At 69.4% G+C, this 56581-nt stretch carries 58 protein-coding genes, 1 tRNA gene and 1 pseudogene (2 of these 60 cut by a window edge); 25 read left to right on the top strand and 35 right to left on the bottom strand.

Features of this window, described 5'->3' with window-relative positions; all coding sequences use genetic code 11:
* The 6 genes from H5398_RS09715 to pgm form a co-directional block, all read left to right on the top strand.
* On the top strand, nt 1–123 hold the end of the coding sequence (locus tag H5398_RS09715; RefSeq protein WP_182799861.1) for an NUDIX hydrolase. It extends 666 nt beyond the left edge of the window; only the last 123 of its 789 coding nucleotides appear in the window; its start codon lies beyond the left edge, outside the window; its stop codon occupies nt 121–123.
* A 19-nt stretch (nt 124–142) separates the two neighbouring features.
* On the top strand, nt 143–2938 hold the full coding sequence (locus tag H5398_RS09710) for a cation-translocating P-type ATPase (RefSeq protein ID WP_182799860.1): 2796 nt from the start codon (nt 143–145) through the stop codon (nt 2936–2938).
* A 35-nt stretch (nt 2939–2973) separates the two neighbouring features.
* Nucleotides 2974–5505, top strand: coding sequence for a malto-oligosyltrehalose synthase (treY, locus tag H5398_RS09705; protein WP_182799859.1), 2532 nt, complete (start codon nt 2974–2976; stop codon nt 5503–5505).
* Nucleotides 5506–5513: 8 nt separating this feature from the next.
* Nucleotides 5514–7220: a malto-oligosyltrehalose trehalohydrolase gene (gene treZ / locus H5398_RS09700; protein ID WP_370586104.1), complete on the top strand. Its 1707-nt coding sequence runs from the start codon at nt 5514–5516 to the stop codon at nt 7218–7220.
* A 32-nt stretch (nt 7221–7252) separates the two neighbouring features.
* Entirely contained in the window at nt 7253–8155 is a 903-nt protein-coding gene (locus tag H5398_RS09695) for a tetratricopeptide repeat protein (RefSeq protein WP_182799857.1), read from the top strand.
* Nucleotides 8156–8265: 110 nt separating this feature from the next.
* Nucleotides 8266–9885: a phosphoglucomutase (alpha-D-glucose-1,6-bisphosphate-dependent) gene (pgm, locus tag H5398_RS09690; RefSeq protein ID WP_182799856.1), complete on the top strand. Its 1620-nt coding sequence runs from the start codon at nt 8266–8268 to the stop codon at nt 9883–9885.
* Between the two features lie 15 nt (nt 9886–9900).
* Here pgm and H5398_RS09685 read toward each other — a convergent pair whose 3' ends face one another.
* Nucleotides 9901–10482 (bottom strand): PH domain-containing protein, encoded by a 582-nt coding sequence (locus H5398_RS09685; RefSeq protein WP_182799855.1) that lies wholly within the window; start codon nt 10480–10482, stop codon nt 9901–9903.
* Nucleotide 10483: 1 nt separating this feature from the next.
* Nucleotides 10484–10639 (bottom strand): hypothetical protein, encoded by a 156-nt coding sequence (locus tag H5398_RS09680; protein WP_182784089.1) that lies wholly within the window; start codon nt 10637–10639, stop codon nt 10484–10486.
* Nucleotides 10640–10771: 132 nt separating this feature from the next.
* On the opposite strand from H5398_RS09680, the gene mce reads away from it, so the two are divergent.
* The 6 genes from mce to H5398_RS09650 all read left to right on the top strand — a co-directional run bounded on the left by mce (nt 10772) and on the right by H5398_RS09650 (nt 15413).
* Nucleotides 10772–11221, top strand: coding sequence for a methylmalonyl-CoA epimerase (gene mce, locus H5398_RS09675; RefSeq protein ID WP_182784091.1), 450 nt, complete (start codon nt 10772–10774; stop codon nt 11219–11221).
* Between the two features lie 110 nt (nt 11222–11331).
* Nucleotides 11332–12402 (top strand): DivIVA domain-containing protein, encoded by a 1071-nt coding sequence (locus H5398_RS09670; protein WP_182799854.1) that lies wholly within the window; start codon nt 11332–11334, stop codon nt 12400–12402.
* Complete coding sequence (locus H5398_RS09665) at nt 12399–13625, top strand: AI-2E family transporter (RefSeq protein WP_182799853.1); 1227 nt, start codon at nt 12399–12401, stop codon at nt 13623–13625. The genes H5398_RS09670 and H5398_RS09665 overlap by 4 nt, the downstream gene beginning before the upstream one ends.
* 20 nt (nt 13626–13645) lie before the next feature.
* Entirely contained in the window at nt 13646–14341 is a 696-nt protein-coding gene (gene nucS / locus H5398_RS09660) for an endonuclease NucS (protein WP_182799852.1), read from the top strand.
* A complete protein-coding gene (locus tag H5398_RS09655; RefSeq protein ID WP_182784098.1) occupies nt 14341–14616 on the top strand; it encodes a hypothetical protein in 276 nt (91 codons plus the stop codon). The genes nucS and H5398_RS09655 overlap by 1 nt, the downstream gene beginning before the upstream one ends.
* Nucleotides 14613–15413 carry an alpha/beta fold hydrolase gene (locus H5398_RS09650; RefSeq protein ID WP_370586103.1) on the top strand — a complete coding sequence of 267 codons (801 nt, stop codon included), beginning with the start codon at nt 14613–14615 and terminating at the stop codon, nt 15411–15413. The genes H5398_RS09655 and H5398_RS09650 overlap by 4 nt, the downstream gene beginning before the upstream one ends.
* On the opposite strand, the gene H5398_RS09645 is transcribed toward H5398_RS09650, so the two are convergent.
* On the bottom strand, nt 15396–16085 hold the full coding sequence (locus tag H5398_RS09645) for a peptidylprolyl isomerase (RefSeq protein ID WP_182799851.1): 690 nt from the start codon (nt 16083–16085) through the stop codon (nt 15396–15398). The two genes, H5398_RS09650 and H5398_RS09645, sit on opposite strands and share 18 nt — an antisense overlap.
* On the opposite strand from H5398_RS09645, the gene H5398_RS09640 reads away from it, so the two are divergent.
* Nucleotides 16084–16692 carry a cob(I)yrinic acid a,c-diamide adenosyltransferase gene (locus H5398_RS09640; protein WP_182799850.1) on the top strand — a complete coding sequence of 203 codons (609 nt, stop codon included), beginning with the start codon at nt 16084–16086 and terminating at the stop codon, nt 16690–16692. The genes H5398_RS09645 and H5398_RS09640 overlap by 2 nt on opposite strands.
* Here the strand turns inward: H5398_RS09640 and H5398_RS09635 are convergent.
* From H5398_RS09635 to H5398_RS09535, 21 genes and pseudogenes are all read right to left on the bottom strand, one after another.
* Nucleotides 16689–17132 carry a DUF2550 domain-containing protein gene (locus H5398_RS09635; protein ID WP_182799849.1) on the bottom strand — a complete coding sequence of 148 codons (444 nt, stop codon included), beginning with the start codon at nt 17130–17132 and terminating at the stop codon, nt 16689–16691. The two genes, H5398_RS09640 and H5398_RS09635, sit on opposite strands and share 4 nt — an antisense overlap.
* Before the next feature lie 114 nt (nt 17133–17246).
* Nucleotides 17247–17654, bottom strand: coding sequence for a F0F1 ATP synthase subunit epsilon (locus H5398_RS09630; protein WP_182784106.1), 408 nt, complete (start codon nt 17652–17654; stop codon nt 17247–17249).
* A 2-nt stretch (nt 17655–17656) separates the two neighbouring features.
* Nucleotides 17657–19108 (bottom strand): F0F1 ATP synthase subunit beta, encoded by a 1452-nt coding sequence (atpD, locus tag H5398_RS09625; RefSeq protein WP_182784108.1) that lies wholly within the window; start codon nt 19106–19108, stop codon nt 17657–17659.
* A gap of 19 nt (nt 19109–19127) precedes the next feature.
* Nucleotides 19128–20027: a F0F1 ATP synthase subunit gamma gene (locus tag H5398_RS09620; RefSeq protein ID WP_182799848.1), complete on the bottom strand. Its 900-nt coding sequence runs from the start codon at nt 20025–20027 to the stop codon at nt 19128–19130.
* Nucleotides 20028–20030: 3 nt separating this feature from the next.
* Nucleotides 20031–21668: a F0F1 ATP synthase subunit alpha gene (atpA, locus tag H5398_RS09615; protein WP_182784111.1), complete on the bottom strand. Its 1638-nt coding sequence runs from the start codon at nt 21666–21668 to the stop codon at nt 20031–20033.
* Between the two features lie 17 nt (nt 21669–21685).
* Nucleotides 21686–22483 carry a F0F1 ATP synthase subunit delta gene (locus H5398_RS09610; protein WP_182784113.1) on the bottom strand — a complete coding sequence of 266 codons (798 nt, stop codon included), beginning with the start codon at nt 22481–22483 and terminating at the stop codon, nt 21686–21688.
* Complete coding sequence (locus H5398_RS09605) at nt 22480–23025, bottom strand: F0F1 ATP synthase subunit B (protein WP_182784115.1); 546 nt, start codon at nt 23023–23025, stop codon at nt 22480–22482. The genes H5398_RS09610 and H5398_RS09605 overlap by 4 nt, the downstream gene beginning before the upstream one ends.
* A gap of 8 nt (nt 23026–23033) precedes the next feature.
* Entirely contained in the window at nt 23034–23252 is a 219-nt protein-coding gene (locus H5398_RS09600; RefSeq protein WP_182784116.1) for an ATP synthase F0 subunit C, read from the bottom strand.
* 58 nt (nt 23253–23310) lie between these two features.
* The gene (atpB, locus tag H5398_RS09595) at nt 23311–24096 is read right to left on the bottom strand and encodes a F0F1 ATP synthase subunit A (RefSeq protein ID WP_182784118.1); all 786 of its coding nucleotides are present in this window, start codon (nt 24094–24096) and stop codon (nt 23311–23313) included.
* Nucleotides 24097–24113: 17 nt separating this feature from the next.
* Nucleotides 24114–24335 (bottom strand): hypothetical protein, encoded by a 222-nt coding sequence (locus H5398_RS09590; RefSeq protein ID WP_182784396.1) that lies wholly within the window; start codon nt 24333–24335, stop codon nt 24114–24116.
* Between the two features lie 50 nt (nt 24336–24385).
* Nucleotides 24386–24838 (bottom strand): hypothetical protein, encoded by a 453-nt coding sequence (locus tag H5398_RS09585; protein ID WP_182799847.1) that lies wholly within the window; start codon nt 24836–24838, stop codon nt 24386–24388.
* A complete protein-coding gene (locus H5398_RS09580) occupies nt 24831–25931 on the bottom strand; it encodes an MraY family glycosyltransferase (protein WP_182799846.1) in 1101 nt (366 codons plus the stop codon). Before H5398_RS09580 ends, H5398_RS09585 begins: the two co-directional genes overlap by 8 nt.
* A 21-nt stretch (nt 25932–25952) precedes the next feature.
* Nucleotides 25953–26549: pseudogene (locus H5398_RS09575) on the bottom strand (L-threonylcarbamoyladenylate synthase); the annotation flags it as partial.
* Nucleotides 26550–26578: 29 nt separating this feature from the next.
* Complete coding sequence (gene prmC, locus H5398_RS09570; RefSeq protein ID WP_182799844.1) at nt 26579–27436, bottom strand: peptide chain release factor N(5)-glutamine methyltransferase; 858 nt, start codon at nt 27434–27436, stop codon at nt 26579–26581.
* Nucleotides 27433–28500, bottom strand: a complete 1068-nt coding sequence (gene prfA / locus H5398_RS09565) for a peptide chain release factor 1 (protein ID WP_182799843.1) — start codon at nt 28498–28500, stop codon at nt 27433–27435. The genes prmC and prfA overlap by 4 nt, the downstream gene beginning before the upstream one ends.
* A 73-nt stretch (nt 28501–28573) precedes the next feature.
* Complete coding sequence (rpmE, locus tag H5398_RS09560; protein WP_182784131.1) at nt 28574–28777, bottom strand: 50S ribosomal protein L31; 204 nt, start codon at nt 28775–28777, stop codon at nt 28574–28576.
* A 115-nt stretch (nt 28778–28892) separates the two neighbouring features.
* Entirely contained in the window at nt 28893–30641 is a 1749-nt protein-coding gene (rho, locus tag H5398_RS09555) for a transcription termination factor Rho (RefSeq protein WP_220489305.1), read from the bottom strand.
* 192 nt (nt 30642–30833) lie between these two features.
* Nucleotides 30834–31724: a homoserine kinase gene (gene thrB / locus H5398_RS09550; RefSeq protein WP_182799841.1), complete on the bottom strand. Its 891-nt coding sequence runs from the start codon at nt 31722–31724 to the stop codon at nt 30834–30836.
* 3 nt (nt 31725–31727) lie between these two features.
* Nucleotides 31728–33032, bottom strand: a complete 1305-nt coding sequence (locus tag H5398_RS09545; protein WP_182799840.1) for a homoserine dehydrogenase — start codon at nt 33030–33032, stop codon at nt 31728–31730.
* Complete coding sequence (lysA, locus tag H5398_RS09540) at nt 33029–34432, bottom strand: diaminopimelate decarboxylase (RefSeq protein ID WP_182799839.1); 1404 nt, start codon at nt 34430–34432, stop codon at nt 33029–33031. The genes H5398_RS09545 and lysA overlap by 4 nt, the downstream gene beginning before the upstream one ends.
* A 47-nt stretch (nt 34433–34479) precedes the next feature.
* A complete protein-coding gene (locus H5398_RS09535) occupies nt 34480–34974 on the bottom strand; it encodes a hypothetical protein (RefSeq protein WP_182799838.1) in 495 nt (164 codons plus the stop codon).
* Nucleotides 34975–35034: 60 nt separating this feature from the next.
* Between H5398_RS09535 and H5398_RS09530 the strand changes: the two genes are divergently transcribed.
* The 5 genes from H5398_RS09530 (at nt 35035) to galK (ending at nt 41611) form a co-directional block, all read left to right on the top strand.
* Nucleotides 35035–35106, top strand: a tRNA-Arg gene (locus H5398_RS09530).
* Nucleotides 35107–35134: 28 nt separating this feature from the next.
* Nucleotides 35135–36460 carry a glycosyltransferase family 87 protein gene (locus H5398_RS09525; protein ID WP_182799837.1) on the top strand — a complete coding sequence of 442 codons (1326 nt, stop codon included), beginning with the start codon at nt 35135–35137 and terminating at the stop codon, nt 36458–36460.
* An 87-nt stretch (nt 36461–36547) separates the two neighbouring features.
* Nucleotides 36548–40279 carry a multifunctional oxoglutarate decarboxylase/oxoglutarate dehydrogenase thiamine pyrophosphate-binding subunit/dihydrolipoyllysine-residue succinyltransferase subunit gene (locus H5398_RS09520; protein ID WP_182799836.1) on the top strand — a complete coding sequence of 1244 codons (3732 nt, stop codon included), beginning with the start codon at nt 36548–36550 and terminating at the stop codon, nt 40277–40279.
* Between the two features lie 4 nt (nt 40280–40283).
* Nucleotides 40284–40463: a DUF6104 family protein gene (locus H5398_RS09515; protein WP_182784147.1), complete on the top strand. Its 180-nt coding sequence runs from the start codon at nt 40284–40286 to the stop codon at nt 40461–40463.
* A complete protein-coding gene (gene galK, locus H5398_RS09510) occupies nt 40463–41611 on the top strand; it encodes a galactokinase (RefSeq protein WP_182799835.1) in 1149 nt (382 codons plus the stop codon). The genes H5398_RS09515 and galK overlap by 1 nt, the downstream gene beginning before the upstream one ends.
* 18 nt (nt 41612–41629) lie before the next feature.
* On the opposite strand, the gene H5398_RS09505 is transcribed toward galK, so the two are convergent.
* Nucleotides 41630–42007, bottom strand: a complete 378-nt coding sequence (locus H5398_RS09505) for a hypothetical protein (RefSeq protein WP_182784151.1) — start codon at nt 42005–42007, stop codon at nt 41630–41632.
* A 168-nt stretch (nt 42008–42175) separates the two neighbouring features.
* Between H5398_RS09505 and H5398_RS09500 the strand changes: the two genes are divergently transcribed.
* Nucleotides 42176–42427, top strand: coding sequence for a WhiB family transcriptional regulator (locus H5398_RS09500; protein WP_182784153.1), 252 nt, complete (start codon nt 42176–42178; stop codon nt 42425–42427).
* A 27-nt stretch (nt 42428–42454) separates the two neighbouring features.
* Nucleotides 42455–43018: a protein-L-isoaspartate O-methyltransferase gene (locus H5398_RS09495; RefSeq protein ID WP_182799834.1), complete on the top strand. Its 564-nt coding sequence runs from the start codon at nt 42455–42457 to the stop codon at nt 43016–43018.
* A 4-nt stretch (nt 43019–43022) separates the two neighbouring features.
* On the opposite strand, the gene H5398_RS09490 is transcribed toward H5398_RS09495, so the two are convergent.
* Nucleotides 43023–44465 (bottom strand): sensor histidine kinase, encoded by a 1443-nt coding sequence (locus H5398_RS09490; protein WP_182799987.1) that lies wholly within the window; start codon nt 44463–44465, stop codon nt 43023–43025.
* A gap of 97 nt (nt 44466–44562) precedes the next feature.
* On the opposite strand from H5398_RS09490, the gene H5398_RS17795 reads away from it, so the two are divergent.
* Nucleotides 44563–44637 (top strand): 50S ribosomal protein bL37, encoded by a 75-nt coding sequence (locus tag H5398_RS17795; RefSeq protein ID WP_370585812.1) that lies wholly within the window; start codon nt 44563–44565, stop codon nt 44635–44637.
* A 65-nt stretch (nt 44638–44702) separates the two neighbouring features.
* Here the strand turns inward: H5398_RS17795 and H5398_RS09485 are convergent, their stop codons facing one another.
* The 3 genes from H5398_RS09485 to H5398_RS09475 all read right to left on the bottom strand — a co-directional run bounded on the left by H5398_RS09485 (nt 44703) and on the right by H5398_RS09475 (nt 46443).
* Nucleotides 44703–44960 (bottom strand): mycothiol system anti-sigma-R factor, encoded by a 258-nt coding sequence (locus H5398_RS09485; RefSeq protein ID WP_182784157.1) that lies wholly within the window; start codon nt 44958–44960, stop codon nt 44703–44705.
* A gap of 14 nt (nt 44961–44974) precedes the next feature.
* Nucleotides 44975–45589: a sigma-70 family RNA polymerase sigma factor gene (locus H5398_RS09480; protein WP_182784363.1), complete on the bottom strand. Its 615-nt coding sequence runs from the start codon at nt 45587–45589 to the stop codon at nt 44975–44977.
* Nucleotides 45590–45747: 158 nt separating this feature from the next.
* The gene (locus H5398_RS09475; RefSeq protein ID WP_182799833.1) at nt 45748–46443 is read right to left on the bottom strand and encodes an SOS response-associated peptidase; all 696 of its coding nucleotides are present in this window, start codon (nt 46441–46443) and stop codon (nt 45748–45750) included.
* Nucleotides 46444–46471: 28 nt separating this feature from the next.
* On the opposite strand from H5398_RS09475, the gene H5398_RS09470 reads away from it, so the two are divergent.
* Genes H5398_RS09470 through H5398_RS09455 form a run of 4 tightly spaced genes read left to right on the top strand, consistent with a single transcriptional unit; the run spans nt 46472 to nt 50155 of the window.
* Entirely contained in the window at nt 46472–47086 is a 615-nt protein-coding gene (locus H5398_RS09470) for a DoxX family membrane protein (protein ID WP_182799832.1), read from the top strand.
* Nucleotides 47086–48342, top strand: a complete 1257-nt coding sequence (aroA, locus tag H5398_RS09465; RefSeq protein ID WP_182799831.1) for a 3-phosphoshikimate 1-carboxyvinyltransferase — start codon at nt 47086–47088, stop codon at nt 48340–48342. The genes H5398_RS09470 and aroA overlap by 1 nt, the downstream gene beginning before the upstream one ends.
* 7 nt (nt 48343–48349) lie before the next feature.
* A complete protein-coding gene (rsgA, locus tag H5398_RS09460; protein WP_182799830.1) occupies nt 48350–49324 on the top strand; it encodes a ribosome small subunit-dependent GTPase A in 975 nt (324 codons plus the stop codon).
* 30 nt (nt 49325–49354) lie between these two features.
* Nucleotides 49355–50155, top strand: coding sequence for an inositol monophosphatase family protein (locus H5398_RS09455; RefSeq protein ID WP_182799829.1), 801 nt, complete (start codon nt 49355–49357; stop codon nt 50153–50155).
* Between the two features lie 408 nt (nt 50156–50563).
* Here H5398_RS09455 and serA read toward each other — a convergent pair whose 3' ends face one another.
* The 6 genes from serA to H5398_RS09425 form a co-directional block, all read right to left on the bottom strand.
* The gene (serA, locus tag H5398_RS09450; protein WP_182799828.1) at nt 50564–51754 is read right to left on the bottom strand and encodes a phosphoglycerate dehydrogenase; all 1191 of its coding nucleotides are present in this window, start codon (nt 51752–51754) and stop codon (nt 50564–50566) included.
* Between the two features lie 225 nt (nt 51755–51979).
* Nucleotides 51980–52753, bottom strand: a complete 774-nt coding sequence (locus H5398_RS09445) for an ABC transporter ATP-binding protein (protein ID WP_182799827.1) — start codon at nt 52751–52753, stop codon at nt 51980–51982.
* Nucleotides 52750–53577, bottom strand: a complete 828-nt coding sequence (locus tag H5398_RS09440; RefSeq protein ID WP_182799826.1) for an ABC transporter ATP-binding protein — start codon at nt 53575–53577, stop codon at nt 52750–52752. Before H5398_RS09440 ends, H5398_RS09445 begins: the two co-directional genes overlap by 4 nt.
* Nucleotides 53574–54383 carry an ABC transporter permease gene (locus tag H5398_RS09435; RefSeq protein ID WP_182799825.1) on the bottom strand — a complete coding sequence of 270 codons (810 nt, stop codon included), beginning with the start codon at nt 54381–54383 and terminating at the stop codon, nt 53574–53576. Before H5398_RS09435 ends, H5398_RS09440 begins: the two co-directional genes overlap by 4 nt.
* Complete coding sequence (locus H5398_RS09430) at nt 54380–55339, bottom strand: ABC transporter permease (protein ID WP_182799824.1); 960 nt, start codon at nt 55337–55339, stop codon at nt 54380–54382. The genes H5398_RS09435 and H5398_RS09430 overlap by 4 nt, the downstream gene beginning before the upstream one ends.
* Nucleotides 55340–55342: 3 nt before the next feature.
* A protein-coding gene (locus H5398_RS09425; RefSeq protein ID WP_220489303.1) for an ABC transporter substrate-binding protein crosses the window boundary here: on the bottom strand, nt 55343–56581 show its 3' portion. It continues 267 nt past the right edge of the window; only the last 1239 of its 1506 coding nucleotides appear in the window; its start codon lies beyond the right edge, outside the window; the stop codon is at nt 55343–55345.

The raw sequence follows: 56581 nt of genomic DNA, 5'->3' as shown, positions 1-56581 counted from the left end.
GTGGACCCTGGGGACGTGCACCGCCACGTGACGGAGTTGTCCGCGCGGAGGATCGCCCTGATGCTGACGGGCTACCGCGGCATGACCGAGAACGGGTACCCCGTGCCACCCGCCGCCGGCTAGGGGGGGACACAATGGGGCCATGCCCCTCGCGACCCGCGACGTCACCCTCCTTCCCTCCGACGAGGTGGCCCTCGCCCTGAGCGTGGACCCGTCGGTGGGGCTGAGCCCCGCCGAGGTCGCCGCCCGCCAGGACCTGTACGGGCGCAACGAGCTGCGGGCCACTCCCCCGGACCCGGCCTGGCGCCGGTTCCTGCGCCAGTTCGCCGACCCCCTCATCTACCTCCTGCTGGCCGCCATCGTCATCTCGATCATCGCCTGGGTGGTGGAGGGCGGCACCGGGCTACCTGTGGACGCGATCGTCATCGCGGTCATCGTGGTGGCCAACGCCGTCATCGGCTTCGTCCAGGAGAATCGGGCCGAACGGGCCGTCGCCGCCCTGGCCGGCATGACCGCCACCCGCGCCACCGTGCTGCGCGACGGACTCCTTGCCTCCGTCCCCTCCGCGGAGCTGGTCCCCGGGGACGTGCTCGTCCTCGCCGAGGGCGACGCCGTGGGCGCGGACTCCCGCCTCCTCACCGCCACGTCCCTCCTCACGCAGGAGGCCTCGTTGACCGGCGAATCGGAGGCCACCCAGAAGGACCCGGCCGCCCTCCCGGAGCCCGCGGCCATCGGCGACCGCCGCAACATGGTGTTCAAGGGCACCTCCGTGGCCCGCGGCGTGGGCCGCGCGGTGGTCACCACCACCGGCATGGACACCGAAATGGGGCGCATCGCCACCCTGCTGGACGAGACCCAGGCCGAGCCCAGCCCGCTGCAGGCGGAGATCGGCAGGATCTCCCAGACGCTGGGACTGCTGGTGGTCGGGATAGCCGTGGTGGTGATGCTCACCACCGCCCTGGTCAACCGGGTCAGCACACTCGAGGGCGCCGTCGAGATCCTGCTGATGGGCGTCTCGCTGGCCGTTGCCGCCGTCCCGGAGGGCCTGCCCGCGATCCTGTCGCTCGTGCTCGCCATCGGGGTGCAGGCCATGGCGCGCCGCAACGCGGTGATGAAGGACCTCCACTCGGTGGAGACGCTGGGGTCGGTCTCCGTGATCTGCTCGGACAAGACCGGCACCCTCACCCGCAACGAGATGACGCTGCGTGAGGTGGTGACGGCCTCCGGCAGGGTCACCCTCGGCGGCACCGGGTACACGCCGGTGGGCGAGGTGCTGGTGGAGGGCGACGTCGACCGCACTTTGGACGAGGCCCGACGGGCGCTGGTGGCCGGGTCCGTGGCCAACGACGCCCAGCTCACGCACCTGGAGGGCTCGTGGCAGATCCAGGGCGACCCGACGGAGGCCGCGTTCCTCGTCGGCGCCCGGAAGCTCGACGGCGCCGCAGAGCTCATCTCTGGCCACGCGCGCACCGGCGAGGTGCCGTTCACGTCCGAGCGCAAGATGATGTCGGTGCTCAGCACGCACCCCTCGCGGGGCCACGTGCTCTACGCCAAGGGTGCCCCGGACGTGCTGCTGGAGCGCTGCACCGACGAACAGGTGGGGGACGACACCACCCCGCTCACGCCGGCCCGGCGCGACGAGCTGGCTCACACCATCGAGGAGCTCGGGGCCGAGGGGTATCGCACCCTGGGCGTGGCGTGGCGCGGCGCCACCGCCGCCGAGTCGCACACCTTCGGCGAGTCCGCCGAGCGCAACCTCACCTTCCTCGGCGTCGTCGCACTGCTGGACCCACCGCGCGAGGAGGCCGCCGCGGCCATCGCCGAGGCTCACCGGGCCGGCATCCGCACGGTGATGATCACCGGGGATCACCCCGTCACCGCGGCCAGGATCGCGGCGGACCTGGGCATCTCGGGCACCGACAGCCCCGTCGTGGTCACCGGTCGCCAGGTCGACGAATCCGACGACGAGGAGCTGGCGCGCGCCGCCGTCGACGCCCGCGTGTACGCTCGGGTGGCCCCCGAACACAAGTTGCGGGTGGTCGACGCGCTGCAGGCCGGACGGCACATCGTGGCGATGACCGGCGACGGCGTCAACGACGCGCCGGCGCTGAAGTCCGCGGACATCGGCGTGGCGATGGGCATCACCGGCACCGCCGTCACGAAGGAAGCCGGGCAGATGATCCTGGGCGACGACAACTACGCCACGATCGTGGCCGCGGTCCGCCAGGGACGGGTCATCTTCGACAACATCCGCAAGTTCATGCGCTACCTGCTGAGCTCCAACATGGGCGAGATCGCCACCGTGTTCCTGGGCGTGACGCTGGGTGGCGTCATCGGCCTGGCGGACCCGTCGGCACCCGGCGCCGCGGTAGTTCCTCTGCTGGCCACGCAGATCCTGTGGATCAACCTGGTCACGGACTCGGGTCCGGCGTTGGCGATGGGGGTGGATCCGGAGATCGACGACGTGATGGGCCGCCCGCCGCGCCGGTTCGACGAACGCATCATCGACCGCCACATGTGGCAGCGCATCCTCGTCATCGGTGCCCTCATGGGCCTGCTCAGCCTGGTGGCCTACGACCTCACCCTGCCCGGGGGGCTGATCGGCGGCCTCGAGCACATGGCGCCCGCCGGAGGCGAGCTCGACCTGGCCCGGACCACCGTGTTCACCTCGTTGGTGGTGATGCAGCTGGCCAACGCGCTCAACAGCCGCTCGGACAAGGCGAGCATCGTCGATCACCTCTTCACCAACGCCTGGCTGTGGCTCTCGCTGGCCGGCGCGCTCCTGGCGCAGGTTGCGGTGGTCTACCTTCCGGTGCTGCAGAACGCCTTCGGCACGGCGTCGCTCGGTTGGGCGCACTGGGGTGTCGCGGCCGGGGCCGGGCTGGTGGTGATCCTCGTCGAGGAGGCGGTCAAGGCGGTGCGCAGGGCGCGCGGCTGATCGACTCCGGCGGCGTGGCCTTCTAGTCTGGGGGTGTGACAGCCACCCCAGCCTCGACGTACAGACTCCAACTGAACGCGTCCTTCACGTTCGACGACGCCGCGGCGCAGGTGCCGTACCTCGCCTCGCTGGGGGTGACCCACCTGTTCTGCTCCCCCATCCTGCAGGCAGCCCCAGGGTCCGTGCACGGCTACGACGTGGTCGACCACGCCCGCGTCTCCAGGGAGACCGGAGGGGAGGACGGGTTCAGGCGTCTGGCCGCCGCGGCGCGCGAGCACGGGCTCGGCATCGTCGTCGACGTGGTGCCCAACCACATGGCCGTGCCCACCCCGCTGTGGCTGAACCGCGCGCTGTGGGACGTGCTGCGCACCGGGCCGGAGTCCGAGTTCGCCAACTGGTTCGACATCGACGTGAGCCGGTCCCGGGCCATCCTGATGCCGATGCTCGGCCGCCGGATCGGCGACGAGCTGGCCGAGGGCACCATCGAGGTGGTGGAGCGGGAGATCGACGGCGGCACGGAGACGGTGGTGGCCTACCACGACCACGTCTTCCCCATCCGGCCCGGCACCGAGCATCTGCCCCTGGACGAGCTGCTGGATCAGCAGTGGTACCGGCTCGCGTACTGGAAGGTGGGCAACGAGGAGCTGAACTACCGCCGCTTCTTCGACGTGGACACCCTCGCCGCCATCCGGGTGGAGGACCAGTCCGTCTTCGACGCCAGCCACGCCCTGCTGCTACGCCTCTACGACGAGGGCCTGATCGACGGCTTCCGGATCGACCACCCCGACGGGCTGGCCACGCCGCGCGGCTACCTGCAGAAGCTGCACCGCGCCACCGGCGGCTGCTGGGTGGTGGTGGAGAAGATCCTGGAGCCACACGAGACCCTGCCCGCCGGCTCCCGCTGCGCCGGCACCACGGGCTACGACGCGCTGCTGCGGGTAGACGGCCTGTTCCACGATCCGGCGCAGCTGCCCCGCCTCAACGACCTGTGGGAGCGGGTGGCCGGCAACGAGGGCTGGTTCGGGGCCATGCTGCTGCGCGCCAAGGACGAGGTGGTGCGCACCATGCTGTTCGCCGAGGTGAACAGGCTGGTCTCCATCGCGGTGGCCGTGTGCGAGGCCGACGTCCGGCTGCGCGACCACACCCGCCGCCAGCTGGACCGCGCCATCCGGGCGCTGCTGGTGTCGATGGACCGCTACCGCGCCTACGTGGAGCCGGGCCTCCCCGCGCCACCCGAGGAGCGTGCCGTCATCCTGGAGGCGGCGGACCGCGCCCGACCCCAGCTCGACGACGACGAGCAGGCCACCCTGGACCTCATCGTCGCGCTGGCCTGCGGCGACACCAGGCCGGGCGTGCCGGGTGGTGCCGAGGACCTACCCACCGTCGGCTCCGGGGCCGTCACCACGGAGCTGCCGGCCGAGGGGCACGGGGTCGCGGAGCTGCGCGCCGAGTTCATGGTCCGCTTCGCCCAGACCTGCGGGCCGGTGATGGCCAAGTCCAAGGAGGACACCGCCTTCTACCGCTGGAACCGGTTCGTCGGCGTCAACGAGGTGGGCAGCGAGCCCACGCTGGTGGGGGTCTCCGTCGACGCGTTCCACAGCTTCTGCGAGGACCTGAGCGGCACCTGGCCCTCCACCATGACCACCCTGTCCACGCACGACACTAAGCGATCGGAGGACGTCCGCGCCCGCCTGGCCGCGCTCCTGGAGCACGCGAAGGAATGGGAGGCGTGCGTCGCGGAGCTGCGGTCGGCCACCGAAACGCAGCGCTCCGGCGTCGACGGCGCCACCGAGCTGCTGCTCTGGCAGACCCTGGCCGCCACCTGGCGGCTGCCCGGCACCACCGCCGGCGCGGCGCCCATCACGGCCGACCGGCTCGACGGCTACCTCACCAAGGCGATGCGCGAGGCGAAGTTGCACACCACCTGGTCGTCCCCGGATCCCGCCTACGAGCAGGCGGTGCTCGGGCTGGCGCACGCCGTGCTCGCCGACGAGCGCTGCGGCGCCGCCCTGGATGCCTTCACCACCACGGTCGCCGAGTCGGTGCGCTGCGTGGTGCTGGGTGCCAAGCTGATCCAGCTCGCCATGCCGGGCGTCCCGGACGTCTACCAGGGGTGCGAGGTGGTGGATCTCTCGCTCGTGGACCCGGACAACCGCCGCGCCGTGGACTACGTCGCGCGCGCAGACCTGCTGGCCGCCGTCGACGGCTCCGCGCAGCAGAGCCTGGACGCGGAGAAGCTGCTCGTCACCAGCCGGGCGCTGCGGCTGCGCCGGGACCTCCCGGACGCGTTCCGCGGCGAGTCCGCCACCTACTCGCCGGTGCCCAGCACCAGCGGCCACGCCGTCGCGTTCGCCCGGGGGGTGCGCGACGGTGGTGTCGCGGCGGTCGCGGTGGCCACGCGCCTCCCGGCGCTGCTGGCGGAGCGGGGCGGATGGGGCGAGCATCAGGTGATCCTGCCTGAGGCGCCGTTCGTGGATGCGCTGACCGGGCGCGAGTTCCCGGGCGGCTCCACCTCCCTGGCCGAGGTGCTGGCCACCCTCCCCGTCGCGCTGCTGGTGTCCCGATGAGGCCGGAGGTGTGGGCCCCCCTGGCCCGCGAGGTGGCGATGGTGACGACGTCCGGCGAGCACCAGATGGTGCGTCGCGGCGACGGCTGGTTCGCCGCGGAGGTCGATCTTGCCCCCGGGGAGCGCTACGCGTTCCGCCTCGACGGCGGCCCGCCGCTCCCGGACCCGCGGGCCCTGTGGCTGCCCGACGGCGTCCACGCCCCCTCAGCCGTGGTGGACCCGTCGCTGCTCCAGCGCGCCACGACGTGGACGGGGCTGGACCTGCGCGGCGCCGTGCTCTACGAGCTGCACGCGGGCACCTTCACCGAGGCCGGCACCTTCGACGCGGCGATCGAACGGCTTGATCACCTCGTGGGGCTGGGCATCGAGGCCGTGGAGCTGATGCCGGTGGCGGCGGCCCCCGGGGGTCGCGGCTGGGGCTACGACGGGGTGGCGTTGTACGCCGCCGACGAGAACTACGGCGGCCTCGCCGGGCTGGTGCGGCTGGTCGACGCCTGCCACGATCGCGGGCTCGGCGTGGTGCTGGACGTGGTGCACAACCACTTCGGCCCCGAGGGCAACTACCTCAGCCTCTTCGGGCCCTACTTCACGGATCAGCACACCACCCCCTGGGGCGACGCGGTCAACCTGGACGGGGAGGGCAGCGCGGAGGTCCGCCGGTTCCTCCTGGACTCGGCCCGGCACTGGCTGGTCGACGTCGGCGTGGACGGGCTGCGGCTGGACGCGGTGCACGCGCTGGAGGACAACTCCGAGGAGCACTTCCTCGCGGAGCTGTCCCTCAACGTGGCCAGGTGGGCGGATGAGACCGGTCGGCCGCTGAGCCTGATCGCCGAGTCGGACCTCAATCAGCCCTCCATGATGGCCCCTGCCGGGTCCGGTACCTGGGCGGCAGGCATGGACGCGCAGTGGGCAGATGACGTGCATCACGCGCTGCACAGCTTCTTCTCCGGCGAGCAGCAGGGCTACTACGTGGACTTCGGGTCCGCCCAGGTCCTCGCCAAGGCGCTCACCCGGGTCTTCGTCCACGACGGCGCCCTGTCCACCTACCGCGGCCAGGAGTGGGGCGCTCCGGTGGATCCGGACAGCCCCCACTACGACGGGCACTCCTTCGTGGTGTTCCTGCAGAACCACGACCAGGTGGGCAACCGGGCGGTGGGCGACCGATTCGCCCAGCACGCCTCGGCGGACCTGCAGGCGGCCGCCGCGGCCCTGTACCTCCTCGGACCGTTCACGCCGATGCTGTTCATGGGCGAGGAATGGGCCGCCTCCACCCCCTTCCCCTACTTCAGCCACCTCGGCCCGGAGCTGGGCCCCTTCGTGACGGAGGGCCGGGCCCGCGAGTTCGAGGCCACGGGGTGGTCGGTGCCCACGCCGGACCCGCAGGCCGAGGAGACGTGGCGTTCGGCCGTGCTCCGCTGGGACGAGCGCGGCGAGCCCGCGCACGGGAGGATGCTGCGCTGGTACCGACGGCTGCTTGAGCTGCGCCGCACCGAGCCCGGCGTCGGCTCCCCGGACCTCAGCGGCACGCGGGTGGAGATCATCGACGACGACACGGTGGTCCTGCACCGCGGCGACGTGCGGGTGGCGGCCACCCGGGGCGTCGGCCGCGACGTGGAGCTCGGCGGGCGCCTGCTCGCCTCGTGGGACGACGGCGCGGACCTGGGTGGGGGCCGGTACCGGCTGCGCGGACCGGGCGCGGTGATCGCCGTCAGTTGAACGAGGCCGGGTGTGCGGCCAAGATGGGGGCCATGACTGATGCCAACTTCTCGCGCCCAGGCGCCGTGGACCTCTCCGCCCTCTCCCAGCCCGCGCGCCCCAGCAGCGGCGGCGGCTACGTCACCCAGGTGTCGGAGGCGGACTTCCAGGGCCTGGCGGCGATGTCGGCCCAGCATCCGGTCATCCTCGAGTTCCACTCCCCGCGAGACCCCAACGGCCAGGCGGTCTCCGCCGCGCTGGCAGAGCTGGTCAACGCCGCAGGCGGCCGATTCCTGCTGGGACGCGTGGACGTTGACGCCGAGCCTCGCCTGGCGCAGGCGCTGCAGATCCTGGCCGTGCCCACCGTCGTGGCGGTCATCGGCGGCCAGATGGCGCCCCTGTTCCAGGGCACCAAGTCCCGCGAGGAGATCTCGGCGGTGCTGGACCAGATCGCCCAGCTCGCCGTGGCCAACGGGATGACGGGACGCGCCCAGCCCGTGTCAGGTTCCCCCGTCGCCGAGGGTGCGCCGGCCGAGCCGGCCGCGAACCCGCGCTTCGCGAAGGCCGACGCCGCCCTGGAGGCCGGGGACTACGCGGCCGCCGTGCGCGAGTTCGACGTCCTGCTGAAGGAGACCCCGGGCGATGCCGAGGTGATCGCCGGGCGCGCCCAGTCCGCCCTGCTGGAGCGCAGCGCCTCGTTCGACCCGGCCGCCATCGTGGACCGCGCCAACGCCAACCCCGAGGACCTCGCCGCCCAACTCGACGCGGCCGATCTCGAGATCATCAGCGGCCGCTACGCGGAGGCCTTCGAGCGGCTGCTCGGGCTGGCCTCGCAGTCCGGCCCCGAGGACCGCGACACCATCCGCGTGCGGCTCCTGGAGCTCTTCGAGGTGGTGGGCCGCACCGATCCCGCCGTCCTCAAGGCGCGGCGCAGGCTGGCCACGGTCCTGTTCTGACCTGACTCAGCGCCAGGCGATGCCGGGCGAGCGGTGCCACGGCCAGCCCACCAGGACCCACCCCAGGGCAACCGCATGCAACCCGGCCTTCGGGGTGGAAGGATGGGCCCATGGCACATGAGCGAGCCGGCCAGCCGGCCCAGGAACAGGACCTCATCAACGTCGACGAGCTACTCGCCGCGTATTACGACCGCACCCCGGACCCCACCAACCCAGACCAGATGGTGGTCTTCGGCACCTCCGGGCACCGCGGATCGTCGCTGGACACCGCCTTCCAGGACCTCCACATCGCGGCCACCACGCAGGCCATCGTCGAATACCGCGCCGAACAGGGCACCACCGGCCCCCTGTTCATCGGGAAGGACACCCACGCCCTCTCACTGCCCGCGTGGAAGACGGCCATCGAGGTGCTTGGCGCCAACGGCGTCGAGATCTGCGCCGAGCGCGAGGACGAGTACACGCCCACGCCCGCGGTGTCGCGGGCGATCATCCGCTACAACCGCCTCAACTCGGCCAAGGCCGACGGCATCGTCGTCACCCCCTCGCACAACCCGCCTCGCGACGGCGGCTTCAAGTACAACCCGCCCACCGGGGGCCCCGCGGACTCGGACGCCACCTCGGTGATCGCCGCCCGCGCCAACGAGCTGATGGGCGATCCCTCCGGCATCCGCCGGGGAAGCTACGGGTCCACGGAGGTCAACCGGTACGACTACCGGACCCCCTACTGCCAGGAGTTGTCCACCGCCATCGACTTCGACGCCATCAAGGCCTCCGGGCTGGTGCACGGGGCAGACCCCATGGGCGGGGCGTCGGTGCAGTACTGGGAGCACCTCGCCGAGATGGGCCTGCCGATCACGGTGGTCAACCCGCGGGTTGATCCCCGGTGGAGCTTCATGACGCTGGACACCGACGGCAAGATCCGGATGGACTGCTCCTCCCCCAACGCGATGGCCTCGCTGGTGGCGCAACGCGACTCGTTCAGCGTCGCCACCGGCAACGACGCGGACTCCGACCGCCACGGCATCGTCACCCCGGACCACGGACTGATGAACCCCAACGCCTTCCTGGCGGTGGCGATCAACTACCTGTTCGCACACCGCCCGGGGTGGGCGGCCGACGCCGGCATCGGCAAGACCCTGGTGTCGTCGTCGATCATCGACAAGGTGGCAGCCAAGCTCGGCCGCCGCCTCGTGGAGGTGCCGGTGGGCTTCAAGTGGTTCGTGCCCGGCCTGATGGACGGCTCGATCGGCTTCGGTGGCGAAGAGTCGGCCGGGGCGTCGTTCCTGGCCATGGACGGCTCCACGTGGACCACGGACAAGGACGGTCTGCTGCTGGCGTTGCTGGCCTCCGAGATCATCGCGGTCACCGGCAAGACCCCCTCGCAGCACTACGCCGAGCTGGAGGCCGAGTTCGGCCGCTCGTACTACGCCCGCGTGGACGCCGACGCCAGCCGCGAGCAGAAGGCGCGGCTGGGCCACCTCGGCGCTTCGGACGTCACGGTCACCGAGCTGGCCGGTGAGCAGATCACCGCGGTGCTCTCCCACGCACCGGGCAACGGCGCGGCCATCGGCGGCATCAAGGTGACCACGGACAGCGCCTGGTTCGCCGCGCGCCCGTCCGGCACGGAGGACAAGTACAAGATCTACGCCGAATCCCTCAAGAGCGCAGACCACCTGATCGAGGTCCAGCAGGCCGCCAAGGCGCTGGTGGACCAGGCTCTGGCAGGCTGAGACGGGCGGACCCGGTCAGACGCCGTCGGCCTCGTTGGGGCTGTCGAGGCTGACCGGGTCCATGTTCAGCACGGCGGTGTCCATCCGCATGGTCTGCCGCAGCCCCGAGCGCTGGATGACCCGCTGGATGGTGAGGTCGCGGCTGTCTGGGTCCCCCACATAGCGGATCTCGCGCAAGCCCTGGCCCTGGGCGGCGGACTCGAACACGAAGTGGCCGTAGCCGAGCAGCTGCCCCACCAGGGAGCGGTACATCGAGATGTCGAGGATGCGGGTCATCGGCATCGTGGCCAGGGACCTGTCGAACACGCCGTGCACTCGGAACACCCGCATGTTGGTGATGACGAATCGGTCCATGTGCGCCACATGCACCTTCCACAGCCCGGTGCTGAGGGTGCCCAACGCGAGTATCACTGGCACCCAGTAGAGGCTGCCGGCGCCGATCGCCGAGATGAACAACGGGATGCTGAGGCTGGCGAGCGCGTACCACCAGATCGTCGCGGCCCAGTGCTTGCGCACCTCGTCGATGATCACCTCGCCCTCGTCCACCAGAAGGTGACCCTGGACGTCCGGCTCAACCAGGCTGCGGAAGAAGTTCACCTCATGCGGCCAGCGAGGTGAAGAAGACTCCGATCGCCTCGAATGCACCGAAGAACGACTTGACCGCCTCTGCGGCGGCCTCAGGGCGGGTGAACAGGTAGAACAGCACGAAGGCGGCCACCAATACCAACAGGGCCTTCTTCAGCCAACCAAGCACGGCGTCCTCCTCGCGTCGTCAGCTGCCAGTGTGCCGCACGCACCGAACGGCCCCGTCGCGACGCGCCGAAGCAGCCGAGTCTTCCCCGACCCCCATCGCCCGCGGCGGCCGCCGGTGTGAAAAACTGGCGGCATGGACAACACTGACCTTTTCATCTGCATCGATCACGTCGGCCTGGCCGTCCCGGACCTCGACGAGGCCGTCAAGTTCCACACCGAGACCTTCGGGTGGCGCGAGCTGCACCGCGAGGTCAACGAGGAGCAGGGCGTGGCCGAGGCCATGATGGGCACCGGCGAGCAGGGCGAGGAGAACGGCAAGATCCAGCTGTTGGCCCCCCTCAACGAGAACTCGACCATCGCCAAGTACCTGGCCAAGAACGGCCCCGGCATGCAGCAGCTGGCCTACCGCGTGGCGGACCTGGACCACGTCTCCGAGGTTCTCAAGGAGCGCGGCATGCGCCTCCTGTTCCCGGAGGCCAAGCGCGGGACCGGCGGGTCGCGGATCAACTTCGTGCACCCCAAGGACGCCCGCGGGGTGCTGCTCGAGCTCGTCGAGCTGCCCAAGGAACCGGCCGCGCACTGAGTTCGCGCGGATTGACTGACGAGGGCCGGGTGAGCGCACCCGGCCCTCGCCCGTCTTCCGGAGCGACTAGGCTCGGACGTGACGATCCCCCGTCGAGGAGAGGAGTGCCGGTGTCCACACCGAGAAGCGACTTCGAGAGCGAAGAGACCGGTCTCAACCTGTTCGACGACCGGGCCACCGCGGCGGGGAGCTTCCCCCACTCGATGCTCGGCTACGACAAGCATGCGGTGGACACCTACGTTCGCGAAGTGGAGACGTCGGTCAGCCAGCTGAAGATGCAGGTGCGCGAACGCACCCGCGAGATCGCGTTCATCAAGGCTGAGCAGGGCACCACGGACTTCACCCGCCTCGGCGCGCACGCCACCGGGCTCCTGCGCTCGGCGGAGGCGCAGGCCGGAGACATCGTCAACTCCGCGCAGCAGGAGGCCGAACGGATCAAGACCGAGGCCCGCCGGACGGCCGCGGCGCTGCGCGAGTCGGCGCAGCAGGAGGCCGACGACGTGCGCCTCACCGGCCTGGCCGGGCTCCGGGAACTGCGCCAGCAGCAGGCCGACGCCGGCAAGTCCACCTTGGAGATGGCCCGCCGCGACGCGGACATGATGATCGCCGACGCCCGGCTGAAGGCCAAGGCCATCCTCGAGGCGGCCTCACTGCAGGCCGCCACACAGCTGGAGGCTGCCACCATCGAGGGCGCGCGCCGCGCCCAGGACGCCTCACGCGCCGCCACCGAGATCAAGCTGGCCGCCGAGAAGGCCGCCGAGGAGACCCTGGCGGCTGCGTCGCGCACTGCTCGCGAGGCCGAAGAGTCGGTCACGGACCGGCTCGCGCAGGCGGACGCGGAGACGGCAGCCGCGGACAACCGGGTGGCCGAAGCACGCGAGGAGGCGCAGCGGATCCGCGCCGAGGCGGTCGCGTCGGCGGAGTCCATCCGCCTGGGCGCCACCCGGCAGAGCGAGGAGACGTTGGCCACCATGCGAGCCCGCGCCCTCGACGCCGAGACCGCGCTGGAGGAGAAGCTGGCCTGGCGCAAGGAGCAGCTGGAGCGCGACATCGCCACCCTGGAGAGCCGCCGCGCCACCGCACTGGCCCAGCTGAGCAACCTGAGGGCGCTGGCGGAGGAGTCCGCCCGCTTCGAGGAAGAGCTCACCGCCGTGATCCAGAAGGACAGCCCACCCCAGTGACCGAGCCACCCGCAGGCGGGGAGGAGCAGCCGATCGAGGTCGCCGCCCCTGCTCCCGCACCCGCGGCCAGACGGCGCAGCCTCCTGGGGCGAGGAGTGCGCCTCGTCGCGCGCGGCGCCCGTACGCTGCTCACCCCAACCCCGGAGCCCGTGGTAGTCCCGGTCCCGCCGGCGCCCGTGGACCCGCTGGCCCGCTCCCCGTGGCCCTCGCCGTTCGTGTTCGGGTTCATGGGAGCCCTCGGCGTCCTCGTGGCGGTGGCACTGGCCCAAGCGGTCATCACCGTGCAGAGCGTCCTCATCCTCGTGGTCATGGCGCTCTTCCTGGCGCTCGGGCTGAGCCCCGCCGTCGAGTTCCTCACCAGGCGGCGGATCCCCAGACCCTTCGCGGTGACCATCGTGACCATCGCGCTGCTGGCCGTCATAGCGCTGGGCGTGACCGCCCTGGTCCCGGTGCTCACCCAGCAGACCGCCGCGCTGACGCGGAACCTGCCGACGCTGCTGCAGAACCTGGCCCGTCACCCGCAGATCGCGCAGTGGGAGGAGCAGTACGACATCACCCAGACGATCACGGACTTCTTCTCCTCGGGTGCGCTCATCAACAACCTCTTCGGCGGGCTGTGGGGGGCGGGGCGTCTGGTGGCCAACCTCGTCTTCTCTGTCATCGTCACGCTGGTGCTGACCATCTACTTCCTCGCCTCCCTGCCCACCATCAAGGAGACGCTCTACACCTTCTCCCCGGGCAGCCGTCGCGCCCGCACCCGGTATCTCGCCGACGAGATCTTCAGGGGCGTCTCCGGCTACATCACGGGAATGTTCGTCATCGTCTCAGTGGCCTCCATCTGCGCCTTCGTGTTCATGAACTTCGCCGGCCTCGGCAGCTACTCGCTGGCCCTCGCGTTCGTGGTGGCACTGTTCTGCTTCATCCCCCTGGTGGGCTCGTCGCTGGCGATGGCATCCGTGGCCATCGTGGCGTTCGCGGTGGACCCCACCATCGGCATCGCCACCATCATCTACTTCCTCATCTACCAGCAGTTCGACGCCTACGTCCTCTACCCCAATGTGCTGAAGCGCACCGTACGGATTCCAGGGGCGCTGGTGGTCCTGTCCGCCATCATCGGCGGCATGCTGTTCGGGGTGATCGGGGCCGTGATCGCCATCCCGACCACGGCCGCGATGCTGCTGCTCTACCGCGAGATCGTGCAGCCGGCGCTGGACGCCGCCTGAGATCACGCTATGTTGGCCCCGTGCGTTTGGTGGTAGCGAAGTGTCAGGTGGACTACGTCGGAAGGTTGACGGCCCACCTCCCGATGGCGACCCGGCTGATCCTCGTCAAGGCGGACGGCTCGGTGTCGGTGCACGCAGATGATCGCGCCTACAAGCCCCTCAACTGGATGAGCCCGCCCTGCACGCTCGTCGTCGATGAGCCGGACGTGGAGTCCGCGGCCTCGCTCGGCGTCACGCAGGTGTGGCAGGTCCGCGCCAAGGACGGAGACACCCTGCGCATCGCGCTCGCCGAGGTGTTCCACGACTCGGCCCACGAGCTCGGGATCGATCCGGGCCTGCAGAAGGACGGCGTCGAGGCCCACCTGCAGGCGTTGCTGGCCGAGCATCCCGCCACCCTGGGGGACGGGCTGCAGCTCATCCAGCGGGAGTACCTCACCCCCATCGGCCCGGTGGACCTGCTGCTGCGCGACGAGCGGGGAGGCTACGTGGCGGTGGAGGTGAAGCGGCGCGGCGAGATCGACGGCGTCGAGCAGCTCACCCGCTACCTCGAGCTGATGAACCGGGACCCCCACCTCGCGCCGGTGCGCGGGATCTTCGCCGGGCAGCAGATCAAGCCGCAGGCGCGCACCCTGGCGGCGGACCGCAACATCGAGTGGCGCCTCATCGACTACGACGTGCTCCGCGGCCTGGACAACGCCGACGAGCGGCTGTTCTGATGGCCCGGCGCCCGTCGAAGCACCTCCGCGCGCCGCGGCCCCTGCTGTCGGGTGGCGCGCAGCGCCGCGAGCGCCGACGGGGCACGGACTACATCGTCCGCGACGTGCCCGCGCACCGCGCGGGCAAGGAGTACCGCTGCCCCGGCTGTGAGCAGCGGATCCAGCCCAGCACGGCGCACGTGGTGGCCTGGCCGGACACCCCGCCACTGGGCGCAGATTCAGGGCTGGAGGTCCGTCGCCATTGGCACACGCACTGCTGGGGGCTGAACAGGTGACCCTGCACGAGATGGTCGTCGGCTCGGGGCCTGTGGAGGCCGTGTTCCTGCACGGCCTGTTCGGTCAGGGCAAGAACTTCGGCACCGTCGCCGCCCGGTTGGGCGATATCGCCACCTGCCACCTCGTCGATCTGCCCAACCACGGGCGCTCCGCGTGGACCGAGGAGTTCACCCTGGACGGGCAGGCCGAGGTGGTCGCGGACTGGCTGGCGCACCGGTTCGACGGCCCGGTGGCGCTGATCGGGCACTCCCTCGGCGGGAAGGTGGCGATGCGGCTGGCGCTGACCCGCGGCGAGCTGGTGGACCGCCTCATGGTGCTGGACATCTCGCCGGCCCGGAATGTCGCGGCGGCCACGTTCGTCAACCTGGTGGCCGCCCTGCGCACGCTGGACATGGACTCCCTGACCAGCCGCGCCCAGGCCGACGAGGAGCTGGCCGAACTCATCCCGGACGTCGTGGTGCGTCGATTCCTCCTGCAGAACCTGCGGCACAAGGGCGCGCACTGGTCGTGGCAGGCCAACCTGGACCTGCTGGGCGATTCCCTGCACGCCGTGGGAGGGTGGCCGGCCATCGACGCCACGTTCGACGGCCCGGTGCTGTGGGTCAACGGAGGCCGCTCCCCCTATGTGCTGCCCGAGCACCTGGAACCGATGCGCCGCCTGTTCCCCCGCGTCCTGCAGCTCACGCTCAAGCGCGCCGGGCACTGGGTGCACTCGGACGACCCGGACGGCTTCGTGACGGTGGTGCGGCACTTCCTCACCGACTACGGTGACGCGGCCTCAGCCCAGCGTGACTGACTCGATCTTCGCCTCAGCGTTGGGCGAGGTCTGATCCGTGCCGTCGACGCCCTGCGCCGCGATCCCCGCCACCACGTCGAGGCCTTCCTGGTCCATGGTGCCGAAGACGGTGTACTCGGGCGGCAGCGGCGTGTCCGCCCACACCAGGAAGAACTGGGAGCCGCCGGTGTCCGGCGGCTGACGCTTGGCCATCGCGACGGTGCCCGCCGGATAGGTGGGCGCCGGGTCCAGCTCGTCCGGGATCGTGTAGCCCGGGCCGCCGGTGCCCGTGGCGGTGGGATCCCCGCACTGGAGGATGAAGATGCCGTAGTCGACGAGCCGATGACACTGGGTCTCGTCGAAGTAGCCCTGCTCTGCCAGCGACACGAACGAGTTGACGGTGCAGGGGGCCTTCGCGCGGTCCAGAGTCAGGTCCACGTCCCCGGCGGTGAGGTGCAGCGTGAGGCCGACGGTGCCCTGATCCGGGACGTTCTCACCCACCGGCGGGTCGACGGGGCGCGCCGGGTCACCGTCCGAGGGGTACTCGCAGGTCACTCCGGTGGCTGCCTGCACTGATCCTGGGTTGGACTCGTTGGCGTTCTGGCAGGCGCTGAGAGACAGCAGCGCCGCAACGGTCAGCAGCGGGAGGGGTGGGATGCGCACGGATGACAGCTTGGCATAGATTGGGGGCATGGTCACCCTCTCGAAGATCTACACCCGCACCGGCGATGCCGGCACCACCCGACTCTCCGACAACTCGGAGGTGTCCAAGACGGACCTTCGCGTGGAGGCGTACGGACACGTCGACGAGGCCAACTCCGCCATCGGTGTCGCGGTGGCCACCGGCGGCCTGTCGGCGCGGCTCCAGGAGATGCTGGCGTTGATCAGCAACGAGCTGTTCGACGTGGGAGCGGACCTGTCGACGCCGCTCAACCCTGCACCGGCCTGGCCTCCGCTGCGGATTGAGCAGTCCTCGGTGGACAGGCTGGAGGCGTTCTGCGACGAACTGCAGGAGGGCCTGCCCGTGCTGCGCAGCTTCATCCTCCCGGGCGGGAACCCTGCCGGCGCCCAGCTGCACGTGGCCCGCACGGTGGCCAGGAGGGCCGAGCGCGCCGCCTGGCGGTGCGTGGAGCGCTATGGGACGGCCGCCGACGGCGGAGTGAACCTGCTGGCCATCACGTACCTCAACCGGCTCTCGGACCTGCTGTTCATCATGTCCCGCGCGGCCAACGGCACGGCCGGTGAGATCCTGTGGGTGCCCGGCACGGACCGGGTCAAGCCGGGAGACACCCCCAGCTAGAGGGGCGAGTCCGCGCTGGCCGGGAAGTAGTGGCTCCCGGGCGGTGCGGACTCCAGCCAGCTCATCAGCGCGAGCACCTCGTCGCTGGCCATGGCCAGGGTGTGTACATGGGAGGAGCTGCGGTCCTTCACCGTCACGATCACGGAGTTGTCGAACAGCGCGATCAGCTCGATACCCTCCGGTGTGCGCTGGTGCAGGTAGGCCGTGCCCGCGCGCTGGAGGACGAGCTTGGGGTGCAGGCTGAACGAGAAGGACCTGAACCACTCCAGGCTCTCGCCCCGGAAACGGGCCATCCCCAGCACCCAACCCACGCCGGGAGCATCGTCGCGGACCCGATGCGCACAGTCAAAGAGGCCGCCCTGGCCCGTGAGCCAGCGGCGGCGGAGGTAGAGCAGCACGAAGGGCAGCAGTACGACGGCCATGACGATCACAGTCGTCATGACGAACTGCCACACCATCGGTGCCTCCCTCTCCTCCCAGGTTCTGACCCCGGTATGCGCTCAGGGCAGCTCCCCTGGCGCGGAGAGCCGCCCTGAGCGGTTCGACTATGTGGGCTACGTGGTTGCCCTTTCACCGGCACGGATCTGCGCCTGCAGGATGCGCAGGTGATGCAGCTCGTCTTCGTCGGCTTCGCCCTGCATCGCCTTGGCCTCCAGGGTGGACGCCTCTCGGCGCGCCTCCTCCAGGCCCACCTCATGTCCGAGCCTCGCCATCTGGCTGAGCACCGAGACCCGGCCATTGGCGACGGAGATGAATCCGCCGTCGACGGCGAGCGACTCGCTCCTGCCGTCTGCCGTGACGATCTCCACCACGCATGGCACCAACACCGCCAGGAACGGCTCGTGGCCAGGCAGGATACCGACGTCACCCTCGACGGTGCGCGCGATGATGTTCACCGCCTCGCCGGACCAGACCAGGCGGTCGGCCGCGACGACCTCGACGTGGAGCGGGGGTCGGGACACGATCAGTCTTCCTTCTGCATCTTCGACCAGTTGGCCATGACGTCGTCCATGCCGCCGACGTTGAAGAACGCCTGCTCCGAGATGTGATCCACGTCGCCGCGGGTGATCATCTGGAACGCCTCGATGGTGTCGGCCAGCGGCACCGTGGAGCCTGGGATGTTGGTGAACTTCTCCGCCATGTAGGTGTTCTGCGAGAGGAACTGCTGGAGACGACGGGCGCGGTTCACCATGATCTTGTCCTCTTCGGACAGCTCGTCGATGCCGAGGATGGCGATGATGTCCTGGAGTTCCTTGTTGCGCTGCAGGATCTGCTTCACGCGCACCGCGGTGTCGTAGTGCTCCTGCCCGATGTACTGCGGGGAGAGGATGCGGCTCGACGAGGTCAGCGGGTCCACGGCCGGGTAGAGGCCGCGCGAGGCGATCTCACGCGACAGCTCCGTCGTGGCGTCAAGGTGCGCGAACGTGGTGGCCGGCGCGGGGTCGGTGTAGTCGTCGGCCGGCACGTAGATGGCCTGCATCGACGTGATGGAGTGGCCCTTCGTGGACGTGATCCGCTCCTGCAGCTGGCCCATCTCGTCGGCCAGGGTGGGCTGGTAGCCCACGGCGGACGGCATGCGTCCGAGCAGCGTGGAGACCTCGGAGCCGGCCTGGGTGAACCGGAAGATGTTGTCGATGAACAACAGCACGTCCTGGTTCTGGACGTCGCGGAAGTACTCGGCCATGGTCAGCGCCGAGAGCGCGACGCGGAGGCGGGTGCCCGGCGGCTCATCCATCTGGCCGAAGACGAGCGCGGTGTCCTTGAGGACGCCGGCCTCCTCCATCTCGTTGATGAGGTCGTTGCCCTCACGGGTGCGTTCGCCCACGCCCGCGAACACCGAGGTGCCGCCGAAGTTGTGGGCGATGCGGTAGATCATCTCCTGAATGAGGACTGTCTTGCCCACTCCGGCGCCGCCGAAGAGGCCGATCTTGCCGCCCTTCACGTACGGGGTGAGGAGGTCCAGCACCTTGATGCCGGTCTCCAGCATCTCGGTGCGGGGCTCCAGCGCGTCGAACTTCGGGGCGGAGCGGTGGATGGGCCACCGCTCGGTGATCTCGATGGTCGACGGGTCGACGTTGAGCACGTCACCGGTCACATTCCAGACGTGGCCCTTGGTGACGTCGCCGACAGGGACGGTGATGGGGGCGCCGGTGTCGCGCACCTCGGCACCGCGCCGCATGCCATCGGTGGGCTTCAACGCGATGGCGCGCACCAGGTTGTCGCCGATGTGCAGGGCGGTCTCCATGGTCATGGTGCGCTTCTCGCCCATGACCTCCGTCTCGACCAGCAGCGCGTTGCCGATCGGGGGGATCTGGTCGGCCGCGAACTCGACGTCCACGACGGGGCCGATGACGCGGGCAACTCGACCGACGCCACCTGTGGTGGCCGGCTGCGTCTCGCTAACAGTGGCAGTCATTAGTTCCTCATTCGTTCGGCTACTCGGACAGCGCCGAGGCGCCACCGACGATTTCAGTGATTTCTTGGGTGATCTCGGCCTGGCGGGCCTGGTTCGCCTCACGGGTCAACTGCTCGATGAGCGACTGGGCGTTGTCGGTCGCGGACTTCATCGCCCGCTGGCGGCTGGCCAGCTCCGACGCAGCGGACTGGAGAAGCGCGCTGTGGATGCGCTCTGCGACGAACAGCGGCAGCAACGAGTCCAGCACGGTGGCGATGTCGGGTTCGAAGTGGAAGAACGGGTTGAGCTCCTCCGGACTGGGGTCCGGATCCGACGGCGCATCCTCGACGACGAGCGGCAGCAGCCTGCGGGCCACGGCGGTCTGCGTGAGCATGGAGACGAACCGGGTGTTGACGACGTGGAGCTGGTCCACCCCGCCCTCGTCCGTGGGCTGCATGAACTTCTTCAGCAGCACCCCGGCGATCTCCCGAGCCTCGGCGTAGGTGGGGCGGTCGGAGAATCCGGTCCAGCTGCGTTCGATGGTGCGGTGACGGAAGTCGTAGTACGCCACGCCCTTCTGGCCCGCGATGTACATCACCACGTCCTGGCCCTCGCCCGTGAGCTTCGCGTACAGCTGCTCGGCCGCCTTGATGACGTTGGCCGAGTAGGCGCCGGCGAGGCCACGATCAGAGGTGATCAGCAGGATGGCCGACCGCTGCGGGTTCTCGACGTCGACCAGGAGCGGATGCTCCAGGTCGTGGGCGCTGGCCAGGGCGGAGACGGCCCTGGTCAGCTCCCGCGCGTAGGGCAGGGCGGACCTGGCCGCGTTCTGCGCCTTGATGATGCGCGACGCGGCGATGAGCTCCATGGCGCGGGTGATCTTCTTCGTCGTGCTGACCGACTTCCGGCGCTCGCGAAGCTCCCGCAGACTGCTGGCCATGGGTCAGCTCCGCTTCTGACGGACGATCGTCTCCTGGCCGATCTCCTCGTCCTCGAGTGGCTTGTGCTCCTCGCGTCCGACGAGCAGCTTGCCCTCGGACGTGCGGAACACGCGCTTGAAATCGGCCAAGGCGGTGATCGTCGCAGCCTTCAGCTCGTCGCCGAACAGGAAGGTGTCCGCGATCGACTGCAGGACGGTGGTGTTGTGGCGAAGGTAGTCCAGGAACTCACCCTCGAAGCGCAGCACATCGTCGACGGGCACGTCATCGAAGTGCCCCTCGATGCCGGACCACACCGACACGATCTGATCCTCGACCGGGTAGGGGGCGTACTGACCCTGCCGGAGAAGCTCGGTGAGGCGCTCGCCCCGGGCCAGCTGGCGGCGGCTCGCCGCGTCCAGATCGGAGGCGAACATGGCGAACGCCTGCATGTCGCGGTACTGCGCCAGATTGATCTTCAGCGAGCCCGATACCGCCTTCATCGCCTTGACCTGCGCGGCGCCACCCACGCGGGAGACGGACACGCCGACGTCGACCGCCGGACGCTGGTTGGCGTTGAACAGGTCCGACTGCAGGAAGATCTGGCCGTCGGTGATGGAGATCACGTTGGTGGGGATGTAGGCCGACACGTCGTTGGCCTTGGTCTCGATGATCGGAAGGCCGGTCATCGAACCCCCGCCGAGCTCGTCGGAGAGCTTGGCGCAGCGCTCCAGCAGGCGGGAGTGGAGGTAGAAGACGTCTCCGGGGTAGGCCTCACGGCCCGGGGGCCGGCGAAGCAGCAGCGACATGGCGCGGTAGGCCTCGGCCTGCTTCGTGAGGTCGTCGAACACGATGAGGACGTGGTTGCCCTGGTACATCCAGTGCTGGCCGATGGCCGAACCGGAGTAGGGGGCGATGTACTTGAAGCCGGCCGGGTCTGAGGCCGGCGAGTGCACGATGGTGGTGTACTCCAGGGCGCCCGCTGCCTCGAGGGTGCTGCGCACCTCGGCGATGGTCGAGCCCTTCTGGCCGATCGCCACGTAGATGCAGCGCACCTGCTTCTTCTTGTCGCCAGAGGCCCAGTTGGCCTTCTGATTGATGATCGTGTCCAGCGCGATGGCCGTCTTGCCGGTCTTGCGGTCACCGATGATCAGCTGACGCTGGCCGCGGCCGATCGGGATCATGGCGTCGATGGCCTTGAGGCCCGTCTGCAGTGGCTCCCGGACCTCCTGCCGGTCCATCACACCGGCGGCCTGAAGCTCGAGCGCACGACGGCCGTCGATGCCGTCGATCTCGCCGAGTCCGTCGATGGGGTTGCCCATGGCGTCCACGACGCGTCCGAGGTAGCCGTCGCCAACGGGCACCGAGAGCACGTCGCCGGTGCCGTGCACGACGGAGCCCTCATCGATGCCCTCGGAGTCTCCGAGGACGACGACGCCGATCTCGCGTTCGTCGAGGTTCAGGGCGATGCCCAGGGTTCCGTTCTCGAACCGCAACAGCTCATTGGCCATCGCCGAGGGCAGGCCCTCGACCCGGGCGATGCCGTCGCCGGAGGTCACGACGGTGCCGACCTCGGTCCGGGACGCGGCCTGGGGCTGGTATGCCTGGACGAAGTCGTCCAGCGCGCTGCGGATCTCGTCCGGACTGATGGTGAGTTCAGCCATTGCGTTTCTACTTTCGTCTACAGAGTGGTGAGTTGCCGGTGGGCCTGGTCTAGCCGCGCAGCAACTGTTGATTCGATGACGTCATCGTCGATGGCCACGTTCATGCCACCGAGGACCGAGGGGTCCACCTCGATCTGGAGCGACACCGTGGTGCCCAGCTGGGCCTCCAACGCCGCCTTGAGGCGGGCGATGCGACCCTCGTCCAGCGGACGGGCCACTGTGACCCGGGCGATCTTCTCTCCGGACAGGTCCGCAGCCATCTCAAGGATGACGGAGAAGATCTGCGCGATGTTGCGACGGCGGGCCTTGACCGCGCGAGCCGCCAGCGTGCGGGTGACGGGATGGACGCGACCTTCGATCAGCCCATCGACGAGAGCCTGCTTGGCCTCGACGGGATAGGTCTGGTTGCGCAGGGTGGCCGCCAACTCCGGGCTACCGACGATGGTGGAGGACAGAGCGTGCAGCTCGTCGGAGACCTGGTCGATCTGTCCGGCCCGATGGGCCGATGCCAGCGCCACGCGGATGCCCTGGCGCTCCAATCCGGACACCAGGTCCACGCCGCTGCCCCAGGACGCCCGGAGGGCCTCCGACAGGACGGACATCGTCGCGGCCGAGACGCGGCCGCCGAGAAGACGCCTCGCCAGGCCCGCGCGGTCGTCGAAGGACGACGACGGGTCCGACAGCGAACGACGCAGCACCGGCTGGCCGTCGATCAGATCGACGACGGCGAACAGCTCGGAGGCCGTGGACGCATCGGTGAGGATGCCGTCGACGGACGCATCGAGTCCAGCGGGTGCGGCGCCGCGGGCCATCATCGGGCCTGACCCGCGGACTCGAGTTCGGCCAGGAACCGGTCAACGGTGCGCATGGCCAACTCGTCGTCGCTCAGCGACTCGCCCACGATCTTGCCGGCCAGGACGGTGGCCATGCCGCCGACCTCGCCTCGCAGGTCCTTGACCAGCTGTGCGCGCTCCGCTTGAAGCTGGACGCGTCCGGACTCCAGAATCCGCTGGGATTCCTTGGCCGCCTTGTCCCGGGCTTCGGCCACGATGGTGGCCGACTGGTTCTTGGCATCCTCACGGATCCGCGCGGCCTCCTCGCGGGCAGCCGTCAGCTGGTCGTTGTATTCGGCGAGTGCAGCCTCAGCCTTGGCTTCCGCCGCCGCCGCCCGCTGCATGCCGCCCTCGATCTTGTTCGAGCGCTCCTCGTACATCTTCTCGAAGGCCGGTACAACGGCCTTACGCATCAGAGCGTAGATCAGCAGCATCAGGACGATGCCGACGACGATCTCCGAGAGATAGTGGGGCAACAGCGGCCCCAGATCGATCTCGAGAAGCGCCCCGGTGAAGGGGAACATGACGCTGCTCAGAGGACGAAGGCGAGAGCGATGGCGATGATGGCGAGCGCCTCAACCACGGCGAAGCCGATGAAGGCCGTGCCCATCATGGCGCCACGGGCCTCGGGCTGACGGGCGGTGCCGTTGATGACCGACGCGAAGATCCAGGCGACACCCAGGGCCGGGGCGATCGTGGCGATCGCGTAGCCGATCATGTTCAGCGAGCCGGTGATTTCGAGGAGGGACATTACTTTCCTTTCGGATGGCTTCTGAGAACGGGCTTGTTTCTCAGGAGTCGGATTGACTTTAGTGCGCCTCGGCGATCGAGGTGGACACGTACTGGGCGGTGAGAACCGTGAAGATGTAGGCCTGCAGCGCGCCGATGAACAGCTCGAGGCAGAGGATGAGCAGGCTGAACGCCAACGACACTCCGCCGGCGACGTTGAAGAACAGGTTGTCCTGCACCGTGAGGAGGTACCCGCCGCCCACCACGAACACGAGCACGACGAGGTGACCGGCGAACAGGTTGGCGAAGAGACGCAGGGCCAGCGTGATGGGGCGCGTGATGAACGTGGCCAGGAACTCCAGCGGGATCACCAGTACGAGCAGGTAGCCCGGCACGCCGTCCGGGATCAGCGACTTCTTGAGGAACCCGCCGAACCCCCACTTCCTGAACCCGGCGCCTACGTAGATCAGCCACGACAGGATCGCCAGGCCGTAGGCGTAGCCGACGTTGGAGAACGTGGGGTACATGAAGAGGAAGAACTCGCCGAACCAGTTGTTGACCAGGATGAACGAGAACAGGCCCAACAGATAGGGAAGAAACTTCTTGAAGTCGTGGTGGAGGATGTCACGCGCGATGCCGTTGCGGACGAACTCGTAGACGTATTCGGCGAAGAACTGCGTCTTCGTGGGCTTGACCTTCAGGTTGCGGGAGGCCAGCCACCAGAGGATCATCACGATGGCCGCGCCGATGAGGGCCTGGAAGAACGGCTTGTTCATCCAGTCGGGCAGCACGCCCGGCCAGACCGAGTACCACAGGAAATCGTCTGTGCCAGGAGGGTGGTATCCGCCTCCGTCGCCGGTCTCCATCGGAAGTAGCCCCAGTGTCACGTACCGCTCCCGTATCGCTTGATGATGAGGTAGATGCTGGTCACCAGGCCAAGAATGAGGCCCAGCGGCAGTAACCACGAGGTGTGCAACAGGTAGTCCCCGACCCACCCGAGTCCACCGTAGAAGATGATCCCGCTGAGCAGGTAGCTGAGCACGAGCATGCCGTCATCGGTGCGCGAAGGTCCTTCTGGCGCGTTCTCTGACGGTGAGTTGCCCATGTCGTGTGTGAGCCTAGCGGAAACGGGTCCGTGAATCATATTTCTCCCGGTCATTGATCGGACGGGGGCCGGTACTCGGTGTCGTAGACCGGAACCCTCTGCCGGGAGGCCACCAGAACCACCCCGGACACCCACGCCAACACTGTGCCCACGACGCTCAGCAGCAGCCAGCCGTCGCGCACCTGCGGCGCCACCGCAGGATGCCCGAGGATGAACCACAGCCCGGCGGCGATCCCCACCACCCGCACCGCGTAGCTGACCAGCACCAGCGCCATGCCCTGCATGTCGCCGAACTCCGAGGCCACCACCTCCAGCGCCTGCCCGACGGAGTAGAAGATGACGACCGCGGCGAAGCCGAGCACGGTGGTGAGGACGGCGCCGGGACCTCCGACGAGAACGGCCAGCAGGAGGATGAGCCCGCCGGCCGCGTGAGCACCGACCAGTCCCCCGATCATCATCTGCCGGGAGCGCCTGGTCGCGTCGGTGATCCGCGACTCAGCCACCCTCCACCTCCCGACCGGCAGGGCGCAGGGTGAGCACCAGCACCACCAGCAGCGCGAGGATGACTACCCAGACGGTGTAGGGCCACTGCGACAGGGCCACCACCACCAGACCCACCGACACCACAGCCGTCCACCCGTACATCAGCAGCACCGCTCCCCAATGCGAGTGTCCGTGCTCGAGCAGGCGATGGTGCAGGTGCTGCTTGTCGGCATGGAAGACGTGCTGCCCCTTCCAGGTGCGCCGCGCCCAGGCGAGGATCAGGTCGAGGATGGGGAGGGCGAGGGCCGCGAGCGGCAGCAGGATGGGCAGCAGCGCCGGGAGGAGGCTGCCGTCCTGCTCCGTGGCCCCCGGATCCAGTTGACCGGTGAACGAGATCGCGCTCATGGCCATCAGCAGACCGAGCAGCATGGCGCCGGAATCGCCCATGAACATCTTCGCGGGGTGGAAGTTGTGCAGGAGGAAGCCGATGGCGATCCCGCAGGTGGCCACCGTGATCAGGCTCGCCGTGGTGGCGCGAACGAGTTCCTGCTCGTAGGCCAGGACGTAGGTGTAGCTGAAGAAGGCACCGGAGCCGATGGCCACGACCCCGGCGGCCAGCCCGTCGAGCCCATCGACGAAGTTGACCGCGTTGACGCACAGGGCGATGAAGAACACGGTGATCAGGATGCTGGTCGCGTCGTCGAGGGCCACGATCCGGTTGGGTAGCGGGATCCAGTAGATCCGCACCCCCTGCAGCACCGCGACCCCTGCAGCGAGCACCTGGCCACCCAGCTTGACCAGCGCCGGCATGTCGTACTTGTCGTCCAGCACCCCGATGACGGTGATGACCAGCCCGGCCCAGAGAACGGCCCACGCGTCGTGCTCGACGGTGGTGTAGCGGCCGAGGAACGGCATCTGGAGCGCGAGCAGGAACGCCACCGCGAGCCCGCCGAACATGGCCAACCCGCCGAAGTAGGGGATGGGCTGGGTGTGCACGTCGCGGCTGCGGACCGTGGCCAGCGCGCCGGTGCGGACCGCGAGGCTGCGGGCCAGCCCCGACAGCAGATAGGTGGTGCCGGCCGCTACCAGCAGCACAAGGAGGTACTCGCGCACAGGGGCCTAGCCCTGCGACTCGATGTCCGGGGCCACCTCGCGGAGCGCCTCGAGTGACAGCGCACCCGCCCTGAGCACCCGCCCCTCAGGAATCGAGGCGAAGTCCACGATGGTGGAGGCCACTCCCCCACTCACAGGTCCGCCGTCGAGGTACACCGCGACACTCTCGCCGAGCTGCTCCCTGGCCTCTTCACAGGTCAACGCCGCGGGCCGGCCCGAGAGGTTGGCCGAGCTGACGGCCAGGGGCCCTGTGCGGCGCAGCAGGGCGCGGGCGGCGTCGTGGTCCGGCACGCGCACCGCGACGGTGCCCTTGGTCTCCCCCAGCGACATGCCGGAACGGGTCTGGGCCTTGAGGATGAGCGTCAACGCGCCGGGCCAGAAGGCCTTGGCCAATGCCGTCGCACCGGCGGGGACCACGTCGGCGATGGCACGCAGCATCGACGGCTCGGCGATCAGCACCGGCGGCGGCATGTCGCGGCCGCGGCCCTTGGCATCCAGCAGCCCTTGGACCGCGGCGGCCTCGAACGCGTTGGCTCCGATGCCGTAGACGGTGTCGGTGGGCAGGACGATGCACCGTCCCTCGCGGACGGCCGCCACCGCCTCCGCGAGGCCCGTCTCGGGACCGGTGCTGAGGTCGAACACTGTGCTCACGGGGTCATCCTGCCATGTGCGGGAAGCCGCACGGCGGTGACGAACCGCGGGCGACCTGTCAGGTCCTGGTGGCTGAGCACCTCGCCGAACCCGGCCGCGGCCACCAGATCGACGACGGCGTCGGCGTGGCTGTCGTCGTGCTCGGTGGCCAGCAGCCCTCCGGGGCGGAGCAGCCGCTCGGCGACGGAGACCACGACGCGGAGGGCGTCCAGCCCGTCGGGGCCCGAGAAGAGGGCCAAGTCGGGGTCGTGGTCCACCACATCGGCGGGCAGGAGCCCCCGGTGGCTCTCCGGGATGTAGGGCGGGTTGGCGATGACGAGATCCACCGCGCCGTCCAGGTGAGGAAAGGCTTCGACCATGTCGCCGTGCACCACCTCGACGTCCAGCCCGGCAAGGTTCCGGCTCAGGTAGGCCATGGCCTCGGCGGACAGCTCGACGGCATGTAGGCGCACCCCTGGCAGCTCACGCGCGAGCGCGGACGCGATGGCGCCCGACCCCGCGCACAGTTCGACGACGCGACGCTCCTCGACGGGGCGGCCGTCAAGTTGCCGCAGCGCCCAGCCCACCATCTCCTCGGTCTCCGGCCTGGGGATGAACACCCCGGGACCCACCGCCAGCGTCTCGTAGCGGAAGTAGGCCACGCCGGTGAGGTGCTGGAGCGGGACCCCGGCTGCGCGGCGCGTGACGAGCTCGTCGATGGCCGACCGCTGTTCGTCGGTGACGGCGTCGACGCGGACCAGCTGGGACGGCTCCACGCCCAGCACGTGGGCCACCAGCAGCCGCGCCTCGGGCCCCGGGCTGGGCGAGCCGGCCTTGGAAAGCCGCTGGGCGACCCGGTGGGCGACCTCGGTCACCCACCCACTCCTGCGAGCCGCTCGGCGAGGTCCTGCTCCGCCAGCGCGTCGAGCAGCGGCGTCAGCGCCCCCTCCAGCACCTGGTCCAGGTTGTGGGCCTTGTAGCCGATCCGGTGATCCGTGATCCGATTCTCCGGGTAGTTGTAGGTGCGGATGCGCTCCGACCTGTCGACGGTGCGGACCTGTGACTTCCTGACCGCCGACGCCGCTGTCGCGGCCTCCGCCTCGGCCAGGGCGATGAGCCGCGCGCGGAGGATCCGCATGGCGGACTCGCGGTTCTGCAGCTGCGAACGTTCGTTCTGGCAGGACACCACGGTGCCGGTGGGGAGGTGGGTGATCCGCACCGCGGAGTCGGTGGTGTTGACGCCCTGACCCCCGGGGCCCGAGGAGCGGTAGACGTCGATGCGTAGATCGTCGTCGTTGATCTCCACCTCGTCGGCCTCCACGTCCGGCGACACGAGCACGCCGGCAGCCGAGGTGTGGATGCGGCCCTGGGATTCGGTGACGGGAACGCGCTGGACGCGATGCACGCCGCCCTCGAACTTGAGCCGGCCGTAGGGCCCGAACTCGGTGCCGGTGCCCGCCTTGACCGCCACCGTGACCGACTTGTAGCCCCCGAGATCGGTCTCCTGGGAGTCCAGCACCTCGATCTTCCAGCCCACCTGTTCGGCGTACTTGGAGTACATCTTGAGCAGGTCGCCGGCGAACAGCGCGGACTCGTCTCCGCCCTCGCCGGACTTGATCTCCATCAGAGCGTCGGTGTCGTCGTTGGGGTCCCGCGGAGCGAGAAGCTTGGTGAGGCGCTGCGTGGCCATCTCCAGCTGGGCGTCCAGGTCCGCCACCTCGTCAGCGAAGGAGGCGTCGTCGGCGGCGAGCTCGGCCGCGGCGCCGCGGTCCTCCGAGAGCCTCCGGAACGCCTCGATTCCCTCGACGATGGGGCGCAGCGCCGCGTAGCGCCTGCCCACCTTGCGGGAGCGCGCCAAGTCCGAGTGGAGTTCCGGCTCCCCGAGCTGCCGCTCCAGGTCTCGGAACTCGTCCACCAGGGGCTGGGCGTTGTCGAACATGACGGCTCCTTCCGGGGCGGCAAACGAAACGGGCGCCGGGCGGGTATTACCCTCCCGACGCCCGAGCGTGGAACTACTTCTTGGCGTAGCGCTTCTCGAAGCGGGCCACGCGGCCACCGGTGTCGAGGATCTTCTGCTTGCCGGTGTAGAACGGGTGGCACTCGGCGCACACGTCAGCGCTCAACGGCTTCTTGCTGGTGCTGCGCGTGGTGAACGCGTTACCGCAGGTGCAGTGAACCTGGGTCTCGACGTAGTCAGGGTGGATTCCCTGCTTCATGATGGACTCCTTGTTATCCGGTGGCCGGGTCGCTGGCCCGATGGGCCTGGAGGATGCGTGAACCGGCGCGACCCCCAATTGTGCCCCGCCGGTCCAGCATTTCCAAGTCGGCCGATCAGCCGTCGGCAGCGGGAGTGGTCTTGAGGACGCTCAGCAGGAACTCGTGGTTGCTGGCCGTCTTGATCATCCGGGACTTGAGGGTTTCCAGGGCCTGCTGATCGTCGAGGCCCGAGAGCGCCCGCCGCAGCTTCCAGATGATGTTGAGCTCGTCGCGGCCGAGGAGCAGGTCCTCGCGCCGTGTGCCGGAGGCGTCAACGTCGATGGCCGGGAAGATGCGCTTGTCCGCCAGTTCGCGGCGCAGCCGCAGCTCCATGTTGCCGGTGCCCTTGAACTCCTCGAAGATGACCTCGTCCATCCTGGAGCCGGTCTCGATGAGCGCGGTGGCGAGGATGGTGAGCGAGCCGCCGTTCTCGATGTTGCGGGCCGCGCCGAAGAACTTCTTCGGCGGGTACAGCGCGGCGGAGTCCACGCCACCGGAGAGGATGCGACCGGAAGCCGGGGCCGCCAGGTTGTAGGCACGGCCGAGGCGGGTGATGCCGTCGAGGAGCACGACGACGTCGTGGCCCAGCTCGACGAGTCGCTTCGCCCGCTCGATGGCCAGCTCGGCGACCATGGTGTGGTCTTCCGCGGGCCTGTCGAACGTGGAGGCGATGACCTCGCCGGAGACTGTCCGCTGGAAGTCCGTGACCTCCTCTGGACGTTCGTCGACGAGAACCACCATGAGGTGGACCTCCGGGTTGTTGGCCGCGATCGCGTTGGCGATCGCCTGCATCACCATCGTCTTGCCGGCCTTGGGCGGCGAGACGATCAGCCCACGCTGGCCCTTGCCGATGGGGGCGATCAGGTCGATGATCCGCCCGGCGATGTTGGTCTGGACCGTCTCCAGGCGCAGCCGTTCCTGCGGGTAGAGGGGTGTCAGCTTTGCGAACTCGGGGCGGGCCTTGGCCTTCTCCGGGTCGTCGCCGTTGATGGTGTCCAGGCGCACGAGGGGATTGAACTTCTCCTTGCGTTCGCCTTCGCGCGTGGTCTTGATGGCGCCGGTAATCACGTCACCGCGGCGCAGCCCGTAGCGTCGCAGGGTGGAGGTGGAGAGATAGGCGTCGCTGGGTCCCGGCAGGTAGCCGGTGGTGCGGACGAAGGCGTAGTTGTCCAGGATGTCGACGATGCCGGAGATGTTGGCCAGGACGTCGCCCTCCCCCACCGTCGGCTCGGCCTCCATGCGCTCCATGCCCTGGGATCCGCGTGCGGGGCGGCGGTTGGTGGGGCGCTCGCGGTTGCGGCGACGGCGGCTGCTGCGGCGCGATCCGCCCTGATCCTCGTCGTAGCCACCTGGCTCGATGGTGACCGAGGTCGACGCAGGGGCCGGGGCCTGCTGCTGGGGCGCGGTGGCCGGCTTTCTGCCCCCCATGGCGGCCTCCAACAGCTCGCCCACCTCGTTGAGGGTCTCCTGCTGGGGCCCTCGTTCGCGGTTACGACGACGGCGGTTCCGTCCGCCCTCCTGCTGCTCGCCCTGCTGACTGGACGCCTCGACGGGCGCCTGGGTCTGGGCTTGGGGCTCGCGCTGCTGGGGCGCGGCCTCCGGCTGCTCGGCCGGCTTCTCGTTGCGGGGGCGACGTTGCCTGGGCGCGGCTGGCGCGTCCGAGGGGGCGCCCTGGGCGGCGGGAGCACCCTGTCCGCCGGCCGTCTGGATGGCGTTGACAAGGTCCCCCTTCCGCATGGCGGAGACGCCCTTGATCCCCAGGCCTGCGGCGACGGATTTGAGCTCGACCAGCTTCAAAGCGGCAAGGTCATTGGATTCGCTCAACGAATGGTTCCTTCCATGGAGCCGTGGGGGCACCTGAGGAGGCGCGCCGACAGCGTCAAAGTGGTGGAGTACTGGGCGCCAACGAGCCGGTGTGAAAAGAAGTCCACGGCGGCGCCTTCGGGTAAACCGTTCCTCAGCCTAGCAACTGCGAGGGCCACAACCAAAGAAACCCGGGATCTGCGGCGTGCGGCCTCACCCGGTGGTGAGCTCGACGCCGCCCGCCGGCACCAGTCGACGAACCTCGAACCCGTCCGCCGCGACCCCCGCGATGCCCGCCAACTGTTCCGGCAGACCCACGGCGATGACGGTGGGGCCCGCTCCGGAGATGGCCGCCGGCACTCCGGCGGCGCGCAACCGGAGCATCAGCTCGTGGGCGGGGCGCATCAGATCCGCCCGGTACTGCTGATGCAACAGGTCCGCGGTGGCGTCCAGCAGCAGGTCCGGCCGCAGGGTGAGAGCCAGCGGCAGCGCGGCCGCCGCGATGGCCTGGGCGACGGCGTCCGCCCGGGCCACGGTCTCGGGCAGGACCCGGCGCGCGTCGTCGGTGCGGCACTCGAAGTCTGGCACGAAGGCCACCGCCTCGAACCCCTCCGGCAGCGGAAGCTGCACCAGCGACACCCGACCCTCCCGCGCCCAGGCCAGGATCGCCCCGCCCCACACGGCGGCCCCGGCGTTGTCCGGGTGCCCCTCCGCGAAGGTGGCCAGCCTGGTGATCGCCGCGCGGTCCACCGGCTCGCCCGGCCGGGCGATCCCCCACGCCAGGGTGAGCCCGGCCACGATGGCAGCGGCGGAGGAACCGAGCCCGCGCGAATGGGGGATGGTGTTGCGGCAGGTCAGGCGCATCCCCGCGGGGCGCTCGACACCGAACTCCGCCAACCCGTCGAGCAGGGAGCTGATCACCAGGTGGCTGTCGTCCAGGGGCACGCCGTCGGCGCCCTCACCGGTGACGACCACCTCCAGGACCGGGCTCTCCACCAGCTCGAGCGTGAGCTCGTCGAACCAGTCGAAGGCCATGCCGACGCAGTCGAACCCCGAGCCGAGGTTCGCGGTGGTGGCCGGGACCCGGACGGTGAGCCGTGTCATGGATCAGAAGCCCTCGACGCGCATCACGCGCACGTCCGAGCCGACGAAGTCCGCCCTCCGCAGCTCGTCGGTGACGACGGCGAGGTCGCTCTCCCTGGTGAGGTGCGTCATCACCCCGAGGCTCGCCGCGAAGCCGGCCTCGTGGTCTCCCCCCTCGCGGTAGCTCTGCTGCACGATGCGCAGCGACACGTCGTGCTCGCCGAAGATGGCGGCGCACCGGGCGAGGACCCCGGGCCGGTCCACCACGTCGAAGCTGACGTAGAACTGTGCCTGGGACTCGCCGATCGGCGCGACGGGGCGGCGGGCGTACCTGGAGCCTCCGTGGGCGGCGGTGCCGCGGTGCCGGTTGCGGGCCGCGGTGACCACGTCGCCCATGACGGCGCTGGCGGTGGGGGCGCCGCCGGCGCCCTGGCCGAGGAACATCAACTCGCCCGCCTCGCGTGACTTGACGAAGATGGCGTTGTAGGCGCCGGACACGCTGGCGAGGGGGTGCTTGTTGGCCACCATGGCGGGATGGACCTTGACGATCACGCGATCGTCGTCGGTGAGCTTGGCGATGGCGAGCAGCTTGATGGTGCAGCCCATCTGCTCCGCTGCCGCGATGTCGGCCTCGGTGACGTCCGCGATCCCCTCGCAGAACACCTCGTCGCGCTTGACCTCCGTGTGGAAGGCGAGCCCGGCCAGGATCGCCGCTTTGGCCGCGGCGTCGTGGCCCTCCACGTCCGCCGTCGGGTCCGCCTCCGCGTATCCGAGCGCCTGGGCCTCCGCGAGCGCCGCCTCGAAGCTGCTGCCGTCGGTGACCATCTTGTCCAGGATGAAGTTGGTGGTGCCGTTGACGATCCCCATCACGGCCGTGATGTCGTCCCCCACGAGCGACTCACGCAGCGGCCGCACGATCGGGATGGCCCCGGCGACAGCGGCCTCGTAGTACAGGTCCACGCCCTTGGCCTCGGCCGCGCGGGAGAGCTCCCCCAGGTCGTCGGCGAGCAGCGCCTTGTTGGCCGAGACCACCGAGGCTCCGTTGGAGATAGCGGTCAGCAGCAGGGAGCGGGCGGGCTCGATCCCGCCGATCAACTCGATGACGATGTCGAGATCCGTGCGCGCAACCAGCGACTCGAGGTCTGTGGTGAGCAGCGCGGGGTCGATGCCGGGACGCTCCGCGTCCAGCCGCCGCACGCCAATGCCGACCAGTTCCAGCCGACGCCCGATCCGGGACTCCAACGTGGCGCCCTCGCTGAGGATGATGCGGGCCACCTGGGACCCCACCACGCCGGCGCCCAACAGCGCCACCTTGAGCGGCTTGCTCACTCTCCCACGTCCAATCTCATCAGGTCCTCAAGTGTCTCGCGACGCAGCATCACCCGGGTGACGCCGTCCAGTGCCGAGACGACGGGGGGCTTCGGGATCTGATTGTAGTTACTGGCCATGCTGCGCGCGTAGGCGCCCGAGCCCGGCACCGCGATGAGGTCGCCGATGGAGACGTCTGCCGGAAGGAAGACGTCGCGGATCAGGATGTCGCCGCCCTCGCAGTGCTTCCCGACCACCCGGCTCAGCACCGGCCCCTCGCTGGAGGTGCGGTTGGCGATCGCCGCGGAGTATTCGGCCGCGTAGAGGGCCGGGCGGATGTTGTCGCTCATCCCGCCGTCGACGCTGACGTAGACGCGGGACCGGCCGCCCTCCAGATCCACCACCTTGACGGTGCCGACCCGGTAGACCGCCACCCCTGCCGGGCCGCAGATCGCGCGCCCCGGCTCGATGGACAGGTGGGGGCGCTTCAGCCCGAACCCCCGGCATTCGAGGTCGATCATCTCTTCGAATCCGGCGGCGATGTCCGCCGTCGCCGCGGGGGTGTCGGCGGAGGTGTAGGCGATGCCGAACCCGCCTCCCAGGTCCAGCTCGGCCAGTTCGACGCCGGTGGCGGTGCGGAACTGCGAGGCGAGCCGCATGGTGCGGCGGATCGCCACCTCGAAGCCGTGGGTGTCGAAGATCTGCGACCCGATGTGGCTGTGGATGCCGGCCAGATCCAGGTACTGCGAGCTGTGGCAGCGCACCAGCGCGGTGAGGGCCTGGCCCCCGGTGATCGAGAGGCCGAATTTCTGGTCTTCGTGGGCGGTGGCGATGTACTCGTGCGTGTGTGCCTCCACGCCTGTGGTGACCCGGACCATCACCTTCGCCCGGTGACCCCCGTCGGCGCAGGCGCGTTCGAGGCGGGCGATCTCATCGAAGGAGTCGACGATGATGCGGCCCACGCCTTGGGCGAGGGCGAACACGATCTCCTCGTCGGACTTGTTGTTGCCGTGCAGGCCCAGGCGGGCCGCCGGCATGCCGCCGGCCAGCGCGATGCGCATCTCGCCCATCGTCGTGACGTCCAGGTTGAGGCCCTCCTCGGCCGCCCAGCGCGCCACCGTGCGGGTGAGCAGGGCCTTGCCCGCGTAGTAGACGTCCCACCCTGGGAAGGCGGTGCGGAAGTCCGCGGCGCGGGAGCGGAAGTCCGCCTCGTCGATGACGTAGACGGGCGTGCCGTGCTCCTCGGCCACCTCCGTCAGGGCCACGCCGGCGACGACGATGCGGCCCCGGTCGTCGCGGTGGGTCCCGCGCGGCCAGAGCTTGGTCTCCAACGCGTTGAGATCCGCGGGCACGTCGAGCCATTGCGGCCCCCCGTGCGCGGCGTCCGCGTGGATGGACCCGGCGATGTGCATGTGCGTCATGGCGCCAAGCCTGCCAGAGCGCCGCGCCCCGCCGCCATCCGCGCGCCTCAGGCGGTGACTGAGACGCTCGTGAGGCCGCGGAGCACCAGCTCCGCGGGGTCCTCCACCCGGCGACCGTCCGCGGTCACCATGAGGTCTCCGCACGCAGCGCCCAGGCACTCGTCGTCGAACCGCACCCCCCAGAGCGTGAAGAACTCCCCCAGCGTGATGTCGCGGTTGCCGTCGCCTTCGAGCCACACCTCGCCGCCGGGGTCGTGGGTGTGGACGGGCGCCTGGACCGCGCGCAGCCGGTCTGCTCCGATGAAGGCCGGGACGTCCACGGGCTCGCCGTCCACGGTGACCGTGAGGTCCAGCACCCACGGGTCGGTGTCGGTGCCCAACGGTTGTTCCGGGAGGCCGGCCGCACGGATGTAGGAGACGGCGTCACGCGGGGCGTCCCACGGCGGAGCCGTCTCCCGGAGCACCGCCGGGGCAGGGTCTGGGCGCGCCACGCACGCGGTCAGGATCAGGACCGTCAAGGATACGGAGAGGATCGTGCGCACCCGGCCACCGTAGCCGGAACTTACAGCCCCACTGAGGAGGTGCTAACCTTTCGTGGTCCAGCCCCCGTAGCTCAGGGGATAGAGCACCGCCCTCCGGAGGCGGGAGCCGAGGTTCGAATCCTCGCGGGGGCGCTCAGCGCCGGCTGGCAGGAGTTCCGAGATGACCCATACGCGGTCGCCGGCACCCGCCGGCCCGTTCACCAGGTGGCCGGTGGCCCTCGCGCTCATCGCGACGTTCATCCTCACCCGCTTCGTTTCACACCTCCTGCTGGGCCTGGACGCTGTTGCTTTCGTCGCCAACGACGTCTCCTACTACGGCTACCACCTCTTCCGCCTGGACGAGGGCGAGTCGGGGGTGATGACCGAGTACCCCGTGCCCGCGGTGTGGATACTGCAGGCCGTCTACCGCCTGGGCGGAGGGTGGCAGACCTGGACGGCGGTCTACGTCGGCGTGTTCGTCCTGCTGGACGCCGCCGTCGCGCTGACGCTGTACCGCCGCGACAACGCTGCCGGAGCGCTCTTCTGGATCCTGTTCACCGGCATCCAGGGACCCATCGTGTGGTTCCGTTTCGACCTGATCCCAGCGGCGCTGGTGGCCTGGGCGTGCGTCTTCGTGACCCGGTTCCCGAGGCTGGCCGGCGGCCTCGTGGGTCTGGGGGCGGCGATCAAGCTGTGGCCGGCGCTCCTCATCGGACCGATGCTGGCCCCGCACCCCTGGCGGTCGGCCCGGGCACGCGGCAGGGTGGTCGGCTTCGCCGTCGTGGGCTTCGGGCTTGCGCTGGCGTCGTTGATCACCAGCGGGTGGGCCCGCTCCGCCTCCCCTGTCACGTGGCAGGGCGAGCGCGGTCTGCAGATCGAGTCGGTGCCCGCCTCGCCGCTGATGTTCCTCAGAACCTTCACCGACAACCCGTCGTGGAACATCTTCCTGTCCCCCTACAACGCCCTTGAGCTCCAGGGTCCATACGTGGGGGGCCTCCTCACCGTGTCCACGGTGTTGACCGCACTGTCATTGATCCTCGCCGGCTACCTGAGCTACCGGTTGATGCGTCATATGCACGACGACGACGAGCGCCTGCATGAGGCCATCCTGCTGGCCATCCTCACCATCGTGCTCGCCACGATCGTGGCCAACAAGACGCTCTCTCCGCAGTACATCCTGTGGCTGGGCGGTCCGGTGGCCGCGCTCCTGGTGGCCCGGACGAGTCACTGGCTGCGTCGTCCCCTCATCGTGCTGGCCGTCTCGTTGGTGATCGTGGGCCTGCTCACCCAGCTGACGTACCCGTGGGGCGCCTACGGGATCATGGCGATCCCCCTGGGGTCAGGGCCGGAGACCTCCATCCTGCTGCTGCGCAACCTCGCCCTTGTGGTGTTGACCGGGTACTCGTTCGCCCTCACCATCATGGCCAGCCGGCCTGCTCCGGACGTCTCCGAAGCACCGGGCGCGTCCATCCTCCCCGCTGGTCAGAGATCCGCAACGCCCCTCTGATGTGGGTAAGCTGCCCGTAAGCAGCAGCCGCAGACGTCTGCGGCCACCAGGACTCACAGAGGGGATCGTGGCCACGGCCACTCACACATGTCAGCACCTGACTCACTGGACGCTTTCGGGGCAAATTCTTGGCTGATCGACGAGATGCGGGAGGCCTACGAGGCTGATCCCCACTCGGTGGCGGCCGAATGGCGCGAGCTCTTCGCCGCAGACGAGGCTCCCGCACCTCAGGCGCCCCCCTCAACACCGCCGGACCCCACCCCCAAGCCGGCCCCGGCCCCGGCACCGGCAACGACGCCCGCTCCCCCCGCTCCAGCGACGCCGGTCGCCGCCCCCGCGCCGTCGAAGTCCTCCAAGAGTCAGGTCGAACAGGTCCGCAAGGGCACCGGCTCCCCCGCGAATCCGGGTACCGGCTCCACGCTGTCTGCCAACGCGCCCAACCCGGCGCTGCGCCCGGCGCCGTCGGTGGTGGAGCCCAAGTACACGGTGCTGCGCGGGGCGCCCATGCGCACCGCCAAGAATATGGAGTCGTCGCTGGCCGTCCCCACGGCCACGTCGGTGCGTTCGGTGCCGATGAAGCTGGTCATCGACCAGCGCACCGTCATCAACAACTTCCTGCGCACCTCCAAGGGCGGGAAGGTCTCCTTCACCCATCTCGTCGGCTACGCCATGATCAAGGCCCTGCGCGCGCTGCCGGACATGAACAACGCCTACGACGTGGTCGACGGCAAGCCCACGCTGATCGAGAATCCCGGGATCAACCTGGGCATCGCCATCGACGTCAGGAAGGGCGAGACCCGCCAACTCCTGGTGCCCAACATCAAGGGCTGCGAGAACCTCAACTTCTTCCAGTTCTGGTCCGCCTACGAGCAGGTGGTGCAGAAGACCCGCGCCGGTGACCTTCAGGTCAGCGACTTCGCCGCGACCACCGCCTCCTTGACCAACCCCGGAGGCATCGGCACCAACCACTCCGTGCCGCGCCTGATGAGCGGGCAGGGCGTGATCCTGGGTGTCGGCAACATCGACTACCCGGCCGAGTTCCAGGGGATGAGCCCCTCCCGGCTGACGGACCTGGGCGTGTCCAAGGTGACCACCCTCACCAGCACCTACGACCACCGTGTCATCCAGGGCGCCACCTCGGGCGAGTTCCTCAAGAAGATGCACGAGCTGCTGCTGGGGCAGGACCGCTTCTACGACGAGATCTTCGAGGCCCTGCGCATCCCCTACGAGCCGCTGCGCTGGTCACCGGATGTGTCGGCGCACCGCGACTCTCAGGTCAGCAAGACCGCCCGCGTGCTGGAGCTGGTCAACGCGTACCGCACCTTCGGCCACCTCGTGGCAGACACCGACCCCCTGGAGTACCGGCAGCGCTCCCACGAGGACCTGCGTCTCGAGACCCACGGCCTCTCCATCTGGGACCTGGATCGGGAGTTCGCCGTCGGGGTGTTCGGCGGTCAGGACCGTGCGTACCTCCCGCTGCGCGACATCATCGGAATCCTGCAGGACTCCTACTGCCGCACGATCGGCGTGGAGTACATGCACATCGCCGATCCTCGCCAGCGGGCATGGTTCCAGCAACGCACCGAGCGGCCGCACACGCCGCTGGCGCACGAGGAACACATGCACGCCCTGGACAAGCTGAACGAGGCCGAGGTCTTCGAGACGTTCCTCCAGACGAAGTTCGTGGGCCAGAAGCGCTTCTCGCTGGAGGGCGGCGAGTCGCTGATCGTGCTGCTCGACGAGATCGCCCAGCAGGCCGCCAACGACTCGCTGGACGAAGTCTGCATCGGCATGCCCCACCGCGGGCGGCTCAACGTGCTGGCCAACGTCGTGGGCAAGAAGTACGCGTCGATCTTCAAGGAGTTCGACGGCCAGGTGGACCGCAGCGGCACGGGCGACGTGAAGTACCACCTAGGCGCCGAGGGCACGTTCGTCGCGGCCAACGGCGCCACCATCAAGGCCTCCGTCGCCGCCAACCCGTCTCACCTGGAGGCGGTCAATCCCGTGCTGCAGGGCATCGCCCGCGCGAAGCAGGACACCCTGGACGCCGACGACTACCCGGTGCTCCCGTTGACCCTGCACGGCGACGCGTCGTTCGCGGGCCAGGGGGTGGTCTTCGAGACCCTGCAGATGAGTCAGTTGCGCGGCTACAAGACGGGCGGCACCATCCACGTGGTGGTCAACAACCAGGTCGGGTTCACCACGGCTCCCACCGAGTCCCGCAGCTCCACGTACTGCACCGATGTCGCCAAGTCCATCTCGGCGCCCGTGCTGCATGTCAACGGCGACGATCCGGACTCCTGCATCCGGGCTGCGCGGGTGGCGTTCGATTACCGTCAGAAGTTCAACAGGGACGTGGTCATCGACCTCGTGTCCTACCGTCGGCGTGGTCACAACGAGGGCGACGACCCCAGCTTCACGCAGCCCAACATGTACGACCTGATCGAGCAGAAGCGCTCCACCAGGCGCCTCTACACCGAGTCGCTGATCGGCCGTGGCGACATCTCCCTCGCCGACGCCGAGGACGTCATGAACCGGTTCCGCTCCCGGTTGGAGAACGTGTTCCGCGAGGTGCGCGAGAGCACCGAGACCGACGACGACTACCGCAAGGTGCCCTACTACCCCACAAAGCCCGATGCCCGGCTCACGGAGATCACCCCCGAGATGCTGCGGACCATCGCAGACGTGCACACCCAGTTCCCGGACGGGTTCATGGTGCACCCGAAGGTGATGCCCCAGCTGGAGCGGAGGGCGCAGGCCATCCTGGAGGGCCCCATCGACTGGGCCACCGCGGAGATGATCGCCATCGGCTCGCTCCTGATGGAGCGCCGACCCGTTCGGTTGGCTGGCCAGGACTCGCGGCGTGGCACGTTCTCGCAGCGGTTCGCCGCCATCGTGGACCGGGTCACCAACGAGGCATGGGTGCCCCTGAAGCACCTCACCGGGGACCAGGGCACCTTCGATGTGTTCGATTCCCTGCTCAGCGAGTACGCCGCGCTCGGTTTCGAGTACGGCTATTCGGTGGCGCGCCCGGATGCGCTGGTCCTGTGGGAGGCGCAGTTCGGTGATTTCGTCAACGGCGCGCAGATCATCTCGGACGAGTTCGTCGCCTCCGGCAACGCGAAGTGGACCCAGAAGTCCGGCGTCGTGCTCCTGCTCCCCCACGGCTTCGAGGGCCAGGGACCGGATCACAGCTCGGCGCGGCTCGAGAGGTGGCTCCAGCTCTGCGCCGAGAACGCGCTTGCCGTGTGTCAGCCGTCGACGCCCGCCAGCTACTTCCATCTGCTGCGCCAGCACGCCTACGTCAACTTCCACCGGCCCGTGGTGATCGCCACACCGAAGTCCATGCTGCGCAGCAAGCTGGCCACCTCGATGCCGGAGGACTTCACCTCGGGGGCCTGGCACCCGGTCCTCGACGACCCCACCGTCGAGGATCCCGCCGGCGTGGAACGCGTCGTCCTCTGCTCGGGCAAGGTCCGCTGGGACCTGGTCGCCCGTCGCGACAAGATGGGTCTCAAGGGGAAGGTGGCCGTCGTCGCGCTGGAGCGGCTCTACCCGCTGCCCAGCGAAGAGCTGGCGGCCGTGCTGCAGCGCTACCGGCATGTGGAGGACGTCCGCTTCGTGCAGGACGAGCCGGAGAACCAGGGCGGCTGGCCGTTCCTGTCCGCGCACCTCCCGAGGGGCGTCAAACGGCACCTGCCGGACTACGAGCTGCGGATGCAGCTGGTGTCGCGGGAGTGGTCATCGGCACCGTCGGTGGGGTCGCTGAAGGTCCACAAGGCCCAGGAGGAAATACTCCTGGACGCGGCGCTAGGCTGATCCGGTGTACTTCACCGACCGCGGGCTCGAGGAGCTCGCTCATCGGCGCGGCCACGAGGAGTTCACCTTCGAGTGGCTCGCGGACCAGCTGCGCACATTCGTGGATCTGAACCCGGAGTTCGAGACTCCGGTTGAGCGCCTGGCCTCCTGGCTGGCAAGGCTGGACGACGAGGAGGACGACTGATGTTGAACCTGGAAGCGCTCATCGCGCGCTACCGCACCGTGGCCGGGGCGGATCCCGAGGGCCTGTGGTTCGCCCCGGGCAGGGTGAACCTGATCGGCGAGCACACCGACTACAACGACGGATTCGTGCTGCCGTTCGCCCTGGAGCGCAAAGCCGTCATCGCCGGCGGACGCCGCGACGACGACCGCCTGGTGATGGTCTCCCTCGAGCTCGACGACGAGGTGGGTGTCGCGCTCGCTGACCTGGCCCCCGGCACCGATGGGTGGGCCTCCTACCTGGCCGGCGTGGCGTGGGCCCTTCGCGAGGCGGGCCACGACGTGGGCGGGGCCACCCTGGTGATGACCTCGGACGTGCCCCTGGGTGCGGGCCTCTCCAGCTCTGCCGCCATCGAGTGCGCCACCGTCGCCACCCTGGCGGACCTGTACGGGCTCGACATCCCCAAGATGGACCGGGCCAAGCTCGCCCGGGTGGCGGAGAACGCCTACGTCGGCGCCCCCACCGGCCTGCTGGATCAGGCGGCCAGCACCTTGTGCGAGGCGGATTCCGGCCTGTTCCTGGACTGCCGGACGCTGGAGACCCAGCACGTTCCACTGCCGATGGCAGAGCAGGGCTACGAGATCCTCGTGTTGGACACCAAGACCCCGCACAGCCACGTCGACGGCGAGTACGGGTCCCGTCGTGCCTCCTGCGAGGAGGCCTCGGCCATCCTCGGGGTCCCCGCCCTGCGGGACGTGACGGACCTTGAGGAGGCCCTGTCCCAGCTGGAGGACGAGACGCTGCGCAAGCGCGTCCGCCACGTCGTCACGGAGAACGAGCGGGTGCTGCAGGCCTTCGAGCTGGCCAAGCGCGGAGACCTGCCCGGCCTCGCGCCCCTCCTGGACGCCTCCCACGCCTCGATGCGCGACGACTACGAGATCACGGTGCCCACCGTCGACCTCGCCGTGGAGGCGGCACGGGCCGCCGGCGCCCTCGGAGCCCGGATGACCGGTGGCGGCTTCGGTGGCTGCATCATCGCCCTGACGCACGCGGGCGAGGCCGATGGGATCGGCAGGGCTGTCGCGGGGGCCTTCGCCGAGGCCGGCTACGGGACCCCGGAGTGGTTCTCAGCCACCCCGGCGCCCGGAGCCGGGCGGCTCCCGGGCCACTGACAGGGGCCTCACACCAGGTCAGGGGCGCCGTTCAAGCTCTCGACGGCCCACGGCGAGCACCGCTGTGACCGCCGTCGCGAGCACGAACGGGGCCACGATCAGGCTGCCGACGAACTGGGCCCGGTCCGCGGTGGTGAGGAAGCTGCCCACCACCATCAGGTGCAGCAGCGACGAGGCCACGATCAGTCCGAGCGCCCACGGAACACGCTTGACCACCAGCCAGGCGATCAGCAGCAGCCCCGCCCCGTAGGCGATCAGCACCGCCGCGATCCCGACGCCGAACAGCCTCGCGTTGGCCGCCACGGTGGCCACCCCGATGCCGATGGTGGCCACCCCCGCCGCGGCGGTCAGGATCACGCAGATCGCGAGCAGGGGGCTTCGGAAGACGGAGTTCACGCCCCGAGCCTGCCCGACTCGGACGAAATACCACAAGTTGCCCGGCCATTGGGTGTGGATCACCGCGTGGCCAGCAGCTATTGCCTATCGTAGGTCGCGGGGGTAGCCTGCTTGAGCTTGACGGCTATCCTTGCCCTCGATCATCCCCAACACGAAGGAGCCCCCACTATGGATTGGCGCCACAAGGCCGCCTGCCTCACGGAGGATCCGGAGTTGTTCTTTCCCGTCGGAAACACGGGCCCGGCGCTGCAGCAGATCGAGGAAGCCAAGAAGATCTGCATGCGTTGCGTCGTCCGGGAACAGTGCCTCTCATGGGCGCTGGAGGCGGGTCAGGATCACGGGGTGTGGGGCGGTCTGAGCGAGGACGAGCGTCGAGCCATCAAGCGGCGCGCCGCACGCTCGCGGTTGCGCAACTCCTGAGCCGTCGCTGCGCGGCACACTTGTGGGATGACCGACAGGCTTCAGAAAGCCTTCGACGCAGCCCCTCGGAGGCAGTTCCTCCCTGCGGATCAGCGCCACCTCAGTGACCTCGACGCCCCGCTGGCCATCGGCCACGGAGCCACCAACTCGCAGCCGTCCACAGTGCGCTTCATGCTCGAACTCCTGGACGCGCAGCCCGGGCAACGCGTGCTTGACGTCGGCAGCGGTTCCGGGTGGACCACCGCGCTGCTCGCGGAGCTCGTGGGCGCCGATGGGCTGGTGATCGGCGTCGACATTACCCCTGAGCTGGTGTCGATGGGCCGCACGAACCTGGGCGGCGGGCGGCCGTGGGCCCGCGTCGAGCTGGCGCAACCAAGTGTGCTGGGGTGGCCCGCCGAGGCGCCGTTCGACCGGATCCTGGTGTCGGCCGATGGGGGCCGGGTCCCCCCCGAACTCGAGGACCAGCTCGCGCCGGACGGGCGCATGGTCCTCCCGGCGGACCGGGAGATGGTGGTGGTGCACAGGCGTCCCGACGGGGCCGTCCGTCGGCGTCGGGCCAAGGGCCTGTTCAGCTTCGTTCCTCTGCGCTGACCAGTCAGGCGACGACGGCGGGCACCTGAAGGGCGATCGTGGCCACCGTCCCCTGCGTGTCGTGCCGGTTCTCGATGGTCAGCGTGCCGTGCAGGTCCTTGATCAGGGTGGAGATGATCGCCAAGCCGAGCGACGTCTGATTGCCCAGGATGAAGTCCTCAGGCAGTCCGTGGCCGGCATCGACGATCCGGATCGTCAGAGCGCCACCGACCCGCTCGGGGAGCACCTCGACGTAACCGGAAGCGCCGTCCAGGCCGTGCTCGACGGCATTCTGGCAGAGCTCGGTCACCACCATGGACAGCGAGGTGGCCATCTCCGCCGGGATCACCCCGAACGATCCACGCCGCACGGCCTTGACGATGCCGTGGGAGGCAGCCAGGTCCCCCACCATGTCCAAGATCTTGTCGCACACCTCGTCGAAGGCCACCGCCTCGCCCAGGCTGTAGCTCAGTGTCTCGTGCACCATCGCGATGGAGGACACCCTCCGCATCGCGTCGCGCAGCGCCTCCTTGCCCTCAGGTGACGACAGCCGGCGCGACTGCATTCGCAGCAGTGCGGCTACAGTCTGCAGGTTGTTCTTCACGCGGTGGTGGATCTCGCGGATGGTGGCGTCCTTGGTGACGAGCATCCGGTCGCGGCGGCGGAGGTCCGTCGTGTCACGGCAGAGCACCAGCATGCCGGCGGAGGTGTACTCGAGCCACAGCGGGAGCAGCACGAAGCGCATCGAGGCGCCACGTGACTCGACGTCGAACTCCAGCGTGAGCCGGCCGTCGAGGTCGGCGTCAACGGTCTGCCCCATCGATTCGACGCGGTCGCGCAGCTGGCGCGTCAGGTCGCGGAAGTGCTCCCCCTCGATGTCGCCGACGGCACCGAGGCGACGGAAGCCGGTCACGGCGTTGGGGCTCGCGTAGGAGATCACGCCGTCCGGCATCACCCTGAGGACGCCGTCGGCCGCGCGCGGCGCCAACGCCTTGTCCGACGGCGTGACCAGCGGGAACTCGCCGCGCATCAGCATCTGGGTGAGGATCTCAGCGGCCTCGATGAAGTTCTCCTCCAGCGCGCCGGTGGCCCGCATCCCCATCTGGTTGGTGTGGCGTTCGATGACCGCGATGGGACGGTCGTGCCGCAGCACCGGGATGGCCCACACGTCCACCGGGATCCCGGCGCCCAACTCGTTGTCGCTGGTCTCGGCGATGGCGTGCGTCATGAACGCGACCGTCACCTGATGATCGGGCTCGAACTCGATCGTCTCCCCGACGATGTCCTCCTCCAGTGCGGTCGGTCCCGTCACCGGCCGCACCTGCGCGGTGCACGAGAACACCTCGCCCTCCTCGGTGAGGGGCTTCCACAGCACCAGATCCGAAAAACTGAGGTCTGCCAGCAGATGCCACTGGGAGACGAAGGCGTCCAGCCACTCGTCGTCGGTCAGCTTTCCGAGGTCTCGCATCACGGACCCAGCTTGCCATGGATGGGCTTTAGCATGCGCGGGGGTCGATCTGGCACAATGTGGTGTCCTACAGCTACTGAAATACAAGGAGACTCTCATGGGTAAGACCGGACGCAAGCGTCGCGCTCGCCGCAAGAACAAGGCCAACCACGGCAAGCGTCCCAACACCTGAGCCGAGGCCCCGAAAACCAATAAGCCCCCGCGGATCCCTGCGGGGGCTGTTGCGTTGTCCTGTGATCAGTGGGTGCGGGTCACTCGCATCGTCTGGATCCGCGCACTCAGCGTGGCCGGCGCCTTGGCCGCCAGCTGACTGCGCTGGATCATCTCGGTGATCGTGGACTCGATCTCGAAGTTCTCCATACATCGCTCACAGGCGTGAAGGTGCAGCCGGATCAGGTCCGCGTCACCCTCGAGGAGCTCGTTGCGCAGGAACGAATGGACCTGCGAGAGCGCCTGCACGCACTCGTCCATCTCGTCGTGCTCGTGCGAGGACATGTCCGGATCCGCCATCACCGTCCCCCACTCCTGCGGCCGATGCCATTGTCACGTGCGTAATCTGCCAGCAGGTCCCGGAGCTGCGAGCGGCCCCTGTTGAGCCTGCTCATGACCGTGCCGATGGGCGTGCCCATGATCTCGGCGATCTCCTTGTAGGAGAAGCCCTCCACGTCGCTGAGCAGCACCGCCATCCGGAAGTTCTCAGGCAGCTGTGCGATGGCCTCGGCCACGGCCCCGTCCGGGGTCTGGTCCAGGGCCTCCATCTCGGCGCTGCGCAGTCCGGCCGAATCGTGCGAGGCCGCGCGGGCGAGCTGCCAGTCCGAGACCGCCTCGTCGCTGCTGGATTGTGGGGAGCGCTGCGCCTTGCGGTAGGCGTTGATGTAGGTGTTGGTCAGGATCCTGTACAGCCAGGCCTTCAGGTTGGTGCCCGGCGTGAAGGTGCGGCGCGACGCGAACGCCTTGGCGTAGGTCTCCTGGACGATGTCCTCGGCGTCGGCAGGGTTGCGGGTCATCCGCATCGCGGCGGCGTAGAGCCGGTCAACATGGCTCAGCGCTTCCTCCTCGAACGCCTCTGCTTCGGCGTCGAGGGTGTCTGCGTCCCCGGGGGCCGCGGCGAGCTCGCTGTCCATCAGAAGAGAGAATAGCGCCCCCGCGACAATCGCCTCCGCCTCAGCCACCGCAATGGCCCCCGCTGCGGGCCGGGCGCGCAGGGGCACCAGGGGCTTGACGTTCATGTAGCACCACAACGCACACCCCCGGGGGTCTATTCCCGGCGGTGCCAATCAGGTCAGTCGGGCACTGGCTCGATCAGCTGCGGGCCGTCGGTACCCACCGTGTTGACCGCCCGCGACACCTTCAGATGGGCCAGCGACGTCGGCGCCCGCAACAGCGACACCGCCGCCCGCGCGTCCGTCAGCCCTGGATCCAACCAGTGCTCCCAGGCCTCGCGAGGAACCGTCATGGGCATCCGGTCGTGCACCCAGCCGAGCTCGTCGGTGGCCTCCGTCGTGAGGATGGTGGTGGAGGTCAGCCATCCGTCGGGCCCCCTCCAGAACTCATAGAGGCCGGCCATCACCAGAAGGCCGGACGACGGACGCAGGAAGTAGGGCTGCTTGACCGGCTTGGCTGCGCCCTCGGGCGTCTCAGAGCGCCACTCGTAGTAGCCGACGGCGGGCAGCAGGCAGCGGCGGGCCGCCGCCGCCTTGCGGTAGGCCGGCTTCTCGGTGACAGTCTCCACGCGGGCGTTGATCATGGTGGAGCCCGGAGCCTTGGCCCAGCTGGGCACCAGCCCCCATCGGAGCGGCACCAGCTTGCGCGTCACCTGCCCGTCGGAGGCCCGGTCCAGGACGCCCGGCACCAGATCCGTGGGGGCGATGTTGTAGCGGGGGGCGCACACCTCCGCCATCTCGTCGGCCACGAAGGAGATCTCGAACTCCTCGACCAGCTCGTCGGGATTCGCGGTGGCCGCGTAACGTCCGCACATGCTCGAAGCCTAGTAGTAGTGTGGCCGCATGAGTCTGCTGCGATTTGTTGCCCGGAGTCTGTTCGCCAGCTACTTCATCGCCGAGGGGGTGAAGGCTGTCACCAGGCCCGCTGAGCTCGCGCCGGACGCCGAACGCTTCACCTCCGCCGTCTCGCCGCTCCTCCAGCGTGTGGTGCCGGCAGACGTCGCCTCGTACGTGCCCGAGAAGGCTGAGACGTGGGTGCGCCTCGCGGGCGTGGCTCAGATCGCCGGCGGCGCGATGTACGCCACTGGGATCGGTCGCCGTCTAGGGGCGCTGCTTCTGGCCAAGGCGTCGGTGCTCAATCTCGCCATCGCCCTGCCGGACAAGGACGCCACGAAGGTGGCCAAGGACGCCGCCCGGCCGGAGGTGCTGCGCAACGCTGCACTCCTGGGCGCCGCTGTGCTCGCCGCACAGGACACCGAGGGCAAGCCCAGCCTGTCGTGGCGGGCTGATCACGCCGCGAAGGTCACCGAGAAGAAAGCCGCCGCCCTCGGCGGTGACGTGAGCCGGTCCGCCCAGAAGGCCGCCGATCGCGCAGAGAAGCGGGCGAAGCAGCTCGCGAAGCGGGCCCGCAGGTCGGCCAAGGCGTTCAGCAAGAAGATCGAGGCCACCGTCAGCTGATGACGTACCCGCTCCCCCGTGCCCTGACCCCCGTCGAGGGGGAGGTGCTCGTGCCCGGCTCGAAGTCGGAGACCAACCGGGCCCTCGTGCTGGCCGCCCTCGCGGACGGGCCCAGCACCCTCACCGGCGCGTTGGAGTCGCGGGACTCCGCGCTGATGATCGGGGCGCTCCGGGCGCTGGGCGTGCGCGTCGAGGACCGTGGGGAGACGTTGGTCGTCTCACCTCCTCAGCGGTTCAAGGGCGCAGCGCTCATCGACTGCGGGCTCGCCGGCACTGTGATGAGATTCGTGCCGCCGTTGGCCCTGCTGGCAGAGGGCCCGTCATCCTTCGTCGGTGACCCGCACGCCAGCCAGCGCCCCATGGGCCCGCTCCTGGACGGGCTGCGGCAGTTGGGCGCGGTGATCTCCGGCGATGCCCTTCCCTTCACCCTCAGCCCCCCCGTTGAGCCGCGTTCGACGGCCAACATCGACGCCTCAGGTTCCAGCCAGTTCATCTCCGGTCTGCTGCTCGTCGGCGCCCGGCTTCCCCGCGGCCTGACGCTGAGACACACGGGAGACCGGTTGCCGTCGCGGCCGCACATCGAGATGACGGCCAGCATGCTGCGCGACGTCGGGGTGCAGGTCGTGGAGCAGGACGACCGGACCTGGCAGGTGTTCCCCGGCAGGATCGCGGCCCGCAGTCGCACCATCGAGCCGGATCTCACCAATGCCGCGGTGTTCCTCGCGGCCGCTGCGGTCACCGGAGGAAGGGTCACCGTCCCCGGCTGGCCGAGGCGCAGCCTGCAGCCGGGTGCCGTGTTCCTCGACGTGATCACGGCGATGGGTGCGACGGTCGAACGCTCCGCGGGCACCGCGACGGTCGCCGGGACGGGTCGGCTCACGGGCATCGACGTGGACCTCACCACCGCCTCCGAGCTCACCCCCGTGGTGGCGGCGCTGGGGGCGCTCGCCGAGGGCACCACCATCATCCGCGGGGTCGCCCACATCCGTGGGCACGAGACGGACCGGCTCGCGGCCCTGGTCACCGAGCTGCGCCGGTTGGGCGCCCAGGCTGAGGAGACCGAGGACGGGCTCAGGATCGTCGGCGGCGGTGAGCTTCGGCCGGCCGTGCTGCACACCTACGCCGACCATAGGATGGCGCACTTCGCCGCGCTCCTGGCCCTCACGGTGCGCGGGATCGAGGTCACGGACATCGAGTGCGTCTCCAAGACGATGCCGCACTTCGCGCGGGACTGGAACGGGCTGGTCCACGCGTGAGGCAGCGGTGAAGTCCCTGCGGGAGGACGACCACAGCGGCTTCGACCGGCCCCGCCGTCGCTCGAGGCCCCGTACCAAGGAACGGCCTGACTACTCGGAGCTCCCCGTGGCCCGTGTCATCTCCGTGGATCGCGGCCGCTACCGCTGCACCCTCAACGGCAACGACGTCACGGCGGTGCGTGGACGGCTGATCGACCGCAAGGGCGGCGTGCTCGTCGGAGACAACGTCCGGCTGGACGGGGACTCCACCGGCGAGGAGGGCACGCTGTCGCGCATCGTGGAGGTGCTGGAGCGCACCACGGTACTTCGCCGCTCGGCAGACGACGCCGACACCTTCGAACGGCCCATCGTCGCCAACGCGGATCAACTGTTCATCGTGACGGCCCTCGCGGACCCTCCCCCACGGATGGGCATGATCGACCGGATCCTGGTGGCGGCCTTCGACGCCCGCATCGCGCCTGTGCTGTGCCTCACCAAAGCGGACCTGGCCAGCCCCGTCGAGCTGCGGCACGCCTACGAGCCGTTGGGGGTCCCCATCCTGGTGACCGACCCGGAGGCAGACCTGAGCGCCGTGAGGGAGGCGCTCAAGGACCGGGTGACGGTGTTCGTCGGTCACTCCGGGGTGGGCAAGTCCACGCTGGTCAACCGCCTGATCCCCGGGGCGGGGCGGGCAACAGCGGAGGTGAGCGAGCTGACCGGCAAGGGTCGGCACACCTCCACGTCGGCCATCGCGATGGAGCTTCCAGGCGGCGGCTGGATCATCGACACCCCCGGGGTGCGCTCGTTCGGGATCAGCCACGTGCAGACCACCTCGATCCTGGGCGCCTTCCCGGACCTGGCGGAGTTCGCCGAGGACTGCCCCCGTGGCTGCAGCCACCTCACCGGCGTGATCGAGTGCGCCCTCGACGACGCGGTCGCGGCGGGGACGCTGGCCCCCGAGCGGCTCGCCTCGTTCCGCAGGATGGGCCGGGCGTTCACCTGAATCGAGCGCCCGACGCGCTAGGTTTGGCGCATGGCTGTCTCGAAGGACCTCACGGACGATCTGCGCCTGGCGCACCTCATGGCAGACGACGCGGATTCGCTGTCGATGAGCAAGTTCAAGGCTCAGGATCTGAGGTTCACCAGCAAGCCGGACAACACCCCGGTGACGGAGGCCGACACCGCCGTCGAGGAGTCCATCCGCCGCACCCTTGCCCGCACCCGCCCCCGCGATGCGGTCCACGGCGAGGAGTTCAGTGACACCGGAAAGTCGTCGCGGCGCTGGATCATCGACCCCATCGACGGCACCAAGAACTATCTGAGGGGCGTGCCGGTCTGGGCCACGCTGATCGCCCTGGAGGTGGATGGTGAGATCGCCGCCTCCGTGGTGTCGGCCCCCGCGCTGAACAGGCGGTGGTGGGCGAGCACCGGCGGCGGCGCCTACACGGGACGCTCCCTGCTCAGCTCAACCGAGCTTCGGGTGAGCCGCGTCGAAACCATCGGTGACGCGTCGCTGTCCTACTCGGACATCGCTGAATGGGTGGACACCGGCCGCGGCCAGGGCTTCATCGACCTGATGCGCAGCTCGTGGCGGACGCGGGCCTACGGCGATTTCTGGAGCTACATGCTGGTGGCCGAAGGCTCCGTGGACGTGGCGTGCGAGCCGGACCTGGAGTTGTACGACATGGCTGCGCTCGAGGTCATCGTCCGCGAGGCGGGCGGCCGGTTCAGCAACCTCGACGGCGTCGACGGCGTGGGCGGCCCGGGGGCTCTGGCCACCAACGGTCTGCTCCACCACGCCGCCATGGAGTTCCTGCGCGCTCCCGTCGCTTAGTCCACCGACTCCTGAGGAGGCCCACGTCGCGAAGCGACCCCTCGGCCCCTCCCCCTCGCTCCCTGAGGAGGCCCACGTCGCGAAGCGACCGTCGGCCGTCTCGAAGGGTCGAATCGCAACCTGACAAGCGACCCCACCCAAGGGCCAGATACAACCCTTCGAGACGAGCCCCGCCGCTCCGCGGGCGGCTCTCCTCAGGGAACGAAAGGCACGAGCCCCGCCGCTCCGCGGACGGCTCTCCTCGGGAACGAAGGCACGAGCCCCGCCGCTCCGCGGACGGCTCTCCTCGGGAACGAAGGCACGAGCCCCGCAGCTCAGTCCACCGATCCCTGAGGAGGCCTACGTCGCGAAGCGACCGTCGGCCGTCTCGAAGGGTCGAATCGCAACCTGACAAGCGACCCAGAGGCGTCAGAGGACGCGGACGCGCACCGTCTCGTCGAGCGCCTCAAGGTCCGCCAGCAGCCCGTCGTACTTCTCGCCCTGCACGTCGGTGACCACGTAGCCCAACTGGCCGCGGGTGGCCAGCGTCTGGGAACCGATGTTCATGTTGTGCGTGGCGAACAGCTGGTTCAGCCGCGCCAGGACGCCGGGCACGTTGTGGTGCAGGTGCACCACGCGCGCCGTCGACGTGGGGCCGGCCGGCACCTCGGGGAGGTTGACGCTCATCGACGTCGATCCGAGGGTCTCGTAGTCGTTGAGCTTGCCTGCGACGAAGCGGCCGATATCCACCTGGGCCTCCTGCGTCGAGCCTCCAACGTGAGGGGTGAGGATCACGTTGCTGAGTCCCTGCAGCTTGGAGACGAACGGCTCGTCCTTGGCCTTCGGCTCCGAGGGGAACACGTCGATCGCGGCGCCGGCGACGTGGCCGGAGACGAGGTTGTCGTAGAGCGCGTCAAGGTCCACCACGGCCCCGCGACACAGGTTGAGGAAGAGCGACCGTGGCCGCATGGCGGCGAACTGCTCGGCGCCGAACATGTCCTTGTTCTCCGGGCGACCGTCCACGTGCAGAGACACCGTCTCCGCCTCTCCGAGCAGCTCCTCGAGGGTATCGACGCGACGCGCATTGCCGAGCGCCAGACGGTCCACCAGGTCGTAGAAGATCACGCGCATCCCCAGCGACTCCGCCACCACAGACAGCTGGGAGCCGATGTTGCCGTACCCGATGATGCCGAGGGTACGGCCGCGCACCTCGTGCGAGCCGACTGCGGACTTGTCCCAGATCCCTGCGTGCATATCGCGGTTGCGGTCCGGGAGCCGGCGGGCCATGGAGATGATCTCGGCGATGGCCAGCTCCACGACGGAGCGCGTGTTGGAGTAGGGCGCGTTGAACACCGCGACACCATGGTCCGTGGCCGCCTCCAGGTCGATCTGGTTGGTGCCGATGCAGAAGGCGCCGATGGCGCTGAGCTGCGGCGCCGACTCGAGGGCGGCGCGCGTGACGTAGGTGCGCGATCGGATGCCGAGGTAGTCCACCCCCTTGAGGGCGGCCATCAGGTCCCGCTCGGCCAGCGCCCCGGGCCGGGAGTCGACCTCGTAGCCCTTGGCCTGGAGAGCCTTGACGGCGTCGGCGTGGATGTTCTCAAGTAGCAGTGCCTTCACGCTGGGCATTCTAGGCCCGCGCGCCCCGGTGCCCCGAACCCGTCCGCTCGCGGCGTAGGGAAGCACTGGTCAATGCTGTTCTCGGCGAGGACGTGCCGGGCGGGATGAGGTGGCACCACTCCGGCTGGTGCGTGTACTTGACGTCCATATCCAGGTGGAGGGGCGCCAGATCGCCCGATCCGGTGCGCCGCAGCCAGGACATGATTGATCAGTGGTTCCCTGAAGTCAGAGGGTCAGGGTGGCGTCCACCAGGGCCGCGGTGTAGGGGTGCCTGGGCGCGCCCAGCACATCGGCGACGGTGCCCTGCTCGACGATCCGTCCAGCGTTGACCACCACCACCCGCTCGCACAGGTGCCGCACGATAGACAGATCGTGGGAGACGAGCACCAACGTGAGCGAGCGCTCCTGGACCTCCGCGGTGAGCAGGTTCAACACCTGCGCCCGGACCGAGACGTCGAGCGCCGAGACCGGCTCGTCGGCCACCAGGAGTGACGGGTCGCTGATCAATGCCCGCGCGATGGCCACCCGCTGCCGCTGCCCGCCGGAGAGCTGGTGTGGGAAACGGTCCATCATCTCCTCCGTCAGCCCCACGCCGAGCAGCGCCCCGGCGACGACGTCCCGGGTGGGCTCCGGCACGTCGCCGCGACCGCGGAGGACGGGAGACCGCAGCGGTTCGGCCACGATGTCGCCCAGGCGCATCCTCGGGTTCAGGGAGGAGTTCGGGTCCTGGAACACCATCGACGCCGCCGACCGCAGGAAGCCACGGTCCCTCTCCTTCAACCCGACGATGGATCGGCCGTCGAACAGAACGTCGCCGTGCGACGGCGGCTGCAACCCCAGCATCAGGCGCGCCATTGTCGTCTTGCCGGATCCGGAGCCGCCGACGATGCCGATGCGCTCCCCCCGACCGACCTCGAGGTCGATGCCGTGGAGCGCGACGAACGGCTTGCCCGCCCTGCGGTAGGTGACCTCGGCGTCACGCAGCTCCACCAGGCTCATGAGGTGACTCCAGGGTAGTAGTCCTCGACGCTGGGCAGCGGCTGCCCCGGCTGCACCCGGTCTATCCTCGCCGACGCGATGAGCCCCTGCGTGTAGGGGTGACGGGGCTGGGCGATGACCTCGTCGATGGTGCCCTGCTCCACGATCTCGCCCTGCAGCATCACCGCCACCCGTTGGCACACCTGCCGCACCACAGCCAGGTCGTGCGAGACGAACACCGCGGCACGGTCCGCGAGCTGCTCGGCGAGGAGGAGCAGGATCTGGCGCTGCACCAGCACGTCGAGGGCTGTGGTGGGCTCGTCGCAGAGCACCAGGCCGGGCTGGTTGGCCAGCGCCATCGCGATCAGCGCCCGTTGCCGCTGCCCTCCGGAGAGCTCGTGAGGATAGGAGTCGGCGATGCGGTCGGGCTCGGTGATGCCGACGCGGCCCAGCCAGGTGAGCACCTCGTCGTGGATGGCGCCGCGCCGTTCGCCGTGGTGCAGCGCCACCACCTCTCCCACCTGACGACCCACCTTCATGGTGGGGTCCAGCGCCGTCATCGGTTCCTGGAAGATCATGGAGATCTCGTCGCCGCGCAGCTTCTGGAGCTCGCGCTCGGGGAGGCCCACGAGCTCGCGCCCGTCGAGCTTGATGCTGCCGGTGATCCGGGCGTGGGCTGGCAGCAGGCCCATGATGGCGAGCGCCGTCACGGACTTCCCGGAACCCGACTGGCCGATGATGCCCAGCCGCTCACGCTCGTCGACGGCGAAGCTGATCCCACGCAGCGCCGGCTGCCGGCTTCCGCCGAATTCGACGCGGAGGTCTGTGACCTCGAGGTAGCTCATCGGATCTCCCTCAGCCTCGGGTCCAGCAGGTCCCGCAGCCCGTCTCCAAGCAGGTTGAACCCCATGGTGGCCACCGCGATGGCCAGCCCTGGCCACAGCGCCAGCAGTGGGGCGTTGAAGATGTAGCCCTGCGCCTCCCGCAGCATCCGCCCCCAGGTGGGGGCCTCGGGACCTGAGCCGAGGCCGAGGTAGGACAGGCCCGCCTCGGCGAGGATCGCGATGCCGATGCTCACCGAGACCTGCACGCCGACGATCGGGGCGATGTTGGGCAGCACGTGCCGCCACGCGACGGCGAGGTGCGGGGTGCCGCTGAGCCTGGCCGCCTCCACGTAGCCCTGGCTCATCACCTGCAGCGTGGCCGCCCGCGCGATGCGCACGAATGCGGGGACGGAGGCGAGCGCGATGGCCATCATCGCGGTCCAGGTGGAGCCCCCCAGCGCCGCGGCGAAGAGGATGGCCAGCAGCAGTGCGGGGAACCCGTACAGGATGTCGGCGAGGCGCGCGGGGATCTCTCCCTGCCAGCCGCGGACCATGCCGGAGACGATGCCCAACGGCACGCCGATCCCGGCCGCCACCGCCACAGAGACGATGCCGACGAGCAGGCATATCTTGGCGCCGCTGAGGAGCCGGGAGAAGATGTCCCCACCCAGGCCGTCGGTGCCCAGCAGGTACGGCCAGCCGGGGGGCTGCAGCCCCGTGGACACCACTGCGTCGGGTGGGAACGGGGTCCAGACCAGGCCGACGGCGGCCATCACGACCACGATCCCGATGAGCACGGCCCCCAGGTAGAGCGTGCCGCGCTTCATCGGGACTCACCGCTTCGCCGTAGCCGCGGGTCGATGATCTGGTAGGCGATGTCGACGAGGAAGTTGATCACCAGCACCGCCCAGACCAGCAGCAGGACGATTGCCTGAACCACGCCGAGGTCGCGCTGCGAGACCGCCAGCAGGAGGGAGGATCCAAGCCCGGGCAGCGCGAACACCTGCTCGATGATGATCGCTCCCACCAGGAGTGTCGCGAGTTGCAGCCCGATGACGGTCAGTAGCGAGATGGCCGCGTTGCGCAGCCCGTGGCGCCACAGCGCTCCGGTGTATGACCACCCGACGGCGCGGGCCGTCCTGAAGTAGTCCTCATGGATCACCTCCAGGACCGAGCTGCGGACGTAGCGGGAGATGACGCTGGCCTGCACGATGGCCAGGGACGTGACGGGCAGGATCAGGTGCCGGATCCACTCCCCCACCGAATCCCAGTAGGAGACGTATCCGCCGGCCGGGAGCCAACGGAGTTGCACCGCGAAGAGGACCACGAGCCAGATACCGGCCCAGAAGGCGGGCACCGCGAGACCCACCTGGGAGAGGGCCGAGACCACCACCCCGTCGGCGTGGCGGCGACGCACGGCGGCATAGGCGCCCACGGGGAGCGCGATGAGGATGGCCGCCAGCATGCCGAAGAGGATCAGCCAGGCCGACACCTCCAGTCGCGACGCGATCAGCGGCGCAATGGGTCGGCGGCTGAAGTAGGACACCCCGAAGTCGAACCGCACCGCCCCCCAGAGCCACTCGAGATACCTGGTGAGGAAGGGGCGGTCGAGGCCCAGCTCGGCCCGCAGCCGCTCCGCCTCGCCGGGTGAGGCGTTGGTGCCGAGGATCACCTGGGCGATGTCGCCGGGCAGCGCGTTGGTGGCGGCGAAGATCAGCAGGGAGGCGAGCAGGAGGCTCGCGAGCAGCCACGCCACCCGCGCGGCCGCCCGGCGAAGGGCCATGGGTCAGCTCCTGGCGGCAATCGTGGTGAGATCGAAGGCGAGGCTGATCTGGTTGGCCTGGATGCCGGAGATCTCGGGGGTGGTGATGATGAGGTTGGGCAGCAGGAACAGCCAGCTTGCCGCCGCGTCGTCGGCGAGAATCCGGGCGGCCTGCCTGAGCTTGGCCACCTGCTCTTCGGGTGTGCCGGCGTCCGCCTCGGTGACGAGTTCCTGGAACTCGGGGTTGTCGTAGCCCCAGTAGTACTCGGGGTTGGCGAAGGCGCCGATGTCGCGGGGTTCGACATGGGCCACGATGGTCATGTCGTAGTCGTGCGCGGTGTAGACCAGATCCAGCCAGCGGGCGGGGAACTCCAGCTCGTCGAGCTCGACGGTGATCCCCACCTCCTGCAGCTTGGCCGCGATGTAGCGGCCGGCCGGGGGCCCGTAGGGAAGGTTCGGCACCCGCAGCCGCAGGGTGAGGCCGGTGGCGTAGCCCGCCTCTGCGAGGAGCTCGCGCGCCTTGGCCTGGTCGAAGGGGTAGGTGTCGGACAGGTCCTCGAACCAGGGGTCCGTGGGCGGCACCATGGAGCCGATCAGGGTGCCCTTGCCACCCCATGCGGCGTCGATGAGGGCCTCACGGTCGATGGCGTGGTTGATGGCCTGACGCACCTTGAGGTCCTGCAGCGCGGGGGTGCGGTGGTTGAACCCGAGCACCACCTCGCCGTCGGTGGTGCCCTCGTGGACGGTGAAGCGCTCCTCGTCGTCGAACTGGCCGATGGCCTGGGGCACCGTCAGGTTGGAGATGATGTCCAGCTGCCCGGCGAGCATCGCGGTGTTCATGGCGTTGGGGTCCGCGTAGTAGCGGAAGATGACCGATCCGAACCTGCTGGGTGTGGCCCAGTAGCTGGGGTTGGCCTTGAGCTCCACAGAGGATCCCTCCTCCCACGCCACGAACTGGAACGGGCCGGAGCCGGCGGGGGTGGTGTCCAGGTTGGCGGCGCCGGTGGGGTCCGTGACGATCCCGGCCGGGCCGGTCATCTCGTAGAGCCACTGGTTCGACGGCTGGTTGAGCGTGACCTCGACGGTGTCCTCGTCGAGGGCTTCGATGGTGTCCACTGCGGCCCACTTGCCCTTGATCTGGTCGGTGGCCGCGGCGCCCCGGTTTCGTTCGAAGCTCTCGACGACCGCCTCAGCGGTGACGTCCGTGCCGGAGGCGAAGCGGGCGCCCGAGTCGATGGTGAAGGTGTAGACCGTGTTGTCCTC

The sequence above is a fragment of the Tessaracoccus sp. MC1679 genome, from assembly GCF_014164775.1.
In the GTDB taxonomy this organism is placed as follows: Bacteria; Actinomycetota; Actinomycetes; order Propionibacteriales; family Propionibacteriaceae; genus Arachnia.
Note: the sequence above shows the minus strand (reverse complement) of the source record. Positions and strands in the feature narration are given on the sequence as shown.

Bases quoted from the DNA above. Each gene is read 5' to 3' on its own strand.
- H5398_RS09485 (WP_182784157.1), bottom strand. From the start codon at position 44,960: ATGTCCTCGCACGAGCACGACGAGATGGACGAGTGCGTGCAGGCGCTC.
- atpD (WP_182784108.1), bottom strand. From the start codon at position 19,108: ATGACTGCCACTGTTAGCGAGACGCAGCCGGCCACCACAGGTGGCGTC.
- aroA (WP_182799831.1), top strand. From the start codon at position 47,086: ATGACGTACCCGCTCCCCCGTGCCCTGACCCCCGTCGAGGGGGAGGTG.
- H5398_RS09480 (WP_182784363.1), bottom strand. From the start codon at position 45,589: ATGGACAGCGAGCTCGCCGCGGCCCCCGGGGACGCAGACACCCTCGAC.
- H5398_RS09645 (WP_182799851.1), bottom strand. From the start codon at position 16,085: ATGCCCCCAATCTATGCCAAGCTGTCATCCGTGCGCATCCCACCCCTC.
- H5398_RS09610 (WP_182784113.1), bottom strand. From the start codon at position 22,483: ATGATGGCCCGCGGCGCCGCACCCGCTGGACTCGATGCGTCCGTCGAC.
- H5398_RS09475 (WP_182799833.1), bottom strand. From the start codon at position 46,443: ATGTGCGGACGTTACGCGGCCACCGCGAATCCCGACGAGCTGGTCGAG.
- H5398_RS09440 (WP_182799826.1), bottom strand. From the start codon at position 53,577: ATGAGCTACCTCGAGGTCACAGACCTCCGCGTCGAATTCGGCGGAAGC.
- H5398_RS09620 (WP_182799848.1), bottom strand. From the start codon at position 20,027: ATGGCCAGCAGTCTGCGGGAGCTTCGCGAGCGCCGGAAGTCGGTCAGC.
- pgm (WP_182799856.1), top strand. From the start codon at position 8,266: ATGGCACATGAGCGAGCCGGCCAGCCGGCCCAGGAACAGGACCTCATC.
- atpA (WP_182784111.1), bottom strand. From the start codon at position 21,668: ATGGCTGAACTCACCATCAGTCCGGACGAGATCCGCAGCGCGCTGGAC.
- prfA (WP_182799843.1), bottom strand. From the start codon at position 28,500: ATGTTCGACAACGCCCAGCCCCTGGTGGACGAGTTCCGAGACCTGGAG.
- H5398_RS09500 (WP_182784153.1), top strand. From the start codon at position 42,176: ATGGATTGGCGCCACAAGGCCGCCTGCCTCACGGAGGATCCGGAGTTG.
- H5398_RS09495 (WP_182799834.1), top strand. From the start codon at position 42,455: ATGACCGACAGGCTTCAGAAAGCCTTCGACGCAGCCCCTCGGAGGCAG.
- H5398_RS09490 (WP_182799987.1), bottom strand. From the start codon at position 44,465: ATGCGAGACCTCGGAAAGCTGACCGACGACGAGTGGCTGGACGCCTTC.
- thrB (WP_182799841.1), bottom strand. From the start codon at position 31,724: ATGACACGGCTCACCGTCCGGGTCCCGGCCACCACCGCGAACCTCGGC.
- H5398_RS09640 (WP_182799850.1), top strand. From the start codon at position 16,084: ATGGTCACCCTCTCGAAGATCTACACCCGCACCGGCGATGCCGGCACC.
- H5398_RS09600 (WP_182784116.1), bottom strand. From the start codon at position 23,252: ATGTCCCTCCTCGAAATCACCGGCTCGCTGAACATGATCGGCTACGCG.
- H5398_RS09590 (WP_182784396.1), bottom strand. From the start codon at position 24,335: ATGGGCAACTCACCGTCAGAGAACGCGCCAGAAGGACCTTCGCGCACC.
- H5398_RS09445 (WP_182799827.1), bottom strand. From the start codon at position 52,753: ATGAGCCTGGTGGAGCTGCGTGACGCCGAGGTCACCTACCGCAGGGCG.
- mce (WP_182784091.1), top strand. From the start codon at position 10,772: ATGGACAACACTGACCTTTTCATCTGCATCGATCACGTCGGCCTGGCC.
- rpmE (WP_182784131.1), bottom strand. From the start codon at position 28,777: ATGAAGCAGGGAATCCACCCTGACTACGTCGAGACCCAGGTTCACTGC.
- H5398_RS09430 (WP_182799824.1), bottom strand. From the start codon at position 55,339: ATGGCCCTTCGCCGGGCGGCCGCGCGGGTGGCGTGGCTGCTCGCGAGC.
- H5398_RS09435 (WP_182799825.1), bottom strand. From the start codon at position 54,383: ATGAAGCGCGGCACGCTCTACCTGGGGGCCGTGCTCATCGGGATCGTG.
- lysA (WP_182799839.1), bottom strand. From the start codon at position 34,432: ATGACGCACATGCACATCGCCGGGTCCATCCACGCGGACGCCGCGCAC.
- H5398_RS09525 (WP_182799837.1), top strand. From the start codon at position 35,135: ATGACCCATACGCGGTCGCCGGCACCCGCCGGCCCGTTCACCAGGTGG.
- H5398_RS09710 (WP_182799860.1), top strand. From the start codon at position 143: ATGCCCCTCGCGACCCGCGACGTCACCCTCCTTCCCTCCGACGAGGTG.
- atpB (WP_182784118.1), bottom strand. From the start codon at position 24,096: ATGGAGACCGGCGACGGAGGCGGATACCACCCTCCTGGCACAGACGAT.
- H5398_RS09695 (WP_182799857.1), top strand. From the start codon at position 7,253: ATGACTGATGCCAACTTCTCGCGCCCAGGCGCCGTGGACCTCTCCGCC.
- H5398_RS09470 (WP_182799832.1), top strand. From the start codon at position 46,472: ATGAGTCTGCTGCGATTTGTTGCCCGGAGTCTGTTCGCCAGCTACTTC.
- galK (WP_182799835.1), top strand. From the start codon at position 40,463: ATGTTGAACCTGGAAGCGCTCATCGCGCGCTACCGCACCGTGGCCGGG.
- H5398_RS09455 (WP_182799829.1), top strand. From the start codon at position 49,355: ATGGCTGTCTCGAAGGACCTCACGGACGATCTGCGCCTGGCGCACCTC.
- H5398_RS09605 (WP_182784115.1), bottom strand. From the start codon at position 23,025: ATGTTCCCCTTCACCGGGGCGCTTCTCGAGATCGATCTGGGGCCGCTG.
- H5398_RS09520 (WP_182799836.1), top strand. From the start codon at position 36,548: ATGTCAGCACCTGACTCACTGGACGCTTTCGGGGCAAATTCTTGGCTG.
- H5398_RS09635 (WP_182799849.1), bottom strand. From the start codon at position 17,132: ATGACGACTGTGATCGTCATGGCCGTCGTACTGCTGCCCTTCGTGCTG.
- H5398_RS09655 (WP_182784098.1), top strand. From the start codon at position 14,341: ATGGCCCGGCGCCCGTCGAAGCACCTCCGCGCGCCGCGGCCCCTGCTG.